This window comes from Pseudomonas sp. NPDC089918 (genome assembly GCF_050280605.1).
GTDB lineage: Bacteria > Pseudomonadota > Gammaproteobacteria > Pseudomonadales > Pseudomonadaceae > Aquipseudomonas.
Genome location: NZ_JBNNVP010000032.1, coordinates 1 through 56,441, shown reverse-complemented (window position 1 = coordinate 56,441; position 56,441 = coordinate 1). Strand labels below are relative to the sequence as shown.

Annotated in this window: 50 protein-coding genes (1 of these 50 running past the window's edge); 21 read left to right on the top strand and 29 right to left on the bottom strand. The window is 58.4% G+C overall.

Annotated features, from left to right (window positions below; all coding sequences use genetic code 11):
• The 5 genes from ACQKPC_RS21360 to ACQKPC_RS21340 all read right to left on the bottom strand — a co-directional run.
• A protein-coding gene (locus ACQKPC_RS21360; protein ID WP_427626167.1) for a GNAT family N-acetyltransferase crosses the window boundary here: on the bottom strand, positions 1-719 show its 5' portion. 244 nt of this gene lie to the left of the window's left edge; the window shows 719 of its 963 coding nt (coding positions 1-719); the start codon lies at positions 717-719; its stop codon lies off the left edge, out of view.
• Positions 716-2,008, bottom strand: a complete 1,293-nt coding sequence (locus tag ACQKPC_RS21355; RefSeq protein WP_427626166.1) for a phenylacetate--CoA ligase family protein — start codon at positions 2,006-2,008, stop codon at positions 716-718. The genes ACQKPC_RS21360 and ACQKPC_RS21355 overlap by 4 nt, the downstream gene beginning before the upstream one ends.
• Before the next feature lie 62 nt (positions 2,009-2,070).
• Complete coding sequence (locus ACQKPC_RS21350; RefSeq protein ID WP_427626165.1) at positions 2,071-4,473, bottom strand: aldehyde dehydrogenase family protein; 2,403 nt, start codon at positions 4,471-4,473, stop codon at positions 2,071-2,073.
• 1 nt (position 4,474) lies between these two features.
• Positions 4,475-5,605 carry an acyl-protein synthase gene (locus ACQKPC_RS21345; protein ID WP_427626164.1) on the bottom strand — a complete coding sequence of 377 codons (1,131 nt, stop codon included), beginning with the start codon at positions 5,603-5,605 and terminating at the stop codon, positions 4,475-4,477.
• A 21-nt stretch (positions 5,606-5,626) separates the two neighbouring features.
• Positions 5,627-6,868 carry an MFS transporter gene (locus ACQKPC_RS21340; protein ID WP_427626163.1) on the bottom strand — a complete coding sequence of 414 codons (1,242 nt, stop codon included), beginning with the start codon at positions 6,866-6,868 and terminating at the stop codon, positions 5,627-5,629.
• 592 nt (positions 6,869-7,460) lie between these two features.
• On the opposite strand from ACQKPC_RS21340, the gene ACQKPC_RS21335 reads away from it, so the two are divergent.
• Entirely contained in the window at positions 7,461-7,649 is a 189-nt protein-coding gene (locus ACQKPC_RS21335) for a hypothetical protein (RefSeq protein WP_007901365.1), read from the top strand.
• 19 nt (positions 7,650-7,668) lie between these two features.
• Here ACQKPC_RS21335 and ACQKPC_RS21330 read toward each other — a convergent pair whose 3' ends face one another.
• Positions 7,669-8,040 (bottom strand): fe2+ zn2+ uptake regulation protein, encoded by a 372-nt coding sequence (locus ACQKPC_RS21330; protein WP_192342916.1) that lies wholly within the window; start codon positions 8,038-8,040, stop codon positions 7,669-7,671.
• 234 nt (positions 8,041-8,274) lie between these two features.
• Between ACQKPC_RS21330 and ACQKPC_RS21325 the strand changes: the two genes are divergently transcribed.
• Positions 8,275-10,623, top strand: a complete 2,349-nt coding sequence (locus ACQKPC_RS21325; RefSeq protein ID WP_427626162.1) for an acylase — start codon at positions 8,275-8,277, stop codon at positions 10,621-10,623.
• Positions 10,624-10,675: 52 nt separating this feature from the next.
• Here ACQKPC_RS21325 and ACQKPC_RS21320 read toward each other — a convergent pair whose 3' ends face one another.
• Positions 10,676-11,677 carry a FecR family protein gene (locus tag ACQKPC_RS21320; protein ID WP_427626161.1) on the bottom strand — a complete coding sequence of 334 codons (1,002 nt, stop codon included), beginning with the start codon at positions 11,675-11,677 and terminating at the stop codon, positions 10,676-10,678.
• Positions 11,678-11,869: 192 nt separating this feature from the next.
• Entirely contained in the window at positions 11,870-16,696 is a 4,827-nt protein-coding gene (locus ACQKPC_RS21315; RefSeq protein WP_427626160.1) for a dermonecrotic toxin domain-containing protein, read from the bottom strand.
• Positions 16,697-16,963: 267 nt separating this feature from the next.
• Here ACQKPC_RS21315 and ACQKPC_RS21310 point away from each other — a divergent pair, with 267 nt between their 5' ends.
• A complete protein-coding gene (locus ACQKPC_RS21310; RefSeq protein ID WP_427626159.1) occupies positions 16,964-18,004 on the top strand; it encodes an Ldh family oxidoreductase in 1,041 nt (346 codons plus the stop codon).
• Positions 18,005-18,206: 202 nt separating this feature from the next.
• Here the strand turns inward: ACQKPC_RS21310 and ACQKPC_RS21305 are convergent, their stop codons facing one another.
• A complete protein-coding gene (locus ACQKPC_RS21305; RefSeq protein WP_305449598.1) occupies positions 18,207-18,524 on the bottom strand; it encodes a DUF883 family protein in 318 nt (105 codons plus the stop codon).
• 165 nt (positions 18,525-18,689) lie between these two features.
• Between ACQKPC_RS21305 and ACQKPC_RS21300 the strand changes: the two genes are divergently transcribed.
• The gene (locus ACQKPC_RS21300; protein WP_007897387.1) at positions 18,690-18,941 is read left to right on the top strand and encodes a hypothetical protein; all 252 of its coding nucleotides are present in this window, start codon (positions 18,690-18,692) and stop codon (positions 18,939-18,941) included.
• A gap of 19 nt (positions 18,942-18,960) precedes the next feature.
• On the opposite strand, the gene ACQKPC_RS21295 is transcribed toward ACQKPC_RS21300, so the two are convergent.
• Complete coding sequence (locus ACQKPC_RS21295; protein ID WP_427626158.1) at positions 18,961-19,875, bottom strand: LysR family transcriptional regulator; 915 nt, start codon at positions 19,873-19,875, stop codon at positions 18,961-18,963.
• A gap of 85 nt (positions 19,876-19,960) precedes the next feature.
• On the opposite strand from ACQKPC_RS21295, the gene ACQKPC_RS21290 reads away from it, so the two are divergent.
• The gene (locus tag ACQKPC_RS21290) at positions 19,961-20,884 is read left to right on the top strand and encodes a carbon-nitrogen hydrolase family protein (RefSeq protein ID WP_427626157.1); all 924 of its coding nucleotides are present in this window, start codon (positions 19,961-19,963) and stop codon (positions 20,882-20,884) included.
• 68 nt (positions 20,885-20,952) lie between these two features.
• On the top strand, positions 20,953-22,530 hold the full coding sequence (locus tag ACQKPC_RS21285; protein ID WP_427626156.1) for an alkaline phosphatase D family protein: 1,578 nt from the start codon (positions 20,953-20,955) through the stop codon (positions 22,528-22,530).
• A gap of 3 nt (positions 22,531-22,533) precedes the next feature.
• Here ACQKPC_RS21285 and ACQKPC_RS21280 read toward each other — a convergent pair whose 3' ends face one another.
• The 3 genes from ACQKPC_RS21280 to ACQKPC_RS21270 form a co-directional block, all read right to left on the bottom strand.
• Positions 22,534-23,007: an LEA type 2 family protein gene (locus tag ACQKPC_RS21280; RefSeq protein WP_008069225.1), complete on the bottom strand. Its 474-nt coding sequence runs from the start codon at positions 23,005-23,007 to the stop codon at positions 22,534-22,536.
• A gap of 55 nt (positions 23,008-23,062) precedes the next feature.
• Positions 23,063-24,538 carry a nucleobase:cation symporter-2 family protein gene (locus tag ACQKPC_RS21275; protein ID WP_427626155.1) on the bottom strand — a complete coding sequence of 492 codons (1,476 nt, stop codon included), beginning with the start codon at positions 24,536-24,538 and terminating at the stop codon, positions 23,063-23,065.
• A gap of 280 nt (positions 24,539-24,818) precedes the next feature.
• Positions 24,819-25,721, bottom strand: coding sequence for a LysR family transcriptional regulator (locus ACQKPC_RS21270; protein WP_427626154.1), 903 nt, complete (start codon positions 25,719-25,721; stop codon positions 24,819-24,821).
• A gap of 101 nt (positions 25,722-25,822) precedes the next feature.
• Between ACQKPC_RS21270 and ACQKPC_RS21265 the strand changes: the two genes are divergently transcribed.
• The 7 genes from ACQKPC_RS21265 (at position 25,823) to ACQKPC_RS21235 (ending at position 31,748) form a co-directional block, all read left to right on the top strand.
• Positions 25,823-26,914, top strand: coding sequence for a polyamine ABC transporter substrate-binding protein (locus ACQKPC_RS21265; RefSeq protein WP_427626153.1), 1,092 nt, complete (start codon positions 25,823-25,825; stop codon positions 26,912-26,914).
• Between the two features lie 21 nt (positions 26,915-26,935).
• Positions 26,936-27,895: an agmatinase gene (gene speB, locus ACQKPC_RS21260; RefSeq protein ID WP_427626152.1), complete on the top strand. Its 960-nt coding sequence runs from the start codon at positions 26,936-26,938 to the stop codon at positions 27,893-27,895.
• 208 nt (positions 27,896-28,103) lie between these two features.
• Positions 28,104-28,820: a helix-turn-helix transcriptional regulator gene (locus ACQKPC_RS21255; RefSeq protein WP_427626151.1), complete on the top strand. Its 717-nt coding sequence runs from the start codon at positions 28,104-28,106 to the stop codon at positions 28,818-28,820.
• A 52-nt stretch (positions 28,821-28,872) separates the two neighbouring features.
• The gene (locus ACQKPC_RS21250) at positions 28,873-29,214 is read left to right on the top strand and encodes a nuclear transport factor 2 family protein (protein ID WP_007897370.1); all 342 of its coding nucleotides are present in this window, start codon (positions 28,873-28,875) and stop codon (positions 29,212-29,214) included.
• A gap of 207 nt (positions 29,215-29,421) precedes the next feature.
• Positions 29,422-30,540 (top strand): cell division protein ZapE, encoded by a 1,119-nt coding sequence (gene zapE / locus ACQKPC_RS21245; RefSeq protein WP_427626150.1) that lies wholly within the window; start codon positions 29,422-29,424, stop codon positions 30,538-30,540.
• A gap of 18 nt (positions 30,541-30,558) precedes the next feature.
• The gene (locus ACQKPC_RS21240) at positions 30,559-31,140 is read left to right on the top strand and encodes a DinB family protein (RefSeq protein WP_427626149.1); all 582 of its coding nucleotides are present in this window, start codon (positions 30,559-30,561) and stop codon (positions 31,138-31,140) included.
• Between the two features lie 116 nt (positions 31,141-31,256).
• Positions 31,257-31,748: a GNAT family N-acetyltransferase gene (locus ACQKPC_RS21235; RefSeq protein WP_427626148.1), complete on the top strand. Its 492-nt coding sequence runs from the start codon at positions 31,257-31,259 to the stop codon at positions 31,746-31,748.
• A gap of 199 nt (positions 31,749-31,947) precedes the next feature.
• Here ACQKPC_RS21235 and ACQKPC_RS21230 read toward each other — a convergent pair whose 3' ends face one another.
• A complete protein-coding gene (locus ACQKPC_RS21230; RefSeq protein ID WP_427626147.1) occupies positions 31,948-33,693 on the bottom strand; it encodes a phosphoethanolamine transferase CptA in 1,746 nt (581 codons plus the stop codon).
• 197 nt (positions 33,694-33,890) lie between these two features.
• Positions 33,891-34,073 (bottom strand): DUF6026 family protein, encoded by a 183-nt coding sequence (locus ACQKPC_RS21225; protein ID WP_008069248.1) that lies wholly within the window; start codon positions 34,071-34,073, stop codon positions 33,891-33,893.
• 272 nt (positions 34,074-34,345) lie between these two features.
• On the opposite strand from ACQKPC_RS21225, the gene gnd reads away from it, so the two are divergent.
• Genes gnd through ACQKPC_RS21210 form a run of 3 tightly spaced genes read left to right on the top strand, consistent with a single transcriptional unit; the run spans position 34,346 to position 37,664 of the window.
• Complete coding sequence (gnd, locus tag ACQKPC_RS21220; protein WP_123496772.1) at positions 34,346-35,326, top strand: phosphogluconate dehydrogenase (NAD(+)-dependent, decarboxylating); 981 nt, start codon at positions 34,346-34,348, stop codon at positions 35,324-35,326.
• Complete coding sequence (gene zwf, locus ACQKPC_RS21215) at positions 35,323-36,846, top strand: glucose-6-phosphate dehydrogenase (RefSeq protein ID WP_427626146.1); 1,524 nt, start codon at positions 35,323-35,325, stop codon at positions 36,844-36,846. Before gnd ends, zwf begins: the two co-directional genes overlap by 4 nt.
• Entirely contained in the window at positions 36,843-37,664 is an 822-nt protein-coding gene (locus tag ACQKPC_RS21210) for a Cof-type HAD-IIB family hydrolase (RefSeq protein WP_427626145.1), read from the top strand. Before zwf ends, ACQKPC_RS21210 begins: the two co-directional genes overlap by 4 nt.
• A 115-nt stretch (positions 37,665-37,779) precedes the next feature.
• Here the strand turns inward: ACQKPC_RS21210 and nhaB are convergent, their stop codons facing one another.
• From nhaB to ACQKPC_RS21195, 3 genes are all read right to left on the bottom strand, one after another.
• A complete protein-coding gene (gene nhaB / locus ACQKPC_RS21205) occupies positions 37,780-39,282 on the bottom strand; it encodes a sodium/proton antiporter NhaB (protein ID WP_427626144.1) in 1,503 nt (500 codons plus the stop codon).
• A 77-nt stretch (positions 39,283-39,359) separates the two neighbouring features.
• Positions 39,360-40,649, bottom strand: coding sequence for a hypothetical protein (locus ACQKPC_RS21200; protein ID WP_427626143.1), 1,290 nt, complete (start codon positions 40,647-40,649; stop codon positions 39,360-39,362).
• Between the two features lie 283 nt (positions 40,650-40,932).
• The gene (locus ACQKPC_RS21195; RefSeq protein WP_427626142.1) at positions 40,933-41,196 is read right to left on the bottom strand and encodes a hypothetical protein; all 264 of its coding nucleotides are present in this window, start codon (positions 41,194-41,196) and stop codon (positions 40,933-40,935) included.
• 342 nt (positions 41,197-41,538) lie between these two features.
• On the opposite strand from ACQKPC_RS21195, the gene ACQKPC_RS21190 reads away from it, so the two are divergent.
• On the top strand, positions 41,539-42,864 hold the full coding sequence (locus tag ACQKPC_RS21190) for a sigma 54-interacting transcriptional regulator (RefSeq protein ID WP_427626141.1): 1,326 nt from the start codon (positions 41,539-41,541) through the stop codon (positions 42,862-42,864).
• 68 nt (positions 42,865-42,932) lie between these two features.
• On the opposite strand, the gene ACQKPC_RS21185 is transcribed toward ACQKPC_RS21190, so the two are convergent.
• The 9 genes from ACQKPC_RS21185 to ACQKPC_RS21145 form a co-directional block, all read right to left on the bottom strand.
• Positions 42,933-44,213 (bottom strand): hypothetical protein, encoded by a 1,281-nt coding sequence (locus tag ACQKPC_RS21185; RefSeq protein ID WP_427626140.1) that lies wholly within the window; start codon positions 44,211-44,213, stop codon positions 42,933-42,935.
• A gap of 46 nt (positions 44,214-44,259) precedes the next feature.
• Positions 44,260-44,997, bottom strand: coding sequence for a hypothetical protein (locus ACQKPC_RS21180; RefSeq protein ID WP_427626139.1), 738 nt, complete (start codon positions 44,995-44,997; stop codon positions 44,260-44,262).
• Positions 44,998-45,029: 32 nt separating this feature from the next.
• Positions 45,030-45,731, bottom strand: a complete 702-nt coding sequence (locus ACQKPC_RS21175; RefSeq protein WP_427626138.1) for a C39 family peptidase — start codon at positions 45,729-45,731, stop codon at positions 45,030-45,032.
• Between the two features lie 62 nt (positions 45,732-45,793).
• Positions 45,794-47,083, bottom strand: coding sequence for a heme utilization protein (locus tag ACQKPC_RS21170; protein WP_427626137.1), 1,290 nt, complete (start codon positions 47,081-47,083; stop codon positions 45,794-45,796).
• Positions 47,084-47,134: 51 nt separating this feature from the next.
• Positions 47,135-47,707 carry an adhesin gene (locus tag ACQKPC_RS21165; protein ID WP_427626136.1) on the bottom strand — a complete coding sequence of 191 codons (573 nt, stop codon included), beginning with the start codon at positions 47,705-47,707 and terminating at the stop codon, positions 47,135-47,137.
• 1 nt (position 47,708) lies between these two features.
• Positions 47,709-48,149 carry a hypothetical protein gene (locus tag ACQKPC_RS21160; RefSeq protein ID WP_427626135.1) on the bottom strand — a complete coding sequence of 147 codons (441 nt, stop codon included), beginning with the start codon at positions 48,147-48,149 and terminating at the stop codon, positions 47,709-47,711.
• A 479-nt stretch (positions 48,150-48,628) separates the two neighbouring features.
• A complete protein-coding gene (locus ACQKPC_RS21155) occupies positions 48,629-49,153 on the bottom strand; it encodes an AAA family ATPase (RefSeq protein WP_427626134.1) in 525 nt (174 codons plus the stop codon).
• The gene (gene pnuC, locus ACQKPC_RS21150) at positions 49,150-49,713 is read right to left on the bottom strand and encodes a nicotinamide riboside transporter PnuC (protein WP_427626133.1); all 564 of its coding nucleotides are present in this window, start codon (positions 49,711-49,713) and stop codon (positions 49,150-49,152) included. Before pnuC ends, ACQKPC_RS21155 begins: the two co-directional genes overlap by 4 nt.
• A 212-nt stretch (positions 49,714-49,925) precedes the next feature.
• Positions 49,926-51,560, bottom strand: coding sequence for a methyl-accepting chemotaxis protein (locus ACQKPC_RS21145; RefSeq protein ID WP_427626132.1), 1,635 nt, complete (start codon positions 51,558-51,560; stop codon positions 49,926-49,928).
• 292 nt (positions 51,561-51,852) lie between these two features.
• Between ACQKPC_RS21145 and ACQKPC_RS21140 the strand changes: the two genes are divergently transcribed.
• Positions 51,853-52,683 (top strand): undecaprenyl-diphosphate phosphatase, encoded by an 831-nt coding sequence (locus ACQKPC_RS21140; RefSeq protein ID WP_427626131.1) that lies wholly within the window; start codon positions 51,853-51,855, stop codon positions 52,681-52,683.
• Positions 52,680-53,111, top strand: coding sequence for a DUF1294 domain-containing protein (locus ACQKPC_RS21135; RefSeq protein WP_427626130.1), 432 nt, complete (start codon positions 52,680-52,682; stop codon positions 53,109-53,111). The genes ACQKPC_RS21140 and ACQKPC_RS21135 overlap by 4 nt, the downstream gene beginning before the upstream one ends.
• Positions 53,112-53,117: 6 nt before the next feature.
• Here ACQKPC_RS21135 and ACQKPC_RS21130 read toward each other — a convergent pair whose 3' ends face one another.
• Positions 53,118-53,477, bottom strand: coding sequence for an MmcQ/YjbR family DNA-binding protein (locus ACQKPC_RS21130; RefSeq protein ID WP_008069285.1), 360 nt, complete (start codon positions 53,475-53,477; stop codon positions 53,118-53,120).
• Entirely contained in the window at positions 53,474-54,382 is a 909-nt protein-coding gene (locus ACQKPC_RS21125; RefSeq protein WP_427626129.1) for a LysR substrate-binding domain-containing protein, read from the bottom strand. The genes ACQKPC_RS21130 and ACQKPC_RS21125 overlap by 4 nt, the downstream gene beginning before the upstream one ends.
• A gap of 132 nt (positions 54,383-54,514) precedes the next feature.
• Between ACQKPC_RS21125 and ACQKPC_RS21120 the strand changes: the two genes are divergently transcribed.
• Both ACQKPC_RS21120 and ACQKPC_RS21115 read left to right on the top strand, forming a co-directional pair.
• Positions 54,515-55,126 (top strand): FMN-dependent NADH-azoreductase, encoded by a 612-nt coding sequence (locus tag ACQKPC_RS21120; RefSeq protein WP_427626128.1) that lies wholly within the window; start codon positions 54,515-54,517, stop codon positions 55,124-55,126.
• Positions 55,127-55,295: 169 nt separating this feature from the next.
• The gene (locus tag ACQKPC_RS21115) at positions 55,296-56,333 is read left to right on the top strand and encodes an alpha/beta hydrolase family protein (protein ID WP_427626127.1); all 1,038 of its coding nucleotides are present in this window, start codon (positions 55,296-55,298) and stop codon (positions 56,331-56,333) included.
• Positions 56,334-56,441 lie beyond the last annotated feature (108 nt).

Here is a 56,441-nt window from a genome sequence, read left to right as displayed (position 1 = left end):
AGTTCCAGCCGTGCCGAGATCAGCCAGTGCTGGGGTAATTGGCTGATCTGCTCAAGCAAACGTCTGTTCAAACGCTGAATGACAATGTCGAACCGATGCTGATGTTGTTTGATTTGCAACGGCATCGCGGGTCGTGACGCCTTGTCCTGGCAGGTTCCGAACACCGAGCACAGGTGCTGCATGAATGCTCGGCAGCTTTCAGGCCAGGGGATATCGGGGAGCGGGCGCGTGTGTCCTTCGATCATGTGACTGCCCATCACGATGGTTTCCGGGAGCGATTCACCGAATGGCGAAGGGACGTAATCGGGAAGCAGTCCAGTGCTGTGAAAACCGATATTCTCTGCCATGCGTTGAGTGTAGGGATGGTGGGTCACTTGCTTGATCGATACGCTCCGGATCCCCAGAGAACCCGACAACATCAATAACTCTCGGCTCAGGCGCGTCGCGATATGCTGTCCCTGGGCGACGGGATGCACCACGCTGAGGGCCAGTTCCGCGGTATTCGAAGCCGTGTCGTGGCACAACGCGGCATGCCCGAGTACGCGAGCGTCATCCACGGCCAGCATGGATTGCCAACGGCCTTCGGTGTTGTGCTGACTGATCATGTCCGGCAGGTAAACATCCGGCTGAGCGTAAAGATCGCCGTAGACCTCTCGAAACAACCGGCTCACGGCATCTGCGTCGCAAGGACGGTAGGGGCGAAGTATCAACCGGGTCATTGCGCGGGCTCCTGCGAGCAAACGTCATACACTCGCAAATCCCGCACTCGCAATTGTTTGCCCGAGCGAGGGTGAAGCTGCAGGTCTGTGGCTGCGCAGGAAAGTACTCGAAACTCCAGCAGACCCTCGCAGCTCAGGTCGTCGATGGCAGGGTAGTGGGCAAGCAAAGCTTCACGCAATGCGCGCAGTACCGGCTCGACGGTTTGTGACTGAGGTTCGGGCACCCACTTCACGCTCAACAGATCCTTGGAGCCGGTCTGTTCGATCAGCAATTGCCATTGCTCGCTGTGCGCTATGCGCTGAATGATCTCGTGTATTTCTTCGGTAAACAGCGACAGCACGCCGACTCGTACCCGCTGACTGTGGGCGCTACGCCCCTTTAGGGCGAATTTACGCCTCGGGGTTGCGGTCGGCTCACGCCAACATGCACGGTCGCCCACCGGGTACCGCAGCAGCGGCATGAGCCGGCGTGTCAGATTGGTCTGCACTAGCATTCCGATACGATCGCATTCTTCAATCACTTCACCGGTGTGTTCATCGATGATTTGCAGCAAGGTTTGCTGTTCGAATACCCGATGCTCGCCCAATGCGCAGTCGCGAGTGCTGGCCCCTATGAGCCCGGCGTCTACGCTGGCGTAGCCGATAGAGGCAATACGGGCGTTGGGGAATACTTCACCGAGGATTGCCAGCTGCGGGGCAAACAGGCTTTCGCCGCCATACAGCAGCGTCTCGACCCCGCACAGCACACGCCGATGCTGCGTCAGGTAGGCCGCGAATCGAAGCAACTGTGCGGGCACCCCGGCCAGAACATTGATTCGATGTCGTGCGATCGCATCCGCCAGTACGTCCGGTTCGATGTCTCCGGTAAACGGAAACTCACAGATGGATCGTCCGACATGGGCCAGGGAATCGTGGACAAACAGAAAACTGGCGTAGAGATCCCCTGAAAAGAACAGATTGGCGACGCGGTCGCCATTGTTCAATTGAGAAGAGAGACTGTTTCCGAATGTACTGACCAGTGTTTGCCATTCCTCGTAGGAGTAAACTGCAAGTTTTCCCTGGCTGGTCGAACCTCCGGTTTTAAACACCAACGCATCATCAACATTTCCCGTCAAGACCGACCAATGATTCAAGTCATTGCTGCCGGTCCAATAGTTGGTCACATTGGTTAACGGTAAATCTTTTAAAGTAATACCTGTGGTGGGTAAATGTTTCAGATGCGCGCTGTAGTAGTTTGAGTGTTGTCGTACAAAAGACACGAGTTGTTCGAGCGAATGAATTGATTTCACTGGATTCTCTTTCTAATCAGGCATTTTGGTTTGAAAAGCACGGCCGTTGAAACGTTCTGTTTTTATATTCTTCGATCGACAATCAGTGGGACTTTTCCGCTGTGCTTGTTTTGTATGAATTCATGTTCAGCACATGCGATTACTTCAACAACTAACAGGGCAGCGGCTATGGCATTTGCCAATGCTTCATGGGTCAGCAATTTTTCTCGTACCCAAGTGATATCGGCATCCGTTCGAACTTGCATTCGTTCGACGCCACTGGCGGTGTAATCCAGAACAACTTGAATGGGGACTCCTACGCTGTGTTCCAGCGCCGAAGGTGAGATGAACTCCGTGCCAATTCGCACCAGTTTGCCGTGCCGCTGCAGCAGTTCGAATCGCGGCGTTTCCAGTCCACAAGGGCAGGCTCCGGGGAGCCAGCGGCCGGTATCGCCGATGTCATATCGGTGAACGCGCTGACCTTGCCGGGCGCGGGAGGTAAATAGCAGACGGCCGATCTCATTGGCTTGCACCGGCACATCCTGTTCGAACTGAACGATCTCCAGATACTGGGTTTCGCACATCAAGTGAAACACGCCGTCTGCGGTAGCCCGGCAGGCATGACCCAGTGGGCCTGCATCGACGGATCCGTAGAGAGCAGAACGAATCGTCGACACTGCGCAACTTTCCATCAAGCTTCGACTGGCCTCGCCCGGATGCTCGCCGCCAAGGAGTACTTTGCCAATACCGGCATAGTCGCGAAGTCGGGCCTGCTCCTTGAAAAACAGGCGATGCAGCGTACTGGGCATGCCAATCAGCACGGTGACTCGTTGCTCCACGATCAGTCGGGCGATTTCGCTGAAGTCGTCGTCCTGGGGAGCCCCCATAGGCAAATGTGCAACGCCCATCTGTTCAAGAATGCTCGAAAAGCTGAAAAAACCACCGTACAGGTTCCCGCCATAGAACAGGTTCATCACCCGGTCCTGTGACGGATCGAGCCCGACAGCGAACATGCCATCAGCCGCGGCGCGCATTTGTCGTTGGAAGTCTCGGTAGCTGAAACCTGCCAGTGCCGGAGTGCCGCTGCTACCGCCGGAGCGAAAATACAGCTGTGCCGTGGGGCTGATCGGCTGGGTCGTGAAGGTGTCTTTGTCCATGATCGGGCCACGGGCTGTGTCAGGGGCAGGCGGCACCGGGTCGAGCGTTGAGCGGCCAATCGAGACATCAGCGGCCAGGCTCACTGAGAGGCGGCGACTCAGACGCGACAGCGCATAAACACCATCGTGAGGCTCGCCAGCGTAGCCATCATGAATCGTCTCGCAAGGAGCAATGCGAGTGACGCCGGCGTTGACCAGTGTACGAACAAGCTCGGGTGTCCCTGCCGGGGAGGCTATCAGTGCGCAGCTTTGCAGGACGTTTCGCCAGGGCAACAGTGATTCGGCAAGCAAGTGCTGTGGGACTGGCTTGAGCAGTACTGTACGAAACAGCGGCGATGGCGCGAGCGTCTGATGATGCTCCCAGATGACACGCCACCCGGAGCCGGTCCACACCTGGCCGGTCTGATGGGTAAAGCACTGATCAAGCTGCGCCATGGCAGTGCGTGTGGTGATTTCCGAAGCTTCCTGATCTGTCGGCATTAGCGCCGGCCACTGTGGGGCGCGACGTTTGAAGGCTTCGGCCAGACGCTCTCCGAGGTCGTGCAGGACCGCCGGATCGTTGCTGTCCACCAACACCCATTGAGGGCTGGAGCACGCTTGTTGATCCAGTCGACAGACTTCATCTGCCAAGGCATCGAGCGCGGCGGGCTCTGCCGCTTCAGGTGACAGATAGGCGAAGCTGATCTTGTGCCCCCAATCGATCCAGCGGCATCCCGCAGGAATCTGCTGACGAATCGCCTTGAGCGCTGCTACACCACCCCAGGCCGATACTCCGTCTGCCGTGGCGCAAAGTTGAGCTATCCGTGAGGTGTCAACCGGCAGAACTGCTACGAACTCGGCCAGCCTGCCGCTGCTGTCGCATTGCACAAGGGCGGCCAGCAACTGTGCGGTCAACCCCTGATCGCTGGCACTGGGGCGCAACCAGTTGATATTGCCGGCCAGCAGGCTTTCGAGTATTGCGCAGAACGCCAGTAACGGCGCATTGCCTGGGGTGATATGCACCACCAAGCCTAATGGATGCCAGCTTTCGAAACATGGCTGTCGATAGTCGATACGTCGCAGCGAACGCGGTTGCAGGCCCAGCTCTCGCTCAAGTTTTGTGTTCAGGTTGCTGCGCTGGCAGAAATCGATCAGCCCCTGATATTGCTCATCGTCAAGGGGCAGATCCTGGCTACGAGATTGCAACTTCGTGGCGAAGCGGACAGCAGACTCGATAACGGTCTCACTATCGATCGGTGAAGAAAGCAGCCGAGGCAATGGTTTCTTAAGGAGTTCGAGGGCACTTTCCGGGGTGATGTCATCACGCAACTGGCCATTGATCAGGTACATATCAAGCGCCTCCGATCAGTTCGGAAGCGGCCATGGCACAACTGCGACTGGCAGAGGTGCCGGCACGGCCATGGAGCTCGAACCAATCGGTTGGCAGACCGCATCCGCAACTGGCGCCAGGATGTAATGTTGCCAGATCGCCCATGACCACGGCATGGGCAGGGCTTGACGAAATGTACGGCGAGACGAATTCCAGCAAGCCGCGCTGGCCGTATGGCTGGACAGTGAAATCGGATGGGTTGCGCACGAAAACCTTCGAATAGATCGGTACATGAAAATGATGGTGGGCACACTGGATATAAGGCACTGCATGCTCTACGGCGCCATAGCCGTCCCGACAGCGGGGCAGGTCGATACCCAATTGCCGATTGATTCGGGCATACAACTGATGCAGGGGAATCTCCTGTGCCGCCTGGGTTTTCCAGCCACCTCCCAGAAACACCAATGATTGGGCAGGCAATTGCAAATCAGCCACGCCGGTGTCTTCCATGCATTGAAGGGCATGCGAAAGGAACGCCGGAAAACCGAGAATGCGAACGGGCAATCCTTCCTCGGCAAATTCTTGCAAGGCTCGAATCACACCAAAAAGATCGAACTCATGACCTTTGCCGGTGAGGCGCAAGCCGTAAGCGACACGGTTGACGGGGGCGTAGCTGCAAAGAAACTGATCGGTATAGGCAGTGCCCAGGGTGATGGCTGCCTCGGGCTCATAGCTCAGGAGCAGATAGTTGCAGGGGCTGTCCGGTGTATCCCAGCCGTAATGCCGGAAAATGTGGTTCACCATGCCTTGTGCCGCGGCCATGCTGCGGTGGTCGTAGCGCATGCGACTCTTCTGGCCGCTGGTGCCGGATGATGTCAGCTCCAGCGCGCCTTCGCCTGTGGGACCGAACACCAGATGACGTTTGAAGTAATTGGCGAAAATCGGCGGCAACCTTGACCAGTCATCCAGCGACTCCAGGGCGTTGGCATCAAGATCATTAGCATTCAACCAGCGTTCGTATCCGGGAGTGTGATGACAATGAAACAGGCTGATTTCGCTCATGGCCCGGTCGAACAGACCGTCCGGCACGGAATCCAGGCAATAGGGTTGCGTTAACGCACAAAGCGCATCGGTATGGGGTAGATGGATCATCAAAAGACCTACTGGTTGGTGTCAGATCGCAAGCGGGAGGTGAGAACGACGCAGAAACAGTCTCAAGGGCGCCAGGCACAATAGCCCCATGAGACAGGCCATCAGAGCGAAGGACTCAAGGCTGTCACCGGCACCCAGGGCCGCGATAATCGAGCCACCACCACCCATGACAGCGATGGAGATCATGCCGATCGCGGCTGAGACCAGCCCTTTACTGTCATCACTGGAAAACAGCGCGAGCCGGTACAGCGCGGCGTTGCTCATGCCAAGACCGATGGCGTAAAGCGACAGGCAACTGACCAACAGGAGCGTCGAGGCTCCGGTGAAAGTAATGGCGGCCAATGCGATGAGCCCACCGCAAAACGGCCAGAGCGCGTATCGAATCAGTTGGGGCAGTTCAGTGTTGGCAATCAATCGGTTGAGTATCAGATTGCCGAGAATGACTGCCGCAAATACCGGGATCTGCCACAGGCCGTACTGCAGGGTGGAAAGTCCCTGGTTCTGGATCAGCAAGAGCGGTGCCAGCCCGATCCAGGCAATCAACGGCAGGCTCATCAGTCCCAAGGCGACGGTGGCGCGCAGGAATTGCGTGTTGGTGAGCAAAGCGGCGTAGCGGCGCACCGTGCCGCCCCATTCAAAGGGTATGGCAGCCAGTCGCTGACCGTCCTGACGCAAGGTGCCCACCGTTTCCGGCATGTACCAATAAAGCCCCAACCAGACCATCGCACCGCCGACCCCTAACAGTAAAAACAGCTCCCGCCAGGAGAGCCATTCCAGCATCAGGCTGCCGAGCAACGGACCCAGCAGCGGGGAGAGCAGTGCCACGTTGCCCAGCAATGCCATGATCTTTACTGCGTCGGCTTCACAGAAGACTTCTTGCAGGGCTGGATAACTGACCGCGATGACAAATCCCAATCCCATGCCCTGAATCAGGCGCAAACCATTGAAGACAAAGATGCTCTGCACGTAAAACGCCGCAGCACAGGCTAGAGCGAATACCGCACAACCGATGAGCAGCATTCTGCGACGACCGAAATGATCGGACAGTGGACCGATAAACCACTGCAAAAGAATGCCCCCTGCCAAATAAAGATTGAAGGCGTAGGGAACATGACTCGCACTGGCATTCAATTGATGGGTTACGGTCAGCATGGCCGGCATGATCATATCGCTGGCCATGTAAGTCAGAAGTTCAAAAAGAGTGATTGCAAGGCAAAAGCCAAGGAGTCGAGACGAACTTATATCTATTAACGGTTTGTGCATGATGTTCCTGTTGGTGCCGGAAGTTTGATAAGACGGCAGTACAAGAATATCCATGGCTCATGACGAATTTCATGTGCTTGTTTGAGGCAAAAAGTTTCAGTGCTTTTTTATTGTGTGTCAGATTTTGAACCTTTAGGGAAAAGAGGTTGTGAGTTCGTAATAAATTCCCAGCTGGATCAGAATTGTCCTACACGAGAAATGCCTGCTATAACGCGTGCCTTTGTATTGGCGCTTGTAGGATAAGTTTTCGGGGTGAATAAATAATTCAGTTGTATAACCGCTCCGGCAAACTATTGAATGTTATCGAGGCGCATCATAACCGGGTGCCATAGCCATAACGGCGATCGCTATGCCACCCAACCATAGGGGCAAGACGATGCAGCCACTCAATGTCAAGGGCGTAAGCAAAGGAATCAGCTGTGTGATTCGACGAAACATTGCAAAATCCTCATGGTTATCGCCGCAATGAAGTCAAATTTCGTCATCGGTTGTAACATACGACCTCGCTTGCAGCCTCACTCCCGCAGATCGGTAGTGGCTTGGCATGCAATCGAATACAAGTCGGATACATTTTTTGGTTCAGGAACCCGCAATGACCCAGTCGCAACGTTTGAAATACTCGATACTGATTTCCTTGGTGGTACTGGGGATCATGTTCGGCCTTTCCTGGCTGCAAAATGCAGGGATCATCACAGAGCAGCTGTTCCAATACATCGCCATTGGCGTGGCGGTGCTCGTGGTGGTGATCAATGGCGTGATGCGTCGCAAGGTCAAGCCTTGAGCGACGCCCCATGGCCGGATTACTCGCTGAACAGGACGGCGGCAGCCTGTGGATGCAGGCTGTAGCTTTTGTCCGGATTGAGGGTGATCACGCCTTCACCGCACAAGCGTTTCAACACTTCACGGACACTGAGAAAGGACAGGGGAATGTCCAGGTCCAGCAAGTGACTGTGCACGCCACGCACACCCAGGCTGCGGTCGCTTTGGGCGGCCGTCAGCAAGGCGTCGATCACTTTCAGGCGAATCAGACTGGTTCGCAGGCCAAAGCTCTTGAGCAGAAACCTGATCCGTTCGTTGCCGTGGCGTTCGGCTGGTTGATTGAAAACGCCGGAGCCCAGAGTGCTGGCCTTTGGCGCATGGCTACCGTCCGTTGGCAGTTGCGGGTTGTACATGCAAAAACTCCTTTTCAGAGCCTGATCAGGAAAAATGTGATGGGTGCTCTCAGTCAATAAGACGAACGAGCCAGGCAAATAATGAAGACCCGTATGTAGAAAATTTGTCGCCAGTACGTCAGCGGCCCGTGAGCCGGGCGTAGGGGCACCCTCAAAGGCTTAAATTTTTGCGGTTTGCTTCGTTTTAAGGGGAGGCGCATTGCGTGTCATACGTCTTTTCGATCAGGAGCGAGCGTGATTATTTCCAGGCAGTTAACCAGGTTGAGCCTTGCGGGTGTGTTGCTGGGGCTGAGTCTTGCGGCAAACGCGCGCAGCCAGCCAGAGCAGGCGACAGCCGAGATTCGTCGAACCAGTTTCGGCGTGCCGCATGTTCGTGCCGACAACGAGCGCGGGCTCGGCTATGGCATTGGCTATGCCTACGCTCAAGACAATCTGTGCTTGCTGGCCAATGAGATTGTCACCGTCAATGGCGAGCGCTCACGGTATTTTGGGCCGGACCAGTTTACCGTCGAAGAGCGAGGGAACCTGGCCAGCGATCTGTTCTTCAACTGGTTGAATACGCCGCAGGCAGTCGGCGCTTTCTGGCAGGCGCAAACGCCTGAAGTTCGTGAGCTCATCGACGGTTATGTGGCCGGTTACAACCGTTCGCTGACAGAGCGCCAGGCCCAGGGTTTGCCGCAGCAATGCCAGGGCGAATGGGTGCGCGCGATCACTGCGCAGGATCTGGTCAAGCTGACCCGACGTCTGCTGGTCGAAGGCGGCGTGGGTCAGTTTGCCGAAGCGTTGGCCGGCGCTACCCCGCCGAAAGCCGTTGCCCATATGGCAGGCGAACCCGTGTCGTTCCAGCTGGCAGCTTCGCGCATGCAACGTTTCGCTCTGGATCGCGGCAGTAACGCCGTGGCGGTCGGCAGCGAACGTTCGTTCAACGGACGCGGGATGCTGCTGGCCAATCCGCACTTTCCTTGGGTCGGTGGGATGCGTTTCTATCAGATGCACCTGACTATTCCCGGCAAACTGGACGTCATGGGCGCCGCGTTGCCCGGCCTGCCCATGATCAATATTGGTTTCAACCAGCACCTGGCATGGACCCACACGGTGGATTCGTCCAAGCATTTCACGCTGTATCGTCTGCAACTCGATCCCAAGGATCCGACCCGTTACCTGCTGGATGGCAAGTCCTTGCCGATGAAAAAGCAGACGCTGGCAGTGAACGTGAAGCAAGCCGATGGCCAGACCCGGCAGATTTCCCATGTGGTCTACAGTTCGCAATTCGGCCCGATTGTGCAATGGCCTGGCAAGCTGGACTGGAACAACCAGTTCGCCTATAGCTTGCGCGATGCCAATCTGGATAACGACCGGGTCTTGCAACAGTGGTATGCGATGAACCGTGCCGCCAGCCTCAAGGATTTTCAGGCATCGGTGCATAAGATTCAGGGGATTCCGTGGGTTAATACCCTGGCGGTGGACGATCAGGGGCAGACGCTTTACATGAACCTGTCGGTGGTGCCGAACGTCAATGCCGACAAGCTGGCCAAGTGCAGCGATCCTCGGGCCGGATTACAGATGATCCTGCTCGACGGTTCCAACAGCGCCTGTGCCTGGGACATCGACCCGCACGCTGCGCAAAAAGGTATTTATGCGGCAGACAAGTTGCCGCAACTGTTGCGCAAAGATTTTGTGCAGCATTCCAATGATTCGGCCTGGATGGCCAACCCGGCACAACCGCTTACCGGCTTCTCGCCGTTGGTCAGTCAGGACAATCAACCGTTGGGGCTGCGTTCGCGCTTTGCATTGGAGCGTCTGGGGAATTTGAGCAAGGCCGGCCCTGTCGCTGCGGCAGATCTGCAACACATGGTGATGGACGACCAGGTGTATCAGGCGACCCAGGTGATGCCGGACCTGCTGCAATTCTGCGCCGCGGATCTTGGCGCCGATGCGCCGACGCTTACGCCGTTGTGTGCCAGTCTCAAGGCTTGGGATCGCCGGGTGAATCTGGACAGTGGACTGGGCTTTGTGCATTTTCAAAATGTCATGGAGCCGTTGCAGCAAATCCCTGGCGTCTGGCGTGTCGCGTTCGATCCGAAGGATCCGCAACACACACCGCGTGGCCTGGCAATTGAACGGCCAGACGTCGCCAAAGCGATTCGGGCGGCGATGCTGGCCTCGGTCGAACAGGTAAAAACCCTTGGCCTGAAGCCCGATAGCCGCTGGGGCGATATCCAGGTGGTCAGCAGTGGCGGGCAGCAAACGCCGATCCATGGCGGGCCGGGCACGCTGGGTGTGTATAACGCGATCCAAAGCGTGCCGAGAACCGACGGCAAACGCGAGGTTGTCAGTGGCACCAGCTATTTGCAGGTGGTGACTTTCGATGACAAGGGGCCGCAGGCTCAAGGTTTGTTGGCATTCTCATTGTCCAGTGACCCGGCATCGAAGTACTCCCGGGACCAGACACTGGCCTTTTCGAAGAAGCAGTTGAGTGTGTTGCCGTTCACCGAGCAGCAGATCACGTCCGATCCGCAGTACCAGGCTCAGACGATCCGCGAACAGGATGAGAAAGCAGGGAAGATCGCCGCGCAGCAATAGCGATAGCGTTCGAATGAAACATGAAGGCCGCACCCCGCAAGGGTGGCGGCCTTCAGCTTTTTGGGGCTTGTTGCGGAATTGAATTGAGGACCGGACTACCGTCCTTGTTGCGGGTCAGATAGACCGGCAGCACCTTGGGCAACGAAGCCACCAGGCTATTGAGCTCTTTGATGTTGTAGACACCACCGAGGCGAATCGAGCCGGTGCTGTGGTCCGCGATCATGACTGGCTTGTTCAAATAACGATTGATCAAGGGCAGGGCATCGGTCAGCGTCAGATCATCGAGCACCAGTTTGCCGCTGCGCCACGCCAGCGAGTGGTCATCGGCAGAGACCTGGCTGATTTGCGGCGTGAAGTCGCCGTGTCGATAACGTGCCTGCATGGCAGGTTCAAGACGTGAACCTTCGCCGGGCAAGGCACCGTTGCTGGTCACCAGCACGGACCCTTCGATCAGGTTCACGCGTACCTGGTCTTCATACATCCAGACATTGAATCGGGTACCGGTGACGCGAATTCTGCCATCGGCTGCCTTGACGATAAATGGATGCTGCAGGTCATGACTGACGCTGAAGAAGGCTTCGCCTTTTTTCAGCGTGACCCGACGCTGATCCTTGTAATTGCTGAACATCAGTTCAGTGCCCAGATTCAGCTCCACCTGACTGCCGTCGCTCAGCGTGACCTGACGAACATTATCGGTCGCCTCGAAATGCTGATAGGCATTGGGCAGCCAACCCAGGTTCCATCCGGTATAGGCCGCCAGCGGCAACGCCAAGGCGCAGACGGTGGCGGCAATGCCGAAAGTGCGCCAAGGCATTGTCGGTTTGCCGCGAACAGCCGGCGCGGGAGATTCGGGACGAGGCAAATCGCCCGCAACCTCCCAGATTTCCAGCATGGCTTCGTACTCGAAAGCATGCAGGGGATGGGCATCACGCCATTGCTCGAACGCCTGACGCTCTTCGGCTGTGCAGTCGATGGCATGCAAACGCATGCACCAGTGCGCAGCGGCATCGGTGATGGCGTCGTATTGTGCTTGGGAGAGAGAGTGGTCGGTCATTGACTCATCCTGATTTCCTGCATTCTAACCTTGAGGGGAAGTCTGCGAGAACAACCGTCATGGCATTTGCCCATCAAAGAACAACTTATTTTCACATGGAGACATCAATGGAGTGAAAAAATGGTCAAGGCCTCCAGGACTGATCCCGCCGTAGCAGCCTCGCTGGAGCTCGACAGCTGCTACGGCCGAATATCAGGCAGTGGGCGGGGCTGGCACCGGATCCAGTTGTCGACCCATTTCACAGATCAAGTGAGCGATCGAGTCGGCGTTGCGCAAAATGATGTCGGCTCGCAGGTCTACCTTCCGTGGATTCAGGAAGGCGTTGCGAGCCTCATCCATCGTTTTGCAGCTCGTCGTTTTGAGGATGTCCTTACCCACATGCTCCAAACCCTCAATCGAGTCCAGACTGATCCATGACTGCAATGTTTCGTTCCAGCGGGCAAACAGTTCTTCCCGCGGGGTCTCCAGGGACAGTGCCTCTCGCTGGAAGTCCTGCTGAGTCTGTTTGGTTTGCGTACCGAAACCGATGACGGTGGCGATCAGATCGGTGAACGGACGCCTTGCCTCAAGCGTTGCAATATCTACGGTGTTTGAAAAAATATGGGAGAACTCATGAATCAGGGTAGCGGCCCGGGCATGGTCGTCGACGTCGAAAGGTTCAGTCAAACAGGACTTGTACCAATCAAGTTGCGGGTCAAAAAACATCTCCGTGAAATGCACACGCTTCTGTGCATCGTCATGCACAACAAAAGCGATCGTGCTATTGGTCTCGTATTTGTTTGAACCGACCACAAAACGTTCGGTGTTCATCAAGTCCTCGTTTGGGTTCACCAGCGCTGTGCAAATGGGAACGATGACCTTTTTGATTTTGTCCAGGAGGCTGGCGTCGAGGTGGTCAGCATCAAAAAAGGCTTTAAGAAAGGTATCCAGCCGCGTCCCCGGATTCAGGTGTCTGAGCTGCGCCAGATTATGCAGACTGTTAAACGCGTAATAGCGAGCCAAGTCTATGGCCTGCACGATCATGCGTGCTTTTTCCGGGTGTTTTGTCCGAATCTCTTCCATTCCCCGGGCTTCGATATTCAGAATGTCTCGAGCCGTGCGATCAACAACATATTGATTGTGCATTTTCGACAGGGCTTTGCCGTAATGGACCGTGTGGATGTCCGGATCGATCACTAGCTGCTGACCGGAAGCCGCCAGCAACGCGGGACCCTGCTGTCGGTCTTTGATCATTCGCCAGACCGGCCCGGTTTTGACCACGGGGTAAACCTTTCCCTCAACGGGGGCGTACGTACGATTGCTGGTCGAGTCCACGTAAGTTCCATTGGTGCTGCTCTTCTTCAGATCCTTTAATGCAGCGTCCGAGGCCTCGAAAGGCTGCAACACCGTGCGCATCAGAGCCGTCGGCTTCACTTTCAACCATGGCAAGGCGGCCACCGGTTTGGCAACAGGCGCGGTAGAGGTTGCTTGCGCAGGGGGCGCTGAAGCCTCGAGCGACAACTTGCCCAGCGTCACCATTTGCGCGGTGCCGGCAATAAACGCCTGCAATGCCTGTTTCCAGTGATGATCCTGCAGCGCTTCGGCGGAGTTCTTGAAGTCCTTGTAGCTTTGCCACAGTAACTGCCCATAGGCGAGTTTGCCCGGCAACAGGCCCGAAATCAGTCTGATACCGGCGCTGAACAGGTTTTTGGCGGTTTCCCAGTCGGCCTGGCCGGTGATCTCTGACTGGCTGCCCAGCATTTTTGATAGAAGGCCGACATTATCGCTGAACAGTTGTGCAAGCAGGTTGCCGTTAATGGGAGTGGACGCGAGGGTGATTTCGCTTTGTTGTCCGACGGTGGACTTGAGCAGGTTGCCGAACAAGGTTTGCTCGCCCTCGGGGAGCCGACGAATGATCAGATTCTGCAGTACCCCTGGCGCATTGATCGCAGATATAACGCTGGCTTGGTTCTCGAATTCGGTGAACACGGAGCCTGTGTGGTAGGGCGCATACAGGATTTGCGGCCCTTCATGTCCGACACCGGGGCCGATCAGGTACAGACCCAGGGTTTTAACGGCCGCGGCGCCTGCGGTCTTGATCAGTTCCAGCGGCCTGACGATGGCGTGGGCACCTGTTACAGCCGCGCGGGCAATGGCGTCCGGCATGTCGAGAACCTGCCAGATCAAGTCGAAAGCGCTGGCACTGAGATGTTGCTGCAGTTTCAGTGCATGAGCGTGTTGCAACAGTTGCCACGGTAGTTGCTGAATAAAACGCTGCTTTCGTTTGTCGGCATCGGTGCCGGCTTTAGTCAATGCATCCGTCACCCGCGTTGCATAATCGCTGTGGATATTCAGTGACTGCACAAGCTGGCGCACGGCGTTCTGATTCAGGCGATCGGGAAGGGCCGTCGAGGTTGTCGAGGCGATCTTGAAGCCGATGCCTTGAGCTGCGTTGACAGGGTTCAGGGCAAACTCGGTCAGGCTACGCGCCGGCCCGGCCAGGGCCAGGTTGGGCGTGATTTTGATGTGGTCGGGGTCCAGTTGCGTTCCTGTGAATCGGCTGCCGAGCAAGGACACCAATCGGTCATGCACATAGGACTTCAGGGTCTGGACCCCGTGCAGGTAGTCTTTATCGTCGGTGACACTGTTGTGGTATTGCTCCAGCAGTTCAATGTGTAACTGCTGTTCTTCGACAGGGGCCATGCCAAGCCATGCAGGCAGGGACTGCTGTCGGGTGATTGCCTGCGAGATCAACCTGGCTCTTTGCAAGTTGGTGTCGATGACCCGTTGCGTCATTTCGTTAAGCGCTTTGATCTGCTGTGCAGCGTCCAGCTTCAGGCTGCGCAGGTGTTCGCAACGGGCCAGGAAGTGGTCTATGGAGGATTGCGCAAGGCGCCGCAGGACGTTGCCCTCAATCAGTCGCAACGAGTTGAGCGTATAGCGCTGGTGGAATATGCGCTGGGCAGGGGTGAGGTTCTCCAGCAGTTCCAGGCGTTTGCTGGCGTCGAGCAGGCGCCGGTTCAATTCCGTCGTTGCGCTACTGACCGTCGCGAAGACTTCCAGCCCGGTCGCAGGCGTCCACAGAATTGCCCGGCCGGAGTGTTGAACATCGAGCCCGCCACGTTCGGTCAACAGTACGCAATTGGCCAAGGGCAGCAGATTCTTCTGCCCGGAGCACTCAAGGAGCAGTGAATAAGCGTCAGGCCTGAAACCATTGAGGGCAAGGCGCGTTTCTCGATCCGGTTGATCCGGGTTGAACACCGTATCGACAATGGCCCGGTCGGCGTTCCGCAGCGTGGCGTTGAGCACTCGAAGGCTGGCTTCTCCGCGTACACCCACGGAAAGCGCATGGGCCAGGCGCGGTTTCAGATTCTCCAGGTAAATGCGCTGCAGGGCCAGAGAGCCGATCGGCTGGGAGGCGAATTCCGCGCTGATCAGCGATTCGACATCGCTGAAGGTTTTTACGAAAGCCGCGGCTCTATCCGCCAAGACCATGGAGGGCAGCTGGTTGCCAGACAACACCGGCCGGGTACTCCAGCGTCCTTGAACATCCAGCGTCAGTAATTGATCGCTGATCATGGAGCGGATATCCAGTGCCTTGTCGAATAAGGCATGGAGGTCCACGGTGCCGTCGCTGTGACGGAAAACCTGCAGAACGTATTCCATGTTTTGCCGTTGCTTGGTGATGATCGCCTCAAACAGTGTTTTGAATATCGAGCCTGAAATCACCTCGCCGGAGACCTGAGGCTGATTGAAACCGATGAACCGGTTACGCTCCTCCAGGCTCAGCAGGCCGTAGAGCTCATCTTCGTGACCGACCGCGCTGAATTTGCTCAGCAAGGTATCTTTGAGGTCCTGATAGTCCTTCAGCACCTGAAGTCCTTGGGTGGGGGTGTAAAGAAAGGCCTTGGAATTGGCGTGGCTGATCATCAGTGCGCCCGCCAGTTCGACATAGTTGGCTGCGTGTTCCCAAAGACGCACCGTCTCGAGGCTGAGTGCCGAGGAAGTGCCCGCCGTCGGCTGAATCAACGAATGCAAGGCCTGGCTTTGTTCAGGGCTGATGATCTCGGCCTCGCGCTTGATCAGGAACTCTGCGCGCGCCTTTTCACGGATGGCCCGGCTGAAAAAATCGCGGCGGGATGCCCCGTCAGCCGCCGCATCGTCCCAGTAGCGTTGCAGTTTCCCGGAAAGCAGGCTGATCAGTTTGCTTGAAGCGGTCTTTACCGCGGTTTCCCATTGGTGTTGGTCAGCGCTCGTCGGCTTTTTTTCCGGATGGGAGAATTCATGAGACTGCCCGATCGGCCATCGCTGATGACGGTAATACGACAGTACCGCGTCACTCAGAGACATGGAGTTGATCCAGCGCCGGGGTGGGGCACTTTCCTGGTTGTCGTCATGGGCCGGAGCAACGGAGTAAAAGTTGAGTCGGGTCTGGCTTTGATCAAGGCCCGGGAATGGCGACTGCAGCAACTCATCAAGCAGCGAAGTGAGCAGCGAGGTGAGTGTTGGCAGCTTGAACAACTCGTCCAGCATGGCCTGCTCGTTCATTCGCTGGTTTTTGGCGATGACGGTGCGCTGGTCTTCGAATACGTCGCCCTCGATGGCCTGAAAGCTCACCTGAATGTTCGCCGCAGCCGCCAATGTTTTACGCGCAGACAACGACATGAAGGCCAGCAGGTCGTCGTCCTCGGTCGCGCTCTTCAGCTGACGTTTCAGCTGTTCGATCAAGGCTGCGCGGCTGTGGAACTTCTTTATGCCGGCGTACGGGGTGTAGAGAATTTCACCGTTGTCGTCCGGAGTGAGGCTCAACACGAAGCTGCCGGCCAAGGGGATGGAGGCCAGGTCTTGCGCATTGAGCAGGATTTTTTCGGCAAACATGGGCGGAGTCTGTTGACTGCGTAACGTTTGGCTGGCCAGTTCCAGATGACTGAACCATTCGAAATCCTTGCGCGTCAGCCCATGGGTTTTACCCAGATCATTCCAGTGGCCGGGCGAGTGCAGGGCCTGGGGGAAAAATAGCGGAGCGGGAGGTGTGGACATCGTCGAGTCTCGTTCAGGGCGCTGCTGAATGCGCCTGTGGGTTGAGGCTCAAGACTAAAAGTCGCGGGTGAGTCGAAGGTGGTAGATAGTTACCGCACGGCTGCCCGGTGTTCGTGCCAACGTGCGCCAAAGCAGCTTTTCGGTTCGATCGGCTCTGGTCAGGTGCTCCGGTTCAAGCGAAAGGTTGACAGGCTGCTCGTCGCCCGTTGTTAATCGGTTGGTTTTCGTACGCTGTTGCCCCCTCCAATAATTACTCTGGAGCTTCAGATGTCTGCGCCACACGATCCTGTGTCTACTGCTATCTCGCAAAACCTGTCCTTCGAAGCGCTGACGGCGTTGCTCGAGCAGATCTTCCTGCGCCACGGCACCTCGGCCGATGTCGCCAAAACCCTGGCCCTCAACTGCGCCGGCGCCGAGCGCGACGGGGCTCACAGTCACGGTGTGTTCCGTATCCCTGGTTATGTGTCGACGCTGCAAAGCGGCTGGGTCAATGGTCAGGCCGTGCCGGTGGTCGAGGACGTGGCCTCGGGCTTCGTTCGGGTTGACGCCGGTAATGGCTTTGCCCAACCGGCCCTCGCGGCGGCGCGGCCATTGCTGGTCGAAAAAGCCCGCAGCGCCGGCATTGCGGTACTGGCCATCCGTAATTCCCACCATTTCGCCGCCTTGTGGCCAGACGTCGAGCCGTTTGCCGATGAAGGGCTGGTGGCACTGAGCGTGGTCAACAGCATGACCTGCGTGGTGCCGCACGGTGCCGATCGTCCACTGTTCGGGACCAACCCGATTGCCTTCGCCGCGCCCCGGGCTAACGGTGCTCCGATTGTCTTCGACCTGGCGACCAGCGCCATCGCCCATGGCGATGTACAGATCGCTGCCCGTAAAGGTGAACGTTTGCCTGCGGGAATGGGGGTGGACAGCCTCGGTCAGCCGACTCAAGACCCGAAAGCAGTTCTTGAAGGTGGCGCCTTGCTGCCATTTGGCGGCCATAAAGGTTCGGCGCTGTCGATGATGGTGGAGCTGTTGGCGGCGGCGTTGACGGGGGGCAATTTTTCTTTCGAGTTCGACTGGTCGAACCATCCGGGGGCGAAAACACCCTGGACCGGTCAACTGCTGATCGTGATCGACCCGAGCAAAGCGGCGGGGCAGAATTTTGCCGAGCGCAGCCAGGAACTGGTCCGGCAGATGCACGGTGTGGGGCTCAAGCGGTTACCGGGTGATCGACGTCACGGGCAGCGCGCCAAAGCCAAGGTCGAAGGCATTGTGCTTGATGCTCAGACGCTGGCCAATCTGCGGGAACTGGCCGGGCTCTGAACTTGTGTGCAATCCCTGTGGGAGCGGGCTTTTGTGGCGAGGGGGCTTGCCCCCGTTGGGTCGCGAAGCGGCCCCAAAACCGTTTCCGCGCTGAATCGTGTAGAGCGCGTGAGTAGGCTTCACGACTGCTTCGCAGCCGAACGGGGGCAAGCCCCCTCGCCACATAAGCCCGCACACAGGTTCTGTACTGATGCTCAATGGCTTAACGCCGTCCCAACAACAGCCCCACCACCAAACCGAATCCGGCGGAGATGGCCACGGTTTGCCAGGGATGACCGCCGATGTAGATTTCACTGGCCTCGACCGCGGGCCTGGTCCGGTCACGCATACTGGAAACTGAACCCCGGGCCTGCTGGAGCTTCTGGGCGATTTGCCCTCGAAGGGTGTCCGCTTCTTCACCGACCAGTGAAGCACTGCTTTTCAGCAGTTTTTCCGACTCTTCGATCAGGGCCTGAAGTTCGCTGAAGACCTGATCCTTGATTTGATCCTCGGCGACTTGATCGATGATTTTGCGGGCCATTAGAGTACTCCTTGCAGATAAACGGGCAGTGAACAATGGAGTATGGCGCCATGGCAAAAGTTGCAGTCATTTTGCGTGGCGACTCCACCCTGAAGAAAAATCCAGGGCAGGACATTTCCTCCTACAGTGTAAGATGTCGCCTATTTTATGCAGCAGGTAACTCCCATGAGCTTCAATCTGGCCGACAAACCCCTCGCCGAGCGCGCGGCGCTTGAAGATGAAAAATCCCGTCTGTTCGAACTCTGGCAAAACAACCTGGGTAAATCCAAGGGCGAAGCCGCACGGTTGTTCGGTGAGCGTGCCAAGCGCAAAGGCAAATGGGCCGAGTGGGTCCGCGCCGAACTCGACGGCATGTCGCCCCCGGAATTCGCCAACATGGTGCGCAGTGAAGTCAATCGCCTGATGGCGGCTAAATAAACGTCCAGACACCATTCCCCTACGTTTGGGAAAAGGTCGCGATAATCGCCTCGCGCACTTTCAGCACCACCGGATCGAGCTGCGTACTGGTTCGCCAGCCCAGCTCGATCGGATAGCGCGGTAGCGTCAAAGGGCAGGGCAGCAGCGCCAATCCGCTGAGCGCGGCGATACTTCGAGCCGCATGGGCGGGGATGGTTGCCACCGCCTGGCTGCCCTTGAGCAGATGCGGCAACGCGGCAAAGTGCGTGGTTGACGCGCATACCCGCCGACTCAGCCCCAACGCCGCCAGGCCTTCATCGGTAATCCCGATAAAACCGCCCGATGACACCAGAATGTGTTCGCGGGCGACGAACGCCTCAAGGCCGAGAGTCTCTTGTCCCTCGGCCAGACTGAGGGGGTCCACCAGGCACAGATAATCGCCTTCACCCAGCACCTGACGACTGAGCAAACGCTCGGCAAACCCGCCTGCCGTGATCGCCAGATCGATGCTGCGTTCCATCAAGGCCTGGGCGACGATCTGGCTGTGGGTCTGGCGAAAGATCAGCCGCAGTTTCGGCGCGCGGTCCGCGATCTCTTCAATCAATCGTCGCCCGTAGGCGATTTCGAAATCATCTGACAAACCCACCGTTACCGAACGTCCGTCATAATGATTCGCCGCCGGATCGACCATCGCCAAACTCTGGCGGCATTTGTTCAGCGCATCGCTGACCACCGGTTTCAACTGGTTGGCCTTGAGCGTCGGCGCAAGACCTCGGCCGGTACGCACGAACAATTGATCGCCATACACCTCGCGCAATCGGCGCAACGCCGCGCTGACCGCCGATTGCGTCACGCCCAGACGTAGTGCGGCACGGCTGGCGCTGGATTCCTCATGCAGGGCTTCGAAGACTTTGAGTAGATTGAGATCGACGGTGGCGATATTCATTTGGCTCATATCATTCAGCAGTGAGTCGGGCTTTATTCATGATCCTGTGGCGCCGGACAATGAGCAACACCTCATTACCGACGGAGTCATCGCGATGCCCAAGTCCATCGTTGCTGCGCTGCAAATCGGCGCCTTGCCTGGCGGCAAGGCTGAAACCCTCGATCAAATCCTCTCCTGGGAAACCGCCATTATCGAATCCAGTGCCGCGCTGGTGGTCATGCCGGAGGCATTGCTCGGCGGGTACCCCAAGGGCGAGGGCTTCGGCACGCAACTCGGCTATCGACTGCCGGAAGGTCGTGAAGCGTTTGCGCGGTATTTCGACAACGCCATAGACGTGCCCGGTGCCGAGACTGAAGCCTTGGCCGGGTTGGCCTCACGCACTGGCGCCAATCTGGTGATCGGCGTGATCGAGCGCGCGGGCAGCACGTTATATTGCACCGCGTTGTATTTCGACCCGCAGGCCGGACTGGTCGCCAAGCATCGCAAGCTGATGCCCACCGGCACCGAACGGCTGATCTGGGGCAAGGGCGATGGCTCGACCTTGCCGGTGATCGACAGTCAGGTCGGGCGAATCGGCGCCGTGGTGTGCTGGGAAAACATGATGCCGCTGCTGCGCACCGCGATGTACGCCAAAGGCGTGGAGGTCTGGTGTGCGCCGACCGTGGACGAGCGGGAAATGTGGCAGGTGAGCATGCGCCACATCGCCCATGAAGGACGCTGCTTTGTCGTCAGCGCCTGTCAGGTCCAGGCCTCGCCGCAAGCCTTGGGCGTGGACATCGCCAACTGGCCGGCGCAGCGCCCGTTGATTGCCGGCGGCAGCGTGATTGTCGGACCCATGGGCGACATTCTCGCTGGCCCGCTGCGTGACGAGGCGGGTTTGCTCACCGCCGAAATCGACACCGACGACCTGATCCGTGCCCGTTACGACTACGACGTGGTCGGGCACTACGCGCGCCCGGACATATTTGAATTGACGGTGGATGAGCGGGCCAAACCGGGCGTGCGGTTCAACGCATAATCCGTCGGGGGGTGTGATTGTCGTCTAGTCTCCAGGCGTTCACACCCCTGTCAACGGATGGACTGTCCATGAGTTTGTTACTCGGCCCGATTCTGCAATTTCGTGGCATCAACAGTAATGTCTATAACGTGTCTGCTCTAGTGGTTTTACCCTTGGGCGGGTCATCACCCAGCGTAAAAGTACCCGGCGGTGTCACTGCCGGCAAACCGTTGGCCATCGCCGATATCCCGTTGCTCAGTCCTCAGTACCGCGTCTGGCGCATCGATTTAAAAGCGCTGCAAGACCAGGCTGTTGCCAGCACTTACACGATCAAGATAGAGGGTGCGCAGGCCAACTTCGTCGTTCCGGCCGAGGGGCAGTCGCCGCGCATGGCCTATGTGTCGTGCAACGGCTTTTCGGACCCCAAGGACATGGAGAAGGTGGACAGGAACCATGAGCGCTGGGAGCACATGTGGGGGGCTCATCAAAGCAAGCCCTATCACCTGTTGTTGATGGGGGGCGATCAGGTTTACAGCGATGACATGCGCAGCAATCTGTCGTCGATGAAAACATGGTTTGCCAAACCCTTCGCCGAGCGCCGAAAGGCGGTCTACAGCAAGGTGATCGAAGCCGACCTGGACAAGTTCTTCGCCAGACTCTACCTGGAGCGCTGGAAACAGCCTGAGGTCGCGAAGCTGCTCAGCGCCGTGCCGACGGTGATGATGTGGGATGACCATGACATCATCGATGGCTGGGGTTCCTACGATGAGATATTGCATTCAAGCCCGGTGTTCCAGGGGCTGTTTGCCACGGCCAAACGCTATTTCAGGATTTTCCAGCAGCAACTGATCCAGACTCATCCGCACCTCAAACCGTCCGCTGATACCCACCCTTGTGCGATTCCCGATACCGCTGACGGCTTTCACCTGGGGTTTACCGGCCTGGGTGAATTGGCATTGCTGGTTCCCGACTTGCGCAGTGAACGTGCACCGGATTTGACGACTGCGCCGGCTCGGCAAACCCGGATCATTTCGCCCGTCAGTTGGGATGCGATTTATGCCTGGCTGGGCAAGGTCAAGGGGCATAAGCACTTGCTGCTGATGTCGAGTATTCCCGTGGGTTACCTTGATTTGCAGGCGGCGGAAAAGGCACTGGACCTGATTTCGGGGCAACAGGAACTCGAGGACGATTTGCGCGACCATTGGCGAAGCCTGCCTCACCGGGACGAACGCAAGCGGTTGATCATGCGATTGCTGGATTTCGCCCACGCCGAGTCATGCAAGGTCACGCTGGTGTCCGGTGATGTTCATGTGGCAGGGGCCTGCGTGATCGAATCGACGTTGTCCCGGCATCGCAATGATGGTTCGGGATTGATCTACCAATTGATTTCGACCGGGGTCGTGCATCCTGCACCGCCGGTGTTGGCTGTGCAGTTTCTGGAGTCCATTGGCAAGCACCAGGAACAGATCGACTACGCCATCACCGGAACCATGTTGCCCATCGGTGCACGGGGACGTTACCTGATCGCCGCACGAAACTGGCTGGCGATAGAGCCGGACGAAGACAGCACCGGCAAAAGTCGGCTGTGGGCCAATTGGCACGTAGAAGGCCTCAAACATTGTGTGACCCAGGTGATCGATCCAGTTAAGCCGCGAGCCGAGCCGTGAGCATTACCACGTGCCGGTGGTCGGCTCCGGCAGGCGGAGTTTGCCGCGATCAAGGAAACGCATCGTGCCGAACACGCCACCAGCCAGTTTGCCCCGAAGCACGTACGGCAGATTGTTCAGTGTCTGCGTCTGACCCAGCCCGAGGGTCTGACGCAGCACCGAGAAAGCCGAAACGCTCACCGGCACCACAATCACCGCCTCGGAAAAGCGCGGGATCGAGCCCGACTGGTCGCTGACACCGGAGGCGAGGGATTGACCGTTCACCTCCAGATCCAGGGCCACGCCGTTGTAGTCGATCGCCGTTTCATTGGGGTTCTGCACGCGCAGTTTTACCGCGAAACGCACTTCCAGTTCCTGGCTTGGCAGTGGCTCGATACCGACCACGTTGATGTTCAGCGGGTCGTGTTGGGGGAACAGGGCGCAAGCGCTCAGGGAGAGCAACAGGAGGGACAGGGACAGGGCAAACAATCTGCGCATGGACAGGTTCTCGTAAAGAAAAAGGCCGAGCCGCTCGTGGCTCGGCTCTTGAGCATTACGCACGGTCTAACTGTGCGACAGCCGCAGGTGAGACGGGTTCACCCTTGGCCGCAACATCCGGGTTCTGCATCACCTGAAGCACCGAGGCCTCCGGGTCGAACTCGTCTTCTTCCAGCTCGATGAATTCTTCGGGCAGGAAGATATTCAGCACGATAGCGCACAACGCACCGACGGTGATCGGTGATTCGAAGATGTTGTGCAGCGCCTTCGGCAACTCGCGCAATACTTCAGGCACTGCCGCGACGCCCAGGCCCATGCCGAGGGAAATCGCCACGATCAGCATGTTGCGCCGATGCAGGCCGGCCTCGGCGAGAATCTTGATCCCGGCCACTGCCACGGTGCCGAACATCACCAGTTCGGCGCCGCCGAGCACCGGTTTCGGCATCAATTGCAGCACCGCGCCGATCATCGGGAACAACCCCAGCACCACCAACAGGCCAGCGATGAAAAACGCCACATAACGGCTGGCCACGCCGGTGAGCTGGATCACCCCGTTGTTCTGCGCAAAGGTCACCATCGGCATGCTGTTGAACACCGCAGCCATCGCCGAATTGAGACCGTCGGCCAGCAACCCGGATTTGATCCGGCGGATATAAACGGGGCCTTTGACCGGTTGCCGGGAAATCATTGAATTGGCGGTCAGGTCGCCGGCAGCCTCCAGGGGCGATACCAGGAAAATCACCGCCACCGGCACAAACGCCACCCAGTCGAATGAGAAACCATATTTGAACGGTACGGGCACACTCATCAGCGGCACGGCGGGCAGGCTGGTGAAATCGACCTGGCCCATGAACCACGCGACGGCATAACCGAGGGCCAGGCCGATGACGATCGCGCCCAGGCGCAAGAACGGCACATCCACCCGGTTCAACACCACGATGGTCCCCAGCACCAGTGCCGCCAGCGCCAGATGGCTGGCCGCGCCGAGATCCGTCGCACCGAAACCGCCGGCAATGTCGGTCATGGCGACCTTGATCAGCGACAGGCCCATGAGGGTAATGATGGTGCCGGTCACCACCGGGGTGATCAGCATCCGCAGCTTGCCGATGAACTGGCTCAGTACCACTTCGATGAACGCGGCGAAAAAGCACACGCCGAAAATCGTCGAGAGGATTTCATCGGTGCCACCGCCGCGCGCCTTGACCATGAACCCGGCGCTGAGAATCACGCTGATAAACGAGAAACTGGTGCCTTGCAAGCACAGCAAACCGGAGCCGACCGGGCCGAACCGCCGCGCCTGCACAAACGTGCCCAGCCCCGAAACGAACAGCGCCATGCTGATCAGATAAGGCACTTCACTTTGCAAGCCAAGGGCACTGCCCATGATCAGCGTCGGCGTGATAATGCCGACGAAACTCGCCAGTACGTGTTGCAGGGCGGCGAAGACCGTGGCGGTCAGGTGGGGGCGATCGTCGAGGCCGTAAATGAGGTCGTTGTTGCGTGGGGAGGCGGTTATTTCAGAGGCGGTCATGGTGATTTGCGTGCCGAAAGGCGGGCCGGGTCAGAAAATGGAGGCGCAGGATGCCAGCCGCGGGCAGTGAGGGCAACGCTAAACGGTGCGGAGGAGCAACGCTAAACGGTACAGAGGGGGCATACACAAAACCTGTGGCGAGGGAGCTTGCTCCCGCTCGGCTGCGCAGCAGTCGCAAACCCGGCACACGCGGTTTAACTGGAATACCGCGATAGCCGATTTTGGGGCCGCTTCGCAGCCCAGCGGGAGCAAGCTCCCTCGCCACAGAGTGCACCGGGGATTAAACGGGCGCCGCAAACGCCGCAAGCAAATCCTCTTCAAAGGCTTTTTGCGCATCCCCCGGCACCTGTGCGCGATGGCGGGCCAGATGGAACGCCACCTCAAAACTCATGTCGCCCTGGCGCACGGCGCGCAACAACCCTTTGTCTTCCCAACTGCGGGCGAAGTGATCGGGCAGGTAGCCAACGTGCTTTCCGGAAAGAATGAAGGCGAGGGTGCCTTCGACCTGCTCGGAACGCGCCGAACACATCTTCCCCTGAAACGGCTCGTCGCTGCGCAGGAAGCGGTAGGGGTGATCGACCCGGTCGCAGGCCTGAAGCGCCTGATCGTCAGGCGCCTCATCGGTGAACAACGGATGCCCCGGGGCGCAATACAGGTGCTGGGTTTCCGTGAACAGTTCGCGGTAGTCAAAAGCGCTCTGCACCTGTGAGAAATAGCCGATCGCCAGGTCCAGCCGTTGTTGCAGCAACAGCCGCTCCATTTCGCCGGGCATGGCGCTGATCAACTCGATACGCACCGACTCGTCCCGTTCGCGAAAACGCCGGATCGCCTCGGCAACCCGTTGCAGCACCGATTGATCAAGTGCTTCGGACAAACCCAGGCGCACTTCGCCGATCAAGCGTCCTGCCACGCCGTTGGATTGATGACGGAACGCTTCAATCGACTCGAACAAGGCACGAATGGCAAGGAGCAGCTGCTCGCCTTTGGGGGTGATTTTGAACCCGCCCTTGCCGCGACTGCACAGCCGATAACCAAGCCGGGTTTCGAGCCTGGCCATCTGCTGACTGATGCTTGACTGGCTGAGCCCCAGCTCACCCTGAGCCGCGCTGAAACCACCGCATTCCACCACGCTGACAAACAGGCGCAGCAGGTGCAGGTCGAGGTCATGAAGTTGACCGAGCATCAAACATTACTCCGCAATAAAGTCAGGATAATTAACTTGGTATTTTTTCAATGTAACCGACGACGCATCCTGCAACCACTTCCTCCGGTCAGGTGTTCGTCATGGCTCCGCTCTTCAAGCTGTGTTTACCCGCACTGTTCCTCGCCATGGCCGTGCCGGCCCAGGCAGAGGAAAAAGCCCTCAATCTCTACAGTTGGGCCGATTACGTGGCGCCCGAAACCTTGCAACGGTTCGAAAAGGAAACCGGCATCCACGTGCGCTACGACACGTTCGATGCGCCGGAAGTGCTGGAAACCAAACTGCTCACCGGCGGCAGCGGTTATGACGTGGTGGTGCCGTCGTCCAGTGTGCTAGCCCGTGGGCTGGCGGCGGGTGCGCTGAAGGAAATCCCTCACGATGGCCTCAAGGGTTACGCCAACCTCGACCCGGACATGCTGGAAAAACTGGCGGCGGTCGACCCTGGTAATCGGTATGGCGTGCCTTACACCTGGGGCACGCTCGGGTTGGGGATGAATGTCGAAGCAGTGCAGCAGCGCTTGCCCAGCGCACCGCTCAACAGCCTGGACCTGTTGTTCAAGCCCGAATACGCCAGCAAGCTCAAAGACTGCGGCATTGCGATTCTCGATTCGCCCCAAGAGGTGATCGGTCTGGCGCTGCACTATCTGGGTAAAGATCCCTACAGCACCGACAAGGCTGATCTGACAGCCGCCGACGCCCTGTTGCGTCAGTTACAGCCGTCGGTGCTGTACGTCGCCACCGGGCGGCAGATCAACGATCTGGCCAATGGTAGCGTCTGCCTGGCATTGACCTACAACGGTGACGCGAGCATGGCTGCCGACCAGGCGCGCAAGGCCAACAAGCTGTTCGAAGTGGCTTACCGCATTCCGCGCGAAGGCACGCTGGTGTGGCAGGACAACCTGGCGATCCCCAAGGACGCGCCGCACCCCGAAGCCGCCCGGGCCTTCATCGAGTTCATGTTGCGCCCCGAATCTGTCGCCGCGCTGACCAATACGCTGTTCTTCGCCACGGCCAATCGGGCGGCGACGCCATTGGTGGATGAGGCGGTGCGCAGCGATCCCGACATCTACCCGCAGAGCGAAGTACGTGAGCGGCTGTACGCCGACCGCAGCATGAGCCTGAAGGACATGCGTCAGCGCACCCGCTTGTGGACCACTTTCCGTAGCCGCCAATAAGCCAATAACAAGGAATACACCATGGACGTCCCTGCACATAACGATCAGGCCATGACCCGTGACAGTCTTTACGGGACTGCCGCCGAAAGCACCTACGCCGGTATCACCAGTTTCATGCGCCGCCGCTACAGCCGCGACTTGCGTGGCGTCGACGTGGTGGTCAGCGGCGTGCCGTTCGACACCGCCACCAGCAACCGCCCCGGCGCGCGTTTCGGACCGCGCGGCATTCGGGCGGCGTCCACCGGGATCGCCTGGGAGCGCCATTGGCCGTGGACGTTTGACCCGTTCGATCACTTGGCGGTGATTGACTACGGTGATTGCGCCTTCGATTACGGCACGCCGCAGTCGGTGCCGGAAAGCATCGAAGCCCACGCCGAGCACATCCTGAGCGGCGGTTGCGCGATGCTGACGTTTGGCGGCGATCACTTCATCAGTTATCCGCTGCTCAAGGCCCATGCCCGTCAGCATGGCCCGTTGTCATTGATTCACTTCGACGCCCACAGCGACACCTGGCCGGATGAGGAGGGCAAGCGCGTCGATCACGGCACGATGTTCTGGCATGCGGCCAAAGAAGGGTTGGTGGATCCGTCGCGCTCGGTGCAGATCGGGTTGCGTACCACCAATGACGATCATCAGGGCTTTCAGGTGCTCGATGCGCGGCAGGTGCATCGGCAAGGGTGCGAGGCAATCGTCGAGGCGATTCGTGCCCGGGTCGGTGATCACCCGGTGTACCTGACCTTCGACATCGACTGCCTCGACCCGGCCTTCGCGCCGGGCACCGGAACGCCGGTGTGTGGCGGCTTGAGCACGGTGCAGGCGCTGGAGATTCTCGGCGGTTTGCGCGGGATCAACCTGGTGGGGATGGACGTGGTGGAAGTGGCGCCGGCCTACGACAGCGCGGACATTACCTCACTGGCAGCGGCGACATTAGCCATGGAGATGCTGTGTTTGTATGCGGCCAAACACAAGGTCGATCGGTAACACACAAGCCAATGTGGGAGCGGGCTTGCTCGCGAAAGCGGAGTGTCAGCCACCAGAAGTGTTGAATGTTAAGCCGTCTTCGCGAGCAAGCCCGCTCCCACATTTGATCTGTGCCAAGCCATCGAGCGATAGTCTTATCGCTCCTGCCAGTTTCTGGCAGCAGCCTCTGCTAAGCTCCGACGACTTTTCAGGAAAGAGCCTGCCGACCGTGTCGCGAACCAGCCGTTTACTGACTTTGTTACAAGTGCTGCGGGGCAAAAGTCGTCCGGTGACTGCCGCGACATTGGCCAGCGAACTGGAGATTTCCGAACGCACGCTGTACCGCGATATCGCGGAACTGACCGCGCTCGGTGCGCCGATTTTTGGCGAGGCGGGGATCGGCTATGTGTTGCGCAGCGGCCTGTTTCTGCCGCCCTTGATGCTCAATGCCGATGAGACCGAAGCCATCGTGCTCGGCTTGCGCTACGTGGATCAGCGTGGCGATGAGGTGTTGGGCAAAGCCGCGGCCGATGCCCTGGCAAAAATCGCTGCGGTACTCGACCCCGCCGCCCAGGAGGCCTTGCGCAACCCGACGGTGCTGCCGGGGCCGCCGGGTTATGGCTATCCGCAAAATACCGTGCCTTTGAACGTGTTTCGCCAAGCCATCCGCGATCAGGCCAAGCTGCACATCGACTACGCGGACGCCAATCAGGTGCCGAGTCAGCGGCTGATCTGGCCACTGGCCCTGGGTTTTCTCAACGAGGTGCGGATCATCGTCGCCTGGTGTGAGTTGCGCAGTGCCTATCGCACCTTTCGCACCGACCGGATCTCAGCCGCCAGCGAGCAGGGTGAGCGCTATCCGGGGCGGCGCAGCGACCTGTTGCGCACCTGGCGCAAGCAGATGCAACTGGACGAAGCAGGGCGTTTCACTCCTGACAAGAATTGACACAGGCTTGTTTTAGCATGGCTCCAGAATCAACTCACAAGGAGCCGTAAACATGTCCAATCCAGCCTCTTCACTGGCCCCCGCCATTGCCGCCTACATTGCTGCTGCCAATGCTCGCGACACGTCGAGGGTTGCCAGTTTTTTCGCTGAGGATGCCAATGTGTTCGATGAGGGGCAGCATCAGGTCGGCACACAAGCCATCGCCCAATGGATGCAAGACACCGCACAACGTTATCAGCCCCGGGTCGAGGTGCTCGACGTTCAACTGCGCACCGGCAAAGTGCTGGTGCACAACCTGATCTCCGGCACATTCCCTGGCAGTCCGCTGGAACTGCGCTACATGTTCCGCCTCAATGAGCAGGGCAAGATTGCCCGGCTGGACATCTCGCTGTAACCCGGGCTATGTCGCGCTGCTTAACCTGTGGGAGCGAGCCTTTGTGGCGAGGGGGCTTGCCCCCGTTCGGCTGCGAAGCAGTCGTAAATCCTTTACATACGGTTAACTTTGAAATGCTGGGGGCGCTTCGCACCCCAACGGGGGCAAGCCCCCTCGCCACAAAAAGCCCGCTCCCACATGGATTGCGTTTTACCTATACTGCCGCGCATGAATGTCGACTCTCCCTTAAGCGCCTGGCAACACGCCATCGAACAGAAGGGCTTCGTCCAGGACGAAGCCCAGGAACACGCTGTGTGGGCGCTGCAAAAATGCCATGAAGCCTTGCATGAAGACCGCACGCCCGTCACCGGCGTGTACCTCTGGGGGCCGGTGGGGCGGGGCAAGACCTGGTTGATGGATCAGTTCTACCAAAACCTGCGCGTCCCGGCCCGACGTCAGCACTTTCATCATTTCATGGGCTGGGTGCATCAGCGCTCCTTTCAATTGACCGGCACCGCCGACCCATTGAAAGCGCTGGCCCGCGAGCTGAGCCAGGAAGTGCGCGTGCTGTGTTTCGATGAACTGTTCGTCAACGACATCGGTGACGCGATCATTCTCGGACGTTTGTTTCAGGTGATGTTCGAGCAGGGCGTGGTGGTGGTCTGCACCTCCAATCAACCGCCGGATCAGCTGTATGCAGATGGCTTCAATCGTGATCGGTTCGTGCCGGCTATTGCTGCAATCAAACAACACATGCAGGTGATAGCGGTGGATGGCGGGGAAGATCATCGCTTGCATCCTGGCGCCAGTCTGCAACGTTACTGGGTGAACGTACCGGGTCAGCCCGGCGCCTTGAACGAGGTGTTCAAAGCCTTGACCGTCGGCCAGTCGCTGTCCAGCGATCCGGTCAAGATCGGCTACCGTTCGGTCAATGTCATGCAGGCCAGTCAAACCGTGCTCTGGTGCCGTTACGCCGAGCTCTGCGAGCAGCCATTTGCCGCGATGGACTTCATGGCCCTGTGCGACACTTTCAGGGCTATTCTGTTGAGCGACGTGCCCAACCTCAGCGCGCAAAAACGCGAAGGGCGCATCGCCCGCGGCACTGAAGACGGCGTCGAACGGGTGGCGGCGGGGGATCGCGAGTTGCCGCAGTTGTCGGTGCACGACGACGGCGTGCGCCGGTTCATCGCCCTGGTGGACGAATGCTACGACCGCAAGGTGCCGCTGTACCTCGAGGCGCAGGTGCCGATGGAAGCGCTATACACCGAGGGCTATCTGGAGTTTCCGTTTCGCCGCACCCTCAGCCGCTTGCAGGAGATGCAGCTCAAACGTTTCGCCGAGGCTTGATATCCGGGAGGAGCGAACATGAATCAGCCCTTGTCCCACCATTTGCTGACCATGGCCTATCAGAACGCCTGGGCCAATCACCGACTGGCCAAGGCCTGGCTTCAGCTAAGCCCGGCCGAACTGGCAGCGCCGCGAGTCAGTTTTTTTCCCAGCCTCAGCGCGACCCTCAATCACATTCTGACCTGTGACTGGTTCTATGTGGACGCACTGGAGCGGGAGTTGCGCGGTGACGAACCACATCCCGATTGCTACGTGTTTTTCAACGAAGACGAGCCGTTCGCCCACGGCGCCGATCTCAAGCGCGAGCAAGCCCTGGTGGACCGTCGACTGATTGCCTACTGCGAGCAACTGCGCGACGCAGACCTCGGACGGCTCGTGACCATCGCGCGCGACACCCCACAACATGACAGCCGTTTGCGCATGCTGTCCCATTTGTTCGAGCATCAGATTCATCATCGCGGGCAGGTTCACGCGATGCTCAGTGGCACCTCGGTCACGCCGCCGCAACTGGACGAGTTTTTCTGTGCCGGTGAGGCAAAACTGAGGGCTGAGGATTTTGCCGAGTTGGGATGGACCGAGGTAATGATCTGGGGCGTTTGAGAGAGAACGATCACAACAGGATCCGGTTGTCGGCACCCCGGCACTCGCGATAAGGTCGTCAGACCTTTCAGCGCGCAAGAAGCGAGCTGGGGCAACTTGTGTGATTGAGGATGGAAATGGAATCCGCAGAAATTCTTGTGCTTCAGGCCAGCTACACCAACCCGGTGCATGCCGAGGCGATTGGCCTGGTGTTGAACCATTACGCCGAAGACCCAATGGGCGGCGGTCACCCGTTACCCGCCGATAGATTGCGACAACTGCCGGGGGAACTGGCCAAACGTCCCCATGCCTTCAGCGTACTGGCGTTTGTCGGCGGCGAGCCGGCAGGGCTGGTCAACTGCTTTGAAGGTTTTTCGACCTTCGCCTGTCGGCCGCTGGTCAACGTGCATGACGTGGCAGTGGTGTCGAAGTTTCGCGGGTTGGGGCTGAGTCAGAAGATGCTGCACAAAGTCGAGGACATCGCACGCCAGCGCGGCTGCTGCAAAATCACACTGGAAGTGCTGGAAGGTAATGCAGTGGCTCAGGGGGCCTACGGCAAATTCGGTTTTTCACCAGGCATGTTCGACCCGGCGCACGGGCGGATGCTGTTCTGGATCAAGGCGCTTTAATTCGCAGTCCACTGCGTGGCAACGGGGCTTCTGTGGCGAGGAGGCTTATGTGGCGAGGGGGCTTGCCCCCGTTCGGCTGCGAAGCAGTCGTAAACCCTGTACATGCGGTTTAACTTTGAAATGCCGGGGGCGCTTCGCACCCCAACGGGGGCAAGCCCCCTCGCCACACAAGCCCCCTCCCACAGGATCCGCGCCAAAATTACTGCTGAACGACTGCCGGCGTGATAGGTGCGCCCTTGGGTTTCATCAGGCTGAAGTCGATCAACGGCCTCTGCTTACGTGCATAAGGGTCGCCGATCATCAATGGCCGAGGCTTGAAGCTGTCGCTGACCAGGCTTTTGCTGCGGTCCAGTTCATCGAAACTCAGGCCTGCCAGATCCGCCCAGGTGTGAATCAGCTGAGAACTGCTGTACGGCCGGCTCAGATCGCCAGCAAAACTCCAGTCATGGGTTTCGCGCCATTTCGGCGAAGCCCAGGCCATGAACGGAATGGTGTACATCGGCGCCGTCGGCTTGCTCTCGTTGCGGCCCAGGGTTTTATGGCCAACGGAGTCGAAGACGTCTTCGCCATGGTCTGAGAGGTACAGCAGGAAGCCGTTCGGATCAGACTTGGCGTAGTCCTTGATCAGGCTCGACACCACGAAGTCGTTGTACAGCACCGCGTTGTCATAGCTGTTGTACGTCGGCACCTGATCGTCACGCACGCCGTCCGGAACGCCTTTGCGGTCAGTGAACTTGTTGAATGTCGGCGGGTAACGGTACTGGTAGCTCATGTGCGTGCCGAGCAAATGCACGACGATCAGCTTGCGTGGTGCCGCATCGGCCAGGGCCTTGTTGAACGGCTCGATCACGTCGCCATCGTACTGGGCGGCGTTCTGGTTGCGGTTGTTGTTCAGGTACACCTGCTCGTCGGCCTGCTCGGAGAACGTTGTGAGCATGGTGTTGCGCTTGGTCATGGTCTGCTGGTTGGTGATCCAGAAAGTCTTGTAACCCGCCTGTTTCATCATGCTCACCAGGGACGGTGTGGACAGGTAAAGGTCGGGGTTCTCTTCGTCGGCGAACGTCAGTACCTGCTGCAACGCCTCGATGGTGTAAGGGCGCGGGGTGATGACGTTATCGAAGACCGCCAGTTGATCCTTGAGCTTGTCCAGCTCCGGCGTGGTTTGCCGAGGGTAGCCGTACAGGCTCATGCGCTGACGGTTGGTGGACTCGCCGATCACCAGCACCAGGGTCGCCGGCTGATTGGCCATCGAATCGGAGAGGTTCTTGAGTGGCGCAATCTTGCTGGCGCTGTCGAGCATATCTTGCATGCCGGCCAGGGTATCGAGGTAACGGTGATAGGCCACGGCCATCTGCCAAGGCACGGCGGGCTCGATGCGGGTTTCGAACTTCTCGAAGCCGCCCGCCAGGCTGCCGCTGCGTGCGGTGTGCTTGATTAGCGGGTAACCGACCACGGCCAGTAGAATCGCCGTCGCCGCGACCAATGCCTGGCCGCGTGGCAGGTACACCGGACGCAAGCGGGTCCAGAGGAAATACGCGAACGCGGTGTGGGCGAGGAATGCCGCCACCATCCACCAGGCAAAATACTGGGTCATGTACTCGCCGGCTTCAGACACGTTCGATTCGAACATGATGAAGATGACGCTCTGGGAAAATTCCTGCTGATAGATGAAGAAATAACCGAGGCTGGCCATCGAACAGGCCCACAGCACCACGCCGATCAGTGCGGCCATCACCCGTGTTTGTCTGGGGAACAGCAGCATCGGCGCGAGCCAGATGGCGCTCATCACAAAGGCCTGACGGAACCCGGAAAAACCGGAAGTACCTGTCAGTTGAATCAGCAGTTGGGTGATGCCGGAAAAATACCAGAAGAACAGAAATAACCAGAGAAATCCTGCCCAATCAAAACCTTTCGCAGACGTTTTGCTGCGTTTAAACAAAGCCATTCAGCACTCCAGCCTGATAATTACTTCGGCCGTCGGCACTCTCCTTGTCGCAGACGAACGGGCGCCGCGTGGATACCGAGCGGCCACAATGAGCCGGAGTATCAACAAGAAGGTGTGAAAACTTTGTGAGTTGCCAGAGCTGGCAGGGTTGCAGCGAGCCGGAAACAGCAGAGGCTGCTTCCGAGTCAAACGAGGGGTCAGGCGTGGGGGGCGCGTTGGGTGACGGGCAAGGGCTGAGCTTGATTGCCTTGGGTCAGCAGGCGCAATTGGGCGACTTCCCGCTTCAACTGGTCGCGCTCATCTTTCAACTGGCGCAGTTCATCGCGACGGATCGTGACGTAAAGGGTTTGTGCTGGCAGTGCTGTGTGTACGGTGCCCATTGCTCACCTCGCAAATGGCTGTCTCAACTGTAAGTTCGCTCCCGATTTCGGGTGCTCACTTACTATCGGCGCCGATTTTGATTTCTTTTGCCCCTGAAGGGAACTTTTTTATTTTTCATGGTCGTTGTGTCTTCGGTACGATTCCCGGCGTTATCAGTCTGGATCGGGCACAATGCCCGGAAACTATGTGCCAGCGCTCTGGACTAACCCTCATTAGTCGCGTTGGGCTATAACCTTTGACACACTTTATTTGTAGTAGGGAGCATCAGTACATGCAACTCGGGATTATTGGACTGGGCCGCATGGGCGGTAATATTGCGCGGCGCCTGATGCTCAACGGACATACCACCGTTGTTTACGACCGCAATAGCGCCTTTGTCGATACCCTGGCTGAAGAAGGCGCCACCGGTGTTGCCGACTTGCCAGCCCTGGTCGCTGGCCTGGCCAAACCACGCGCGGTGTGGGTCATGCTGCCCGCGGGCGCACCGACCGAAGACACCATCGACACCCTGAGTACCTTGCTTGAAGCGGGCGATACCATCATCGATGGCGGCAACACCTTCTATAAGGATGACATCCGCCGGGCCAAAACCCTGTCGGAAAAAGGCCTGCACTACATCGACGTCGGCACCTCCGGCGGCGTCTGGGGCCTGGAGCGTGGCTACTGCATGATGATTGGCGGTGATGCCGACACCGTTAAGCGTCTTGACCCGCTGTTCGAAACGCTGGCCCCGGGCATGGGCGATATCCCGCGCACCAAGGATCGCCAGTCCGATGACGATCGCGCCGAGCGCGGTTACATCCATGCAGGCCCGGCCGGTTCTGGCCATTTCGTGAAAATGATTCACAACGGCATCGAATACGGAATGATGCAGGCCTTTGCCGAAGGCTTTGACATCCTCAAGACCAAAGCCAGCACCAACCTGCCGGAAGACCAGCGTTTCGACCTGAACGTTGCCGACATCGCCGAAGTCTGGCGTCGTGGCAGCGTGGTGTCGTCCTGGCTGCTTGACCTGACCGCCGACGCACTGGCCAGCGATCCGAAGCTCGACGGCTACTCAGGCTCGGTGGCTGACAGCGGCGAGGGTCGCTGGACCATCGAAGCGGCCATGGAGCAATCGGTACCGGTACCGGTGCTGTCGAACTCGCTGTTCTCGCGCTACCGTTCGCGCGGGCAAGGCACCTTTGGCGACAAGATTCTCTCGGCCCAGCGCTTCGGCTTCGGCGGCCATGTGGAGACCCCGAAAAAATGACCCATGTGATCCGCAGGAAATCCAAGGCAGAACCCGCACCGCCTACCACGCTGTTTCTGTTCGGTGCCCATGGTGATCTGGTCAAGCGCCTGCTGATGCCGGCGCTGTACAACCTGAGTCGCGACGGTTTGCTGGGGAATGGACTGCGGATCATCGGCGTTGATCACAACGCTATCAGTGACGAAGCCTTCGCCAAAAAACTCGAAGATTTCATTCGGGAGGAAGTGGCGGCCAAGGTCGGCAAGGGCGATCAAGCCCTTGATCCGGCGTTGTGGGCCAAACTGGCCAAGCACATCAGTTATGTCCAGGGCGACTTCCTTGACGAACGCACCTACGAAGCGCTGGCGGCGAAAATCGCCGACAGCGGCACGGGCAATGCGATTTTCTATCTGGCCACCGCGCCACGCTTTTTCAGCGAAGTGGTGCGGCGTCTCGGTGCTGCCGGATTGCTGCAAGAAACCCCCGATGCCTTCAGAAGGGTGGTGATCGAAAAGCCTTTTGGCTCCGATCTGCATACCGCAGAAGCCTTGAACGCGTGCTTGCTCAAAGTGATGACGGAAAAGCAGATCTACCGGATCGATCACTATCTGGGCAAGGAAACCGTGCAGAACATACTGGTCAGCCGGTTTTCCAATAGCCTGTTCGAAGCCTTCTGGAACAACCATTACATCGACCACGTGCAAATCACCGCCGCCGAAACCGTCGGCGTGGAAACCCGTGGCAGTTTTTATGAGGTCACCGGCGCCCTGCGGGACATGGTGCCCAATCACCTGTTCCAATTATTGGCGATGGTGGCCATGGAACCGCCGGCCGCGTTTGGCGCCGATGCGGTACGCGGCGAAAAAGCCAAAGTTGTCGGCGCGATCCGCCCCTGGTCGACCGAGGAAGCGCGAGCCAACTCGGTGCGCGGCCAATACACCGCCGGCGAGATTGGTGGCGAGCCGCTGCCCGGTTATCGCCAGGAAGCCAACGTGGCGCCCGACAGCACGACCGAAACCTATGTCGCGCTCAAAGTCATGATCGACAACTGGCGCTGGGTCGGCGTGCCGTTCTACCTGCGCACCGGCAAGCGCATGAGCGCGCGCGACACCGAGATTGTCATTTGCTTCAAACCGGCGCCGTATGCGCAGTTCCGCGACACCGAGGTCGATGAGTTGCAGCCGACTTACCTGCGGATCCAGATTCAACCCAACGAAGGCATGTGGTTCGACCTGCTGGCCAAGCGGCCGGGGCCGGCGTTGAACATGGCCAATATCGAGCTGGGTTTTGCCTACAAGGATTTCTTCGAGATGCAGCCATCGACCGGCTATGAAACCCTGATCTACGACTGCCTGACCGGCGATCAGACGCTGTTCCAGCGCGCCGACAACATCGAGAACGGCTGGCGCGCCGTGCAGCCATTCCTCGATGCCTGGCAGCAGGACGCAACGGTGGAGAACTACGCGGCCGGCGAAGACGGACCCAAGATTGCTGATGAACTGCTCACCCGCGATGGTCGCGTCTGGCACAGCGTCGGATGAGTGAGATAACGCAACAGCCCATCCGTTTTCTGCTCAGCGACATGGACGGCACGTTACTGCTCCCTGATCACAGCCTCAGTCAGCGCACGATCGAAGCGGTCCGCGCCTTGCGCGAGGCTGGCGTACTGTTCAGCCTGGCCACCGGACGTCCGCCAAAAGCCATGCTGCAACAGATCGAAGCCCTGGGTGTCGATCTGCCGACGGCGGCCTTCAATGGCGGCACCCTCGTAAACCCGGACGGCAGCGTGCTGGTTGCACATCATTTGCCAGCAACGGCGGCGCTGACGGCGCTGACGCTGTTTGCCGATCAGCCGGACATTGAAGTCTGGGTGTTCAGTGGCGGCGACTGGCTGTTGAAAGATCCGTACGGCCCGATGGTCCCGCGAGAGCAGCACGGCCTGGGTTATCCGCCGGTGGTGGTCGAGAGTTTTGAGCCTTGCATGGCACGTATCGACAAAATCGTCGCCGCCAGCAGCAACACCGAACTGTTGATCGAACTGGAAGCGCAGTTGCTGTCCAAGGTTGAAGGGCAGGCGCAGGTCTCGCGTTCACAACCGATCTATCTGGACGTGACTGCGATGAAAGCCAACAAGGGCGAGGCATTGGCGACACTGGCCGAGTTTCTCGGGGTGCCATTGGAGCAGACCGCCGCCATGGGGGACGGTGGCAATGACCCGGCGATGTTTCACCGGGCCGGGTTGTCGATCGCCATGGGGCAGGCGGAAGAGGCGGTGAAGCGTCAGGCCGACGTGGTGACCGGAGCCAATACCGAAGACGGCGCGGCCCAGGCGATCGAGCAATACATCCTCCCTCGATAACGACACAAAACCAATGTGGGAGCGGGCTTGCTCGCGAAGAGGCCGTCACATTCAACATCGTTGTTGAATGACACATCGCCTTCGCGAGCAAGCCCGCTCCCACATTTGGCCGGTGTTACAGCCAGTAACTCACCGCATACCAGCCCAACACGCCCATCACCACGGTGTAAGGCAGGGCCATCCATACCATCCGCCCGTACGACAGGCGAATCAGCGGGGCAATCGCCGAGGTCAGCAGGAACAGGAACGCCGCCTGACCATTGGGCGTCGCCACGCTCGGCAGGTTGGTGCCGGTATTGATCGCAATCGCCAGGGTTTCAAACTGTTCGCGGCTCATGTGGCCGGAGAGGAACGCCTGTTTCACTTCGGTGATGTAAATGGTCGCCACGAACACATTGTCGCTAATGGCCGATAGCAAGCCATTGGCAATAAACAACATGCCCGGCTGTTGACTTGTCGGTAGAGCCAGCACCCACTGGATCAGCGGTGTGAACAGTTGCTGATCTTGAATCACTGCCACCACTGCGAAAAACACCACCAGCAGCGCCGTGAACGGCATGGCATCCTTGAAGGCGTTGCCAAGGCGATGCTCATCGGTAATGCCCGTGAATGCGGTGATCAGCACGATCACCATCAAACCGATCAAGCCGACTTCGGCGACGTGAAACGCGAGGCCGGCAATCAGAATCAGCGCTGCCGCGCCCTGAACCATCAACGCAGCGCGCTGACGTGCAGTGCGTGCGGCGTTGTCTTCGGCGGCGTAGTTGGCCAGCACCGTACGCACGTTGTCCGGCAGCAGCGTGCCATAGCCGAACCAGCGCAGTTTCTCCAGCAGCACGCAGGTCACCAGGCCCGCAGCCAGCACCGGCAACGACACTGGGGCGATCTTCAGAAAGAACTCGGCGAAGTGCCAACCCATTTCATGGCCGATCAACAGGTTCTGCGGCTCGCCAACCAGCGTGCACACACCGCCCAACGCGGTGCCGACGGCACCGTGCATCAGCAGGCTGCGCAGGAAGGCGCGGAACTGTTCGAGGTCGGCGTGATGGAGCGTGGGCAAGTGCCGGTCATCGCCGATTTCGCTGTCCTGACGCGGATCGCCGCCCGAGGCGACACGGTGATACACCGAATAGAAACCCACCGCCGCACTGATAATCACCGCAGTCACGGTCAACGCATCGAGAAACGCCGAGAGAAACGCGGACAGGAAACAGAACATTAACGCCAGCAGGGCCTTGGAGCGAACCCCCAACAACAAGCGCGAGAAGAGAAACAGCAGCAGGTCTTTCATGAAATAGATGCCTGCCACCATAAACATCAGCAGCAAGATCACCGGGAAGTTGTGCACCAGCTCATCATAGAGCGCCTGGGGCGTGGTCATTTTCAGCAGCAATGCTTCGACCAGTAGCAACCCGCCAGGCATCAACGGATAACACTTGAGCGCCATGGCCAGGGTGAAAATAAACTCCAGCACCAATAACCAGCCGGCCGCCACCGGACCGACTGTCCACAACACCAGAGCGTTGAGAATCAGGAAGCCGACAATGCTCGCCTTGTACCAACGAGGTGAGTGCCCGAGAAAATTATGCGCGAAGGCCTGGGCCATTGAACCAGACATCGGCTACTCCTTGTTTTAAGAAGCGCGCAAGTTGCCGTAAGAACAACAGAAGATCAAGTGTGGAAAATGACGTTGGCCTAACACCGATAACGCGCGACGACCGCGCGGCAGTTACCGTCCAGTGAATAGCCGCCTATGACAATGCAACCGTTGGCCTGAATGGCCAATGAAGTAGCAGTATGCGAACCGCGACTCAGGTGTGTGCGACACCAGCCGATGCCCTTGGCAAAACTGCGATCCAGCTGCCCACTGGGTAAATATCGGGCAAAAACGAGATCAGCTTCGACCCCGCCGACCGTCCCTCCGACTGTCAGCACTCGCCCGTCCGGCTGAACCCCGGCGGCGGTCCAGTGGCAGTCGCTGCGGTCGACTCCCAATAGCTTTGGCTGGCCACCGTTGCAATGAATATCCGGCCGGCCATTACTGTGAACTTTCAGAGAAAGGCAGAGCATCGGGTCGCGACTGCTGCCAAAGCAATGCAAGTCACCGTTTTCATGCTGGACGATCCGGCAGACCCGAGCGCTGTGCTCGCGTGCCTTGAAGGTCATGAAACCATCCACGGCGAAGCGGTCGTCCAGCCGGCCATCCGGGTGATAACGCGCCAGCAGACCTTCCTCGGGAACATTGATTGTTCCGCTCACCAGGATCCGGCCATCGCGCTGCACCATCAAGCTGCAGAGCCAGGTGTTCATTAACAGGTGCCGGACCATGACGAAGCCACGGCCGTTGAAACTATCGTCCAGCGAACCGTCGGCATTGAGTCGTATCAGCATGCCGGCGTGATCGGCCAGGTCGAAGTGATGATTGGCCAGCAGCAGGATTCGACCGTCGTCCTGCACGCAGACATCACAGGCTTCAGTGCCAGGCATGCCGCGCGGTAACCAGGCGTCGCGAGCGCCCCGGGAAAGATCACCCGGCAGGCGCACCACGCAGTATCCATTGTCGCCAAAACCCTGGACCGGGCAGCCTTGCTGATCGAACATCGCCAGGGCAGGCAGCGTACGGTGAGCATTTTCGTAATGCAGGCCGGCCACCAGAATGTGCCCGTCGGCCAACACCCGCACCTTGCCGGCCATGGCCTCGAAGCCGTGGGCGAACTGCCCGCTGATGCTGCCTTGTTTGCCGAATGCCAGATCCGCCGAACCATCTGCAAGCAGGCGGGCCAGGCCGAAGCGATGGCCGCCCGGCGTACCGACTTTTGCCGCCACCAGCAACCGGCCGACAGGGTCAATCGCAATGTCATTGGCCATGCTGGAGAGACTGCCGGAAAAATACACTTGAGTCTTGCCGGTGCCAGCGAAACTCGCATCGAGCCGTTCGGCGCCATTCACGGTTGCAGGTAAGGCAAAAGCAGTCTGGGGTGACATGCATGCATCTCCTTGCCAGTCGTCCTGATCCGGGTGCCCGGAAGGTGACTGCCTGAGCAAAACATTCAATCCCTGAATGACTCGGCGCACAACTGTTTTCATGGGCCGGAGGGGGGGCGTTTTGTGCCAGAACAGTGTCTTTTCGAACCACTGAAAAGCCTGCCAAGTAATCCGGCGGCTAGAAGTTGAAACAGGTGAGTGGTGTCGCGCAGCTGACTGTAGAAAATCGTCAACTAAGAGGAAGTGGGGGCGCGGATTACCGAGCGGTAATCCGCGAAAATAATTAGTGCGGCATGGACCATGATTGCAGCTTGTAACCTTCCTGGCTCAACTCGGCACGGGCTTCTTCCAGCACGTGTTCGAGTTGCTCTGGATCGGAATAGGCGCTGCTTGGAATTTGTTTGCGGCTGATGCGCGTGTTGGTGCGATCAATGATGGCCAGGCTTAGTTCGCTACCGTCTTGTAGAGCCCAGGCCACGCATTGAAAGGGTTGGAATGCGCTGTCGGCAATCAAAAGTGCTTCGTTGATACGGAGCGGGGCGTTCATGGGATCTTCTCTCTATATGCCCAAACAAGTGATGTGCCGTCGGTTGGGCTTACCGTTCGGCTGGTTACTTGTACTGATGTCCGCAACCGGGGTTTAGGTCACACACAATCGAAAGAAATTTTAACTTTCTTTGATTGATTCGATATTCAGGCCACTTCTGAAAGCTGAATGAAAGGTTTAACCCGTTAGGCAACTAACCAACTGACTTCTTATAACTAATAAGCAAACAACCCTATAAGCAATCGATACAAGCTCGCGTCAAAATCTTGCTAGTGTTACATCGAAGCCCGCCAAATGACTGTTTTTACTAATATTTCCTAAATTTGGCGTCAAGGAACAGTCATGATCGAAGCGCCTGCCTTACGACGTCTTTTAGTAGTGGATCCTTGCGACGACTGCCACCGCTTGTTGCCGGGTTTACGCGCCGTTGGATGGGATGTTGACAGCTGTACCCTGGAAAACGCCACTGAACGAACTTGCGATGTCGGCCTGTTGCGTTTGCAGCCCTTTCATCTGGAGCGCCCGGAAGCCGTCAAGGAATTGATCACCCGTAGCGGTACCGAGTGGATTGCGGTGCTTAATCAAGAAGTCTTGCGATTGCAAAATGTCGGGGACTTCGTCTGCGAATGGTTTTTTGACTTCCATACCCTGCCGTTCGATGTCTCTCGGGTTCAAGTCACCCTGGGGCGCGCGTTCGGCATGGCGCGCCTGCGCGGCCAGGGCCCGGTTCATATCGATGAGCCTGAACATGAACTGCTCGGCGACAGCAAACCGATTCGCGAACTGCGCAAACTGCTGAGCAAACTGGCACCCACCGAATCTCCGGTGCTGATTCGCGGCGAAAGCGGGACCGGCAAGGAGTTGGTCGCCCGCACCCTGCATCGACAATCCCAGCGTCACAGCAAACCGTTCGTGGCGATCAACTGCGGCGCGATCCCCGAACACTTGATCCAGTCCGAACTGTTTGGCCACGAGAAGGGCGCCTTTACCGGCGCTCATCAGCGCAAGGTCGGGCGGATCGAGGCGGCTAACGGCGGAACGCTGTTTCTCGATGAAATCGGTGATTTGCCCCTGGAACTGCAAGCCAATCTGCTGCGCTTCCTGCAGGAAAAACACATTGAGCGTGTAGGGGGCCACCAGCCTATTCCGGTGGATGTGCGGGTATTGGCGGCAACGCACGTCGACCTTGAAGCGGCCATCGAGAAGAAACTCTTTCGCGAAGATCTGTATTACCGCTTGAACGTCCTGCAAGTCATTACCGTGCCGCTGCGTGAGCGCCATGGCGATCTCTCGATGCTGGCCAACCACTTTTCCCATTTCTACAGCCAGGAAACCGGCCGTCGCCCACGCAGCTTCAGTGAGGACGCGCTGATCGCCATGGGCAAACACGACTGGCCGGGCAATGTCCGCGAGCTAGCCAACCGGGTACGGCGCGGGCTGGTTCTGGCCGAAGGACGGCAGATCGAGGCGCGAGACCTGGGGTTGCTCAGTCAACACGCCACCGCTTCGCCGATGGGCACCCTTGAAGACTACAAGACCCGCGCCGAGCGTCAGGCGTTGTGCGATGTGTTGAACCGGCACAGCGATAACCTGAGTGTCGCCGCCAGAGTTCTGGGGGTGTCACGGCCGACTTTTTACCGATTGCTGCATAAGCACCAAATCCGCTAGGGCGGGTGAAACGAAAAGGCCCGCTGCGACTTCCGTCGCAGCGGGCCTTTTCCATGGGGGGGAAACGGTTAGAAGTAGTACGGGAATTTCAGGCTGAAGGAAAAGTCTGGCGAGTCGTCGGTCAGGCCGATGGCCAGGTTGGGAACGATCGTCAGGTTATCGGTTGCGGCCAGGGTCATGCCGATGTTGAAGTTGGCCGAGTTGTAATCGCTGTTGGAAATCGATTGCCAGTCGCCACCGTCCGGCTTGATCTTGCTCTTGCTGGCGAACTGATCGGTGAACGAAAACGACATACTCATCTTCTCGTTCAAGGCGAATGCAATGCCGGCGCCGACCTGCCAGGAATCGCCCAGTTTTACGTCCCCGGGCACCTTGGAGTTGACCTGAGGGCTGATGTCGCTGAAAGAGTCTTCCATGTTGTAGGTGTAGGCCAGGCTGCCGAACAGCACGGCCGGGTCGAAGCTCTTGACCAGCGAGAGGCCCGGGGTGATCGACCAGACACCATTGCCGGTCGGCAAGTCCTCGGGTACCGAGAGGTTATCGTTGTTCGGGTCATTGACCAGCTTGATGCCGTAAGGGTCCTTACCGGTCGGCGCCTTGACGCGCAACGTAAAGACTGCGTCGGGCAGATTGGCCGACTCATCCAGAAACTTGTAGGCAACGCCAACGTTCACATCGCCGATGGTCGGGTCGCGGGTCACGGTAGCGTCCGACGTCACCGGGCCTGCGCCACCGGCACCACCGGAGGAATACGTTGATTCGCGATAAACCACGGGGACGTTGATGTCGAACTGCCAACGTTGGGCCACGTTGTAGCGGGCGGTCAGGTCCAGGGTCCAGTTATCCGCCTTGATGCGGTCGAGGTTGATGTTACCGAGGAAAATCGCGTCCAGTGCCAGGAAGCCGTTGAGCACCAATGCACGGGTATCGTAGTGGGTGTAGGTCAGCCCGGTTTCGACGCTGAACTTGCCGCCACCGAAGAAGCCGCTGGCTTCGTCATACAGGTTGGAAACGCTTTGCGCAGGCTCCGAATCATCCTTGAGCGACTGGCCGTATGAACTGCCTGTGGTTCCCGGCGCACCGGCAGCCACCGTCTGGCCACTCCTGGGCGTTTCGGCGGGGGATTTGGTCAGGCGTTTGGGAGCGGGTGTCGCAGGTGTTTCTTCGACTTGGCGAACGCGTTGCTCGAGTACCATCAGCGCGTTCTGTTGTGCTTCGTACCGCTGTTTCAACTCCATGAGTTCTTGTTTTAGTGCTTCAACCTGGGGGTCCGTTGCTGCGTGCAGCAGTGTGACCGGGGCCAGGCTACTCAAACAAACGATTGCTCTAAACGTCAACGATCGGTGCATGGGTTAGCCGTCCCTTCTGACTACATCGGGTGACACTGAGCGTAGATCAGAATCCGAGAGTGCGAAGACCTCTTAGCTGGTCCAGGTTGCCGTTCAGCGACCCGGCTGTTGCGTTGTCACGCAGCACGACATTGAAGGATGTGAGGTTGTTGACCTGGTTGCCACCGCCGAGCAACGTCGTATTCTGCATCAGCCCACCCTGGGCCAGGCGTTGTACGGTACTGCCCTGGTTGTTGTTGGCGACGATGTTGAATTGCACACCGGTACCGGTCGAGGAAACGCTCAGCGAACCCGCGCCATTGGCGCCGACCAACGTCGAGCCTGCGGCCAATGCCTGGCCCTGCTGTTGCGTTGCTGGCGCTTGGCTAGCCTTGGTGACGTTGATATCCACGTTGTTGTAGGCAGTGTTATGGTCGCCGGCAGCACGCACGACTTGAGTGACGCCTTCGGTGCTGTTGAGCCCGTTGCCGCCAATGACGGTGCCGGTGCCTTGCGAACTCGTTGCGCCATTACCTTTTTCATTGATCATCGATACATAGAACTGTGGCTTGATGGTCGATTGTTGAATTTGCATCGAGGACGTTGCCCCGATCACTTCACCGTTGGCATTTTGCCAAGTGCTGGTCATGACAATGCCGAAACTGATGATCCGCCCCGGCATGACATAGCGGCCTCGCAGGGTCGCCAATTCCTGATCCTTCAGTTCAATGGGTTTGAACGTCTGTGCCTGGGTCGGCAGGCTGGCGGCCAGGCAAACCATGGCTAGCCAGAGTGGAGTCTTCATTGGATGCTCCCGGAGCGTCGTGCTCCTTGTCATTAGAAGAAGTCGCTTTGGATGAATCCGAAATCCATCAACTCTGCGTCTCGCACCGGGGTGAAGGTGTTGATGCGGTTCTTGGCAGTCAGTGGCAAGGGCGGGTCGAGCAACGCATTGGTTTTGTCGTAGCCCTGACCGATCACGGCAAAGATGATGCCGTTCCAGCCTTTTACAAAGTCGTCGACTTTGTAGCGTTTATGACCGAGTACCGGGTCTCCGATATAGACCCAGCCCTCATGGACTTTTTGCATGACCACAAAATGTTTGTAGCCACGGATATCCAGGAGTACCACAACCGGAATTCTGATTTCGCTCAACGTTTGCGGCGCTACCCGGTAGCCACGGGCCCGCATGCCGATACTTTCCACGTAACGCTTCATGTCGAGCATGGAGAAGCCCTGGACGCGGACAAGATCTTGATCGGAGTGTGCCAGCATGCCTTCGATGATCTGTTCTTCATTCACGTCCAGCCAATAGGCCTGGCGCAATATGGTTGCCAGCGCAGCTGCGCCGCAACTGAAGTCGGTTTTCTGTTGCACCAGGTCGGCAAATTTACGCTCGCGCATGCTCTGGATCGGCTTATACACCACCGCGCCGCCCGGCAGGACGGAAAGCGGCATTTGTGCAGCCGCGACCACACCGCCCACGCAAAGGATCACACTGGCCACGCAAAGCAAAAATGCCACGACGATAATGCGCATGTAAGGACGCCTTCTGGTTGTGTTGAAACAGGCCCCCGTGAGGGGGCCTCCAGAGACAGCAATTAGAACGAGTTGTTGGAAATGGCCAACGAGTTGCTTTGTTGGTTGCCCACACCTGCAGCCACGTTGACGCCCAGGTTGCCACTGCCGCCATTCACCGAACCGTTCAGGGTTGCGGTGTTGGTCACAGGGTTGGCCCAGCCAGTTGGAGTCAGCACTTGATAGGAATAGGTGTTGCTCAAATCAAAAGAACTGCTCTCGCTGTAGCTTTTCGATTTGTCGTACGAAGATTCGGACTCTTTACTGCCCGATTTTTCGAACGAGGAGGCGGACGATCTCTCCCACGATTTATCGAACGATCTTTCGAACGAGGAATCGCTCGATCTTTCGCGCGATGCGTCGAAATTTGCATCGATCGATGCGTCAACCGATGCGTCGACAGTCCTGGTGCGGGTGCGATCGCCATTGCCATTGTTCCAGGTAACCGTTCTGGTGGCATTCGCAGACGCGTCCAAAGCAGCACTCAAAGAAGCACTGCGGCTGGAACTGCTGTCCGAGCTTCTGAAGCCGCTCGCATCGGAGCTTCTGGAACCACTCGCATCAGCGCTCCTGGAACCACTCACATCGAAGCTCGAAGAAGCGCTTTTATCAACGCTCAAATCGGAAGACTTATCGCGAGAGGAGCTACCGCTGGCCGTTCTGGTAAATGTGAACGTATCCTGGCGGTACGTCCGATCGGCGTTGTTATTTACGACCAGGCCAGGACCCTGTTGATCGGCAGAGGCGGTGGCTGTTGCGTTACCGAGCGGGGCATTGGTGTTGGCAATGGCCATGGTGTTTTTCTGTTGGTTGAGGTCGCCGCCAGCAATGTTGATACCCATATTGCCGCTGCCGCCATTCCCCGATCCGTTCATCACGGCAGAGGCTGTGCTGCCGAAGTTGTTGACCCTGTTGTTGTTGCTGTATTGCGTGACGTCGGCGGTGGCTTCGGCAGTGCCGAACACGAAGCTGTTGTCCTGACTGGAGTTTGAGGCAGCATTGGCGATGGCGGACGCGTTGTCTTGTTGGTTGCCACTACCTGCCGCCACGTTGACGCCGACGTTACCGCTGGCGCCTGTGGCAGAGCTGTTCATCTCGGCTTCGTTGACCGTCCCCTCGTTACGGATGCGGTTGCCGGTACTGCTCTGGTTATCCCACGCATTGGCCGTCGCATAGACAGGGATCTTTGTTGGAGGAGGGGGTTTATGACCATGGTGGTGGTCATTGTCACGCCAATCGTTCGCTTGTACAGCAACAGCCATGACCGCAGCAATTGCGAAAACCAGAGGCTTGAGTGCCATCGAAGGTTTCATGGTGATTCTCCGTACTTATTTTAGGTTAAGTGTTGTTTCTACCTGTTTGGATCAATCCGTGACCCGTACGCTCAGGGTGTTGGCCATTCGGTTTCCCACCCCGGAGCTCTGATTCAACTGGATCACCCCACGGCTACCGGTGAAGGCCTGATCGCTGGTAGCGACCTGGCGATTGCCTGGTGCAGAGTCAGTTGGATCGGAGTTGTTGATCAGCGTCACGTTCTGCTGCATGAGGACGCTGTCGTCGATACTTTGCGGTTGTGTACTGATACTTATCCGCAGGGCATTGGCTTGCTGGTTGCTGGCGCCCGCGCTCTGGTTGACGCCCAGTACACCGTTGCCGTGGCTGAAGGAGTCGCCTTGAATGCTGGATCGAGCATCGATCCTGGGGTCGACCTGCGTACGCAGTCGTTGGCGAATCTGTGTGGTGGCGCTGGCGTTGTTGCCAATGGCGATGGCCCGGGCGTTGGCCTGTTGCTGCTGATCGCCCGCCGCCTGGTTGACCGAGAGGTTGCCTTGGTGCTGCATGCCCGAACCGTCGATTTCAGCGTTATTGATGATGGGAGGCTGGGCAAAGGTCGATGCACTGCAAAACATGGCCACCATCAGCAGCGTACGATTCATCTCAACGGTCTCCCGTTACAACTCTCAGAGCACCCAGACCTTGCTGGACATTTGAATTGACCATGTTGGCAATACCGTTGCCCGAGTTTCCCGAACGTCCAGCGGGGAGGTTGGAAAGCTGGGTCTGGTTGGTGATATTGCCGCCCAGGTTGTTGTTGGTGCCTTGAGTGACCAGGCGGGAGATACCGGCACCACTGGCGACGTTGGCGAAGTCGCCGTCGCTCAACTCGTTCGTTTGCCTGAGGACTTGTCTGGACGGGTTGGCATTGGCGGTCGTGGGGCTAGGGTCGGGAATCACCGGTGCACGCGTTGCCATGCGCGGTTGGACATCACGTTTGATAATAATGATGCCGTTGTCAGCCTGTACGGGCAGGCTGACACTTGAGCCCAGTACACATCCGATCAGTAGGAGGCTAAAGATGCTGTTATCAAATGTCCCCACGGCGGCAATTCCTTCTTTGTTGTGGGCTGGTCCCGGTCAGCGTTGTGAAGGAGTGAGCGAAAGCTGTGCCGGTTTTTGATTATTGTTTTGATTCATAGGGTTATCGATCAACGCTAGTGGATCGATGAAAGGGTGTTTCAGGTCTGAGACAACCGCCGGGACGGCAATATTGATAAGAGATCGCAATAGCACTGGATCCAAGCTTTGTGCAGGATGTATCAGCGCTCTAACACATCGCATGACAAGAAGATGACCAGCGTTGAAACAGGCTGTTCGAGAGGGAGGGGGTGTTTCAGAAACGGACGCATTTGCAAAAATACTGCAACAAATGGACTGGAGGAGAGTGCCAGCCAGTCAAGCGCAATCCCTGTGGGAGCGAGCCTGCTCGCGATAGCGGTCTGACCGTCAACATAGATGTTGAATGTGATGGCCCAATCGCGAGCAGGCTCGCTCCCACAGGTCCCTCCGAAATAGAGAGGTCAGCGCCCGAGCAGCAGCGTGACGGCTTGCAATGCCTGAAGCCGGCGTTCGGCCCAATTGCCCTGAAGCACTTGAACAGGCTGTCGATGCTGCACCAGCCATGCCTGAGTCGCGTTGAAAAAAGCCCGGCGTTCCTCCAGCCCGGGCTGACAGCGCTGACCGTCATCGGTCCAATCGACTTGTTCGGGAGACAGCAGCAAGTGCAAGTCATAGTGCCGAGCCAGCAGTGCTTGCTCGAGCCAGGCCGGGCAATCGCCAAACAGGGTTTCGCTCCAGAGCATATTGCTCAACAAGTGAGTATCGAGAATCAGCAACGACGGCCCAAGGGCGCGAGCTTCGTCTTCCCATTGCAGCTGACCGCGAGCGATTTCTGGGATATCGGCCGGGCACGTGTCGCGCGCCTTCTGCTCAATGAACCAGCGCACGTATTCGCCCACCAAAGCACCGCCGAATTGCTGTTGCAGTTCGGCGGCCAGCCAGCTCTTGCCACTGGATTCAGGCCCCGTCAGTACCAGAACTTTCATGTACGCAACGCCGGGTCGACGCGCCATGTCCGCCAGCCGTGCACCGCCAGCAGTGCGAACACCCCATAGAGGCCGGCGGTCAGGTACAGCGCTTTATAGATGAACAGGCCAACAAAGATGATGTCCAGTGCGATCCACAGCGGCCAGCATTGCAAACGTTTTTGCGCCATCCATAACTGCGCCACCAGGCTGAAGCCGGTCAGTGCCGCATCGAGCCAGGGCTGCGCGGCATCGGTCCAGTGGGCCATCGCGGCGCCCAGCAGCAAACTGCCGACTGCGCCGACGGCCAGTCCGAGCGCAATGGATTTGCCATCGAGCAGGCTGACATGCCGCTTGCCATGAGTTGCGGTCCCCTGGGTCCACTGCCACCAGCCGTAGATCTGCAAACCGGCGTAGATCACTTGCAGCAGCATGTCCGAATACAGCTTCACTTCGAAAAAGATCCAGCTATACAGCAGCACCATGACCAGACCGATCGGCCAGCACCAGGGGTTCTGTTTGACCGTCAACCAGACGGCAATCACGCCGAGGGCGGCAGCAAACAGTTCAAGCCCGGACATGGAGGTTCCTTGGTGTCGTGAAAATGAGGGGGAGCGAATTGTACCCGGAAAAATCGCGTCATCGTTCATCGCGAGCAGGCTCGCTCCCACAGGAGATCTTTAGAGGACACAGGTTTTGTGTTCGACAACGATCCAATGTGGGAGCGAGCCTGCTCGCGATGGGGGCGACTGGTGTTCCGGGCTGGCCGGGCCAGTTGCCCCTACTGAATTGATCAGACCCGAAACTGCTTCAGTAACCCGTTCAACTGCTCGCTCAACTCTTTGAGATGAACGCTGGCCACGCTCGACTGCTCGGCCGCCAGTGCCGTGCTGTGGGACAAGCCTGCGGCCTGGGTCACGTTCTGGTTGATGTCTTCCACCACGTGGGCCTGTTGCAAGGTCGCGCTGGCAATCGAAGCGTTCAACCCATTGAGATTGCGCAAGGCCTGGCCGATGGCATTCAGGCTGGCGCCGGCCAGGCCGGCCTGCTCGATGGTCAGTTGCGAGGCACGGCTGCTGTCGCCAATCACCTTGACCGCCGCTTCCGAATGGCTTTGCAGGCGTTCGATCATCGACTGGATTTCCGCCGTCGATTTTTGAGTACGCTGGGCCAACAGGCGCACTTCATCGGCGACCACCGCAAACCCGCGACCTTGCTCGCCGGCTCGGGCGGCTTCGATGGCTGCGTTGAGGGCCAGCAAGTTGGTTTGCTCGGCGATGGAGCGGATCACTTCCAGAACGCTGCCGATTTGCGTGCTTTCGGCGGCCAGCGTACGAATCACTTCAACGGCTTGATCGATGGTCGCAGACAGCTTGTCGATCTGCTGCAAGCTGCCATCGATATTGACCTGTCCCTGCTGCGCCTCAGACTCGGCATTGCGCATTTCACTGGCCGCGTGTTCGGCGTTTTTGGCCACATCCTGCACGCCGTAGGTCACTTCGTTGATCGCGGTCGCCACCAGTTCCATCTGTTGCGACTGCTGCTGGCTGCGTTGCTGGGCTTGCGCGGCATCGTTGCCCAGTTCGCTGGAAGACTGGCCGAGCGCGCCGGCGGACACCTGCAACTGACTGATCACCAGGCGCAGTTTCGCGGTGAAGGCGTTGAAGTGCCGGGCCAGTTGCGTGACTTCGTCCTGACCGTGGGTATCGAGGCTGCGGGTCAGGTCGCTTTCACCGCTGGCAATGTTGGCCATGGCGTTCACGGTTTCCTGGAGCGGACGCACGATGCTGCGGGCAATCATGATCACCAGCAGGGCCATGATCAGCGCAATGACCAGACCCACAAAAGAGGCCTTCCAGACTTGGGCATAAAACTCGGCCTGCATGTCATCGATGTACACGCCGGAACCGATCACCCAACCCCAGGGCTCGAACAGTTTCACGTAGGAGGTTTTTTCCACCGGCGCGCTGGCGCCCGGTTTCGGCCAGCGGTAATCGACCATGCCGGCACCCTTGGCCTTGGCGATGGCGACCATCTCGTTGAACAGCGCGAAACCGTCGGGGTCGCGGATCGTCGAGAGATTCTGACCTTCAAGTTTCGGATTGGTCGGGTGCATGACCATGACGGGCGTCAGGTCGTTGATCCAGAAATAATCGTTCTGGTCGTAGCGCAAACCGCGCACGGCGGTCAGTGCCTGTTTTTGCGCGGCATCGCGGGTGAGGGTGCCGGCAGTTTCCAGGCCGTGATAGTAGGTGAGGATCCCGCTGGCGGTCTGCACCACGTGCTGGGTCTTTTGGGCCTTGGCCTGATAGAGGTCGTCGTGAATCTGCTTGAGCATCAACACGCCCAACGTCAATAGCATCACCACGGCCACGATCAAGATGAGCCACAAGCGTCGGCTGATCGACACACTGCGCAAGCTGTTCATAACGCGGTTACTCCGGTTTCTTGTTCTTGTAATAAACGATCGCCAGCATCCAATCACACTTTGCCGATCGGGCCTATCCGACTCAGGTCCTATTACGCGGCAGCGTAAACGAGGCTTGTCTGATAGGATTTCGGCCCCGCGCGGGAAAACCTGAGCCCAAGTCTTTTTTCACGCAATTTTTACCGTTTTGCGTGGATCTTGTGCGCGCGGGGATTCAGCTAAGGTTGATCGCAGTTAACGCTTATAAATTATTAACGGAGCATGCCTGGGGGCATTGTTTCTTGGGGGATTGATGGATCTTTGGACGGCCTTTCAGGCATTGATTTTAGGCGTGGTAGAAGGGCTGACGGAGTTCTTGCCCATTTCCAGTACCGGGCACCAGATTATTGTGGCGGACTTGCTCAATTTCGGCGGCGAGCGGGCCATGGCTTTTAATATCATCATTCAGCTCGGCGCGATCCTGGCGGTGGTCTGGCAGTTTCGCCGCAAGATCTTCGACGTGGTCATTGGCTTGCCGACGCAGCCCAGCGCTCGGCGTTTTACCGCGAACCTGTTGATCGCTTTCCTGCCGGCGGTGGTGTTGGGGGTGATTTTCGCCGACTTGATTCACGAGTACCTGTTTAACCCGATTACCGTGGCTACCGCATTGGTCGTGGGCGGGGTCGTGATGTTGTGGGCCGAACGTCGTCAGCATGAGGTGCATGCTGAAAGCGTCGATGACATTACCTGGAAAGACGCTCTCAAAGTCGGCTTCGCCCAGTGCCTGGCGATGATCCCCGGGACTTCGCGTTCCGGCTCGACGATCATTGGCGGCTTGCTGTTCGGGTTGTCGCGCAAAACGGCCACCGAATTCTCGTTCTTCCTCGCCATGCCAACCATGGTCGGGGCGGCGGTGTACTCGGGCTACAAATACCGCAACCTGTTCGTGCCGGCTGATTTTCCGGTATTTGCCATTGGCTTCATCACCGCCTTCATCTTTGCGATGATCGCCGTTCGGGCCCTGCTGATATTCATTGCCAGCCACAGCTACGCGGCATTCGCCTGGTATCGCATTGCGTTCGGTCTGGTGATCCTGGCCACCTGGCAATTCGGCTGGGTCGACTGGACAGCGGTCAAGCCATGAGCGATTCCAGTGCGCGCAACAATAACCCCGGGCGCAAGTCCGGGGGCGCCATGCAGAACCTGCGGCTGAAACTGCTGGTGTTCGTTGTGCTGTGCGCAGTGCCGTTGTTTGGCTCGGTGTCGATGTGGCTGCGCGGGGTGTCGGTGATTCCCCTGGCGGCCTACGGCATCGTCAGCGTGCTGGCGTTTTTCCTGTACTGGAGCGACAAGCACAAGGCCCGCGCCGACCGTTGGCGCACGCCGGAGAACGTCTTGCACGCGGTGGAGCTGGCGGGTGGTTGGCCGGGCGCTTTGCTGGCCCAGCAAGCGTTTCGGCACAAGACCCGCAAAGTCTCGTTTCAGTTGGTGTTCTGGCTCATCGTGCTGATGCATCAAGTGTTCTGGATCGATCAGCTGTTTCTGGGCGCTAACCTGTTTGCATTGCTTTAAAGCACTTTAAAGCAGCAAGCCGACCTGCGTGCGCTTGGGCAACTTGCTCACCACCAATTGGTGGGAACGTTGCAGCAAGCCTTGCAGTTCTTCGGTGCCCAGCGGGTAGGGCGTTTCCATGATGACCCACTGGGCCCGGGCCAGATACGGTGCCGGGTGAATGCCCGGGCGGTCGCAATGGCCCAGGAACAGGTCCTTGTCGACCTTGAAAGCCAGGGACTGTCCCCGCAGGTTCTGCAAGGCAAACATCTTGTTCCCCGCAATCGAAAACACCCGCACGCCACCCCACTTGTAATCCTCCCGCGCGCCGGGCAACGCCAGGCAGTATTGCGCGACATCCTCTTCGCTCATTCGTCCCGCTTTCATAACAGTCTGTCCCCGCAAACATTGAATGATTCGATCAAATGGTCGATCCAGGCGCGCACCGCCGGCATCACCCCGCGTCGATGAGGGTAGACGGCTTGCAGCCAGCCGCCCGGCAATGACCAGTCGGGCAATAGTTGCACCAGCGAACCGTTTTCCAGCTCTTGCTCGCAATACATCATGGGCAGCATGGTAAAGCCCTGGCCGCTGAGTGTGCAGGCTTTACGCACGATGAAATCTTCGCAGCCCAATCGCGCCTCGAGGCTCAGGTCGTAGCTTTTGCCCTGTTGATCAAGCATGCGGATGTGCACCATGCGATCGGCCTCCAGAGCGCCGAGCACGGGCAAATTTTTCAGGTCTTCGGGGTGATTGATTTCATGGCCGAGCAAAAATGCCGGGCTGGCAACCATCAGCATCTGGGCCTGACGCAGGCGACGGGTCACCAGCAATGGATCTTCATCACCCAGATCCCGCACTCTCAAGGCAACGTCGATGCCCTCGTTGATCAAGTCAACCCGACGATTGAGCAGCATGACTTCCAGTTGAACCTGGGGGAATTTCTCCAGGAAGTTACTGATCACCCCAGGCAGCATCTGATGGGCCAACCCTACGGGGCAGGACACTCGCAAGCGCCCCCGGGGTTCGCTGGACATGCTGGCCACCGCTTCGTCGGCCATTTCGGCCTCCAGCAGCATCGCCTGACAATGGCGCAAGTAGCGCTCGCCCACGGCGGTGAGGTTGAGTTGGCGGGTTGTGCGTTGCAGCAGGCGCGCGCCGAGGCGTTCTTCCAGCTCAGCAATGCGTCGCGACAATCGCGACTTGGGAATCCCCAGCAAACGCCCGGCTGCAGCAAAGCCACCGGCTTCGACCACTTTGGCGAAATAGTAGAGGTCGTTGAGGTCTTGCATCGATTTAATACTCGACTGTTCTATCAGTGGGACGAACTATCGCATTGTTACCGACTAATCAGCCATTGCTTTCGTCGGTAGGATTGTCTCCATCAGATCGCCCGGTGGCGATCCTCACCTTGGAGATCCCACATGAAATTACTGCATATCGATTCGAGCATTCTGGGTGACAACTCGGCTTCCCGTCAGCTGAGCGGCGAAGTCGTCAAAACCTGGCAAGCTGCCGAGCCTGGCGTTGTGGTGACTTACCGCGACCTGGCCGCCGATGCCATCAGCCATTTTTCCGCCACCACCCTGGTTGCCGCCGGCACTGCCGCAGAGCTGCGCAACGCCGCGCAACAGCACGAAGCCGATCTGAGCGCGCAGGCCCTGGCCGAATTCATCGCCGCCGATGCCGTGGTGATTGCCGCGCCGATGTACAACTTCACCATCCCGACCCAACTCAAGGCCTGGATCGACCGCATCGCCGTGGCCGGCCAGACTTTCCGCTACACCGAAGCCGGCCCTGAAGGCCTATGCGGCGGCAAGAAAGTAGTCATCGTTTCGACGTCCGGCGGTTTGCACGTTGGTCAACCAACCGGCACTGCTCACGAAGACTACTTGAAGGTGTTGTTCGGTTTCCTCGGCATCACCGACATCGAGTTCGTCCGCGCCCATGGCCTGGCCTACGGTGATGAAGTGCGCACCAAAGCCATGAGCGACGCTCAGGCGCACATCAGCGAGCAACTGTTCGCCGCTGCGTAAGGCTTGCGTAAAGTCGTAAACAGCTCGGGCAATACCCTTGAAACTCTGTATTCTGGTCATCGTGATGGCCAGGTACGGAGTTTTTTGTTTCTGGCGGTGATCAGTTTCTGGCCCAGGTTATGCACCCGAGGCTTTACATCTGCGGTCAGGTAACAAGGTGGGGCATCCCATGGTGCGTCTTTGTGCAACGCTACTGATTTGCCTGTTCGGCAGCCTGAATTCAGTGCATGCCGCGCCTGCGCCGCACCCTCACTGGAGCGTCGGCTTCCATGAAATGACGTTCCTCGATCCGCTGGACCTGCAGCCGATGCGTGCCATCGCCTTTTACCCGTCCAGTGAAAAGGAACATTCCAGCACGCTCGAGGGCTACACGGTCGAAGCGGGTGAAGACACCAAAGTCGCCATCGGACGTTTCCCGATGCTGATGCTGTCCCACGGCAACACCGGAACCCCGCTGGCCCTGCACGACCTCGCCACCTCATTGGCGCGCAAGGGCTTTGTGGTGGTGGCGGTGATCCATCCCGGCGACAACTCCAAAGACCATAGCCGCCTCGGCACCTTGAGCAACCTTTATGGTCGGCCGATCCAGATATCCGAAGCCATTACCGCGACACTCAGCGACCGGATGCTCGCGCCCTTCGTCAATGCCGAACAGGTCGGGGTGATTGGCTATTCGGCGGGCGGTGAGACTGCACTGATTCTGTCTGGTGCCACCCCGGATCTGGATCGTCTGCGCCGTTATTGCCAGGAGCGCCCGGATGATCACGATGCCTGCAATACGCAAGGCGAACTGATCGTCGACCGCGATGATTTGCAGCCAGTGGCGGACCCGCGCGTGCATGCCTTGTTACTGATGGCACCGCTGAGTCTGAAGTTCGGCCGCCATACCTTGGCCGACGTGCATGTGCCGGTGCTGCTTTACAGCGGTGATGGCGACAAATTGGTGGCGTTCGACAAAAACGCCGCAGCGCTTGCGCGCAAACTGCCAACCGCACCGGATTTCAAATTGCTGGCCGGGGCAGGGCACTTCGTATTCCTGGCGCCATGCAACGAAGAACAGATCGCCGCCATGCCGGCGCTGTGTACCGATGCCGACGGCGTCGACCGCAAGGACATTCACCGCAACATGATTTCCGAAGCCGGACGGTTCTTCGCCCATGCCCTGGGCAAACCCACTCGCGCCGGGATGCAGACAGCCGATCAATAATGTGGGAGCGAGCCTGTGGCGAGGGGGCTTGCCCCCGTTTGAGTGCGTAGCACTCACAAAATTTTTGGTACATCAGAGATTTGGGGACTGCTTCGCAGCCCAACGGGG

Excerpts from the sequence above, each read along its gene's own strand:
- ACQKPC_RS21350 (WP_427626165.1), bottom strand. The coding sequence starts at position 4,473 with ATGTACCTGATCAATGGCCAGTTGCGTGATGACATCACCCCGGAAAGT.
- ACQKPC_RS21345 (WP_427626164.1), bottom strand. The coding sequence starts at position 5,605 with ATGATCCATCTACCCCATACCGATGCGCTTTGTGCGTTAACGCAACCC.
- ACQKPC_RS21340 (WP_427626163.1), bottom strand. The coding sequence starts at position 6,868 with ATGCACAAACCGTTAATAGATATAAGTTCGTCTCGACTCCTTGGCTTT.
- ACQKPC_RS21335 (WP_007901365.1), top strand. The coding sequence starts at position 7,461 with ATGACCCAGTCGCAACGTTTGAAATACTCGATACTGATTTCCTTGGTG.
- ACQKPC_RS21330 (WP_192342916.1), bottom strand. The coding sequence starts at position 8,040 with ATGTACAACCCGCAACTGCCAACGGACGGTAGCCATGCGCCAAAGGCC.
- ACQKPC_RS21320 (WP_427626161.1), bottom strand. The coding sequence starts at position 11,677 with ATGACCGACCACTCTCTCTCCCAAGCACAATACGACGCCATCACCGAT.
- ACQKPC_RS21315 (WP_427626160.1), bottom strand. The coding sequence starts at position 16,696 with ATGTCCACACCTCCCGCTCCGCTATTTTTCCCCCAGGCCCTGCACTCG.
- ACQKPC_RS21310 (WP_427626159.1), top strand. The coding sequence starts at position 16,964 with ATGTCTGCGCCACACGATCCTGTGTCTACTGCTATCTCGCAAAACCTG.
- ACQKPC_RS21305 (WP_305449598.1), bottom strand. The coding sequence starts at position 18,524 with ATGGCCCGCAAAATCATCGATCAAGTCGCCGAGGATCAAATCAAGGAT.
- ACQKPC_RS21300 (WP_007897387.1), top strand. The coding sequence starts at position 18,690 with ATGAGCTTCAATCTGGCCGACAAACCCCTCGCCGAGCGCGCGGCGCTT.
- ACQKPC_RS21295 (WP_427626158.1), bottom strand. The coding sequence starts at position 19,875 with ATGAGCCAAATGAATATCGCCACCGTCGATCTCAATCTACTCAAAGTC.
- ACQKPC_RS21290 (WP_427626157.1), top strand. The coding sequence starts at position 19,961 with ATGCCCAAGTCCATCGTTGCTGCGCTGCAAATCGGCGCCTTGCCTGGC.
- ACQKPC_RS21285 (WP_427626156.1), top strand. The coding sequence starts at position 20,953 with ATGAGTTTGTTACTCGGCCCGATTCTGCAATTTCGTGGCATCAACAGT.
- ACQKPC_RS21280 (WP_008069225.1), bottom strand. The coding sequence starts at position 23,007 with ATGCGCAGATTGTTTGCCCTGTCCCTGTCCCTCCTGTTGCTCTCCCTG.
- ACQKPC_RS21275 (WP_427626155.1), bottom strand. The coding sequence starts at position 24,538 with ATGACCGCCTCTGAAATAACCGCCTCCCCACGCAACAACGACCTCATT.
- ACQKPC_RS21270 (WP_427626154.1), bottom strand. The coding sequence starts at position 25,721 with ATGCTCGGTCAACTTCATGACCTCGACCTGCACCTGCTGCGCCTGTTT.
- ACQKPC_RS21265 (WP_427626153.1), top strand. The coding sequence starts at position 25,823 with ATGGCTCCGCTCTTCAAGCTGTGTTTACCCGCACTGTTCCTCGCCATG.
- speB (WP_427626152.1), top strand. The coding sequence starts at position 26,936 with ATGGACGTCCCTGCACATAACGATCAGGCCATGACCCGTGACAGTCTT.
- ACQKPC_RS21250 (WP_007897370.1), top strand. The coding sequence starts at position 28,873 with ATGTCCAATCCAGCCTCTTCACTGGCCCCCGCCATTGCCGCCTACATT.
- zapE (WP_427626150.1), top strand. The coding sequence starts at position 29,422 with ATGAATGTCGACTCTCCCTTAAGCGCCTGGCAACACGCCATCGAACAG.
- ACQKPC_RS21240 (WP_427626149.1), top strand. The coding sequence starts at position 30,559 with ATGAATCAGCCCTTGTCCCACCATTTGCTGACCATGGCCTATCAGAAC.
- ACQKPC_RS21235 (WP_427626148.1), top strand. The coding sequence starts at position 31,257 with ATGGAATCCGCAGAAATTCTTGTGCTTCAGGCCAGCTACACCAACCCG.
- ACQKPC_RS21230 (WP_427626147.1), bottom strand. The coding sequence starts at position 33,693 with ATGGCTTTGTTTAAACGCAGCAAAACGTCTGCGAAAGGTTTTGATTGG.
- ACQKPC_RS21225 (WP_008069248.1), bottom strand. The coding sequence starts at position 34,073 with ATGGGCACCGTACACACAGCACTGCCAGCACAAACCCTTTACGTCACG.
- gnd (WP_123496772.1), top strand. The coding sequence starts at position 34,346 with ATGCAACTCGGGATTATTGGACTGGGCCGCATGGGCGGTAATATTGCG.
- zwf (WP_427626146.1), top strand. The coding sequence starts at position 35,323 with ATGACCCATGTGATCCGCAGGAAATCCAAGGCAGAACCCGCACCGCCT.
- ACQKPC_RS21210 (WP_427626145.1), top strand. The coding sequence starts at position 36,843 with ATGAGTGAGATAACGCAACAGCCCATCCGTTTTCTGCTCAGCGACATG.
- nhaB (WP_427626144.1), bottom strand. The coding sequence starts at position 39,282 with ATGTCTGGTTCAATGGCCCAGGCCTTCGCGCATAATTTTCTCGGGCAC.
- ACQKPC_RS21200 (WP_427626143.1), bottom strand. The coding sequence starts at position 40,649 with ATGTCACCCCAGACTGCTTTTGCCTTACCTGCAACCGTGAATGGCGCC.
- ACQKPC_RS21195 (WP_427626142.1), bottom strand. The coding sequence starts at position 41,196 with ATGAACGCCCCGCTCCGTATCAACGAAGCACTTTTGATTGCCGACAGC.
- ACQKPC_RS21190 (WP_427626141.1), top strand. The coding sequence starts at position 41,539 with ATGATCGAAGCGCCTGCCTTACGACGTCTTTTAGTAGTGGATCCTTGC.
- ACQKPC_RS21185 (WP_427626140.1), bottom strand. The coding sequence starts at position 44,213 with ATGCACCGATCGTTGACGTTTAGAGCAATCGTTTGTTTGAGTAGCCTG.
- ACQKPC_RS21180 (WP_427626139.1), bottom strand. The coding sequence starts at position 44,997 with ATGAAGACTCCACTCTGGCTAGCCATGGTTTGCCTGGCCGCCAGCCTG.
- ACQKPC_RS21175 (WP_427626138.1), bottom strand. The coding sequence starts at position 45,731 with ATGCGCATTATCGTCGTGGCATTTTTGCTTTGCGTGGCCAGTGTGATC.
- ACQKPC_RS21170 (WP_427626137.1), bottom strand. The coding sequence starts at position 47,083 with ATGAAACCTTCGATGGCACTCAAGCCTCTGGTTTTCGCAATTGCTGCG.
- ACQKPC_RS21165 (WP_427626136.1), bottom strand. The coding sequence starts at position 47,707 with ATGAATCGTACGCTGCTGATGGTGGCCATGTTTTGCAGTGCATCGACC.
- ACQKPC_RS21155 (WP_427626134.1), bottom strand. The coding sequence starts at position 49,153 with ATGAAAGTTCTGGTACTGACGGGGCCTGAATCCAGTGGCAAGAGCTGG.
- pnuC (WP_427626133.1), bottom strand. The coding sequence starts at position 49,713 with ATGTCCGGGCTTGAACTGTTTGCTGCCGCCCTCGGCGTGATTGCCGTC.
- ACQKPC_RS21145 (WP_427626132.1), bottom strand. The coding sequence starts at position 51,560 with ATGAACAGCTTGCGCAGTGTGTCGATCAGCCGACGCTTGTGGCTCATC.
- ACQKPC_RS21140 (WP_427626131.1), top strand. The coding sequence starts at position 51,853 with ATGGATCTTTGGACGGCCTTTCAGGCATTGATTTTAGGCGTGGTAGAA.
- ACQKPC_RS21135 (WP_427626130.1), top strand. The coding sequence starts at position 52,680 with ATGAGCGATTCCAGTGCGCGCAACAATAACCCCGGGCGCAAGTCCGGG.
- ACQKPC_RS21130 (WP_008069285.1), bottom strand. The coding sequence starts at position 53,477 with ATGAAAGCGGGACGAATGAGCGAAGAGGATGTCGCGCAATACTGCCTG.
- ACQKPC_RS21125 (WP_427626129.1), bottom strand. The coding sequence starts at position 54,382 with ATGCAAGACCTCAACGACCTCTACTATTTCGCCAAAGTGGTCGAAGCC.
- ACQKPC_RS21120 (WP_427626128.1), top strand. The coding sequence starts at position 54,515 with ATGAAATTACTGCATATCGATTCGAGCATTCTGGGTGACAACTCGGCT.
- ACQKPC_RS21115 (WP_427626127.1), top strand. The coding sequence starts at position 55,296 with ATGGTGCGTCTTTGTGCAACGCTACTGATTTGCCTGTTCGGCAGCCTG.